Source organism: Streptomyces sp. NPDC048507 (assembly GCF_043199995.1).
Lineage (GTDB): Bacteria > Actinomycetota > Actinomycetes > Streptomycetales > Streptomycetaceae > Streptomyces.
Window position 1 is genome coordinate 64611 of sequence record NZ_JBICWZ010000011.1, and the last position, 55396, is coordinate 120006.

At 74.9% G+C, this 55396-nt stretch carries 55 protein-coding genes and 1 pseudogene (2 of these 56 only partly in view); 20 read left to right on the top strand and 36 right to left on the bottom strand.

The window, feature by feature from the left end; genetic code table 11:
- Positions 1-34: the final stretch of an Asp23/Gls24 family envelope stress response protein gene (locus tag ACGFXC_RS26780; RefSeq protein ID WP_393716878.1), read on the top strand. It extends 455 nt beyond the left edge of the window; only the last 34 of its 489 coding nucleotides appear in the window; its start codon lies beyond the left edge, outside the window; its stop codon occupies positions 32-34.
- Between the two features lie 17 nt (positions 35-51).
- On the opposite strand, the gene ACGFXC_RS26785 is transcribed toward ACGFXC_RS26780, so the two are convergent.
- Positions 52-381, bottom strand: a complete 330-nt coding sequence (locus tag ACGFXC_RS26785; RefSeq protein ID WP_393716880.1) for an STAS domain-containing protein — start codon at positions 379-381, stop codon at positions 52-54.
- Positions 382-852: 471 nt separating this feature from the next.
- Here ACGFXC_RS26785 and ACGFXC_RS26790 point away from each other — a divergent pair, with 471 nt between their 5' ends.
- Positions 853-2250, top strand: coding sequence for an FAD-dependent oxidoreductase (locus ACGFXC_RS26790; RefSeq protein WP_393716882.1), 1398 nt, complete (start codon positions 853-855; stop codon positions 2248-2250).
- Positions 2251-2256: 6 nt separating this feature from the next.
- On the opposite strand, the gene ACGFXC_RS26795 is transcribed toward ACGFXC_RS26790, so the two are convergent.
- Entirely contained in the window at positions 2257-3201 is a 945-nt protein-coding gene (locus ACGFXC_RS26795; RefSeq protein WP_393716884.1) for a hypothetical protein, read from the bottom strand.
- Positions 3202-3405: 204 nt separating this feature from the next.
- On the opposite strand from ACGFXC_RS26795, the gene ACGFXC_RS26800 reads away from it, so the two are divergent.
- From ACGFXC_RS26800 to ACGFXC_RS26810, 3 genes are all read left to right on the top strand, one after another.
- Positions 3406-4026 carry a hypothetical protein gene (locus tag ACGFXC_RS26800; protein ID WP_393716886.1) on the top strand — a complete coding sequence of 207 codons (621 nt, stop codon included), beginning with the start codon at positions 3406-3408 and terminating at the stop codon, positions 4024-4026.
- Positions 4027-4242: 216 nt separating this feature from the next.
- Positions 4243-5460 carry an MAB_1171c family putative transporter gene (locus ACGFXC_RS26805; RefSeq protein ID WP_393716888.1) on the top strand — a complete coding sequence of 406 codons (1218 nt, stop codon included), beginning with the start codon at positions 4243-4245 and terminating at the stop codon, positions 5458-5460.
- Positions 5461-5723: 263 nt separating this feature from the next.
- The gene (locus ACGFXC_RS26810) at positions 5724-7751 is read left to right on the top strand and encodes a HelD family protein (RefSeq protein WP_393716890.1); all 2028 of its coding nucleotides are present in this window, start codon (positions 5724-5726) and stop codon (positions 7749-7751) included.
- A gap of 16 nt (positions 7752-7767) precedes the next feature.
- On the opposite strand, the gene ACGFXC_RS26815 is transcribed toward ACGFXC_RS26810, so the two are convergent.
- The 9 genes from ACGFXC_RS26815 to ACGFXC_RS26855 all read right to left on the bottom strand — a co-directional run bounded on the left by ACGFXC_RS26815 (position 7768) and on the right by ACGFXC_RS26855 (position 18351).
- Positions 7768-9450 carry a serine/threonine-protein kinase gene (locus tag ACGFXC_RS26815; RefSeq protein ID WP_393716891.1) on the bottom strand — a complete coding sequence of 561 codons (1683 nt, stop codon included), beginning with the start codon at positions 9448-9450 and terminating at the stop codon, positions 7768-7770.
- Between the two features lie 104 nt (positions 9451-9554).
- Entirely contained in the window at positions 9555-11732 is a 2178-nt protein-coding gene (locus ACGFXC_RS26820; RefSeq protein WP_393716893.1) for an ABC transporter permease, read from the bottom strand.
- Positions 11729-12430 carry an ABC transporter ATP-binding protein gene (locus ACGFXC_RS26825; RefSeq protein ID WP_393716895.1) on the bottom strand — a complete coding sequence of 234 codons (702 nt, stop codon included), beginning with the start codon at positions 12428-12430 and terminating at the stop codon, positions 11729-11731. The genes ACGFXC_RS26820 and ACGFXC_RS26825 overlap by 4 nt, the downstream gene beginning before the upstream one ends.
- 135 nt (positions 12431-12565) lie before the next feature.
- Positions 12566-14017, bottom strand: a complete 1452-nt coding sequence (locus ACGFXC_RS26830; protein WP_393716897.1) for an MDR family MFS transporter — start codon at positions 14015-14017, stop codon at positions 12566-12568.
- 14 nt (positions 14018-14031) lie between these two features.
- Complete coding sequence (locus ACGFXC_RS26835; RefSeq protein ID WP_393716899.1) at positions 14032-14475, bottom strand: MarR family winged helix-turn-helix transcriptional regulator; 444 nt, start codon at positions 14473-14475, stop codon at positions 14032-14034.
- A 17-nt stretch (positions 14476-14492) separates the two neighbouring features.
- A complete protein-coding gene (locus ACGFXC_RS26840) occupies positions 14493-14924 on the bottom strand; it encodes an ATP-binding protein (RefSeq protein WP_393716900.1) in 432 nt (143 codons plus the stop codon).
- Between the two features lie 267 nt (positions 14925-15191).
- Complete coding sequence (locus ACGFXC_RS26845; protein WP_393716902.1) at positions 15192-15488, bottom strand: DUF6479 family protein; 297 nt, start codon at positions 15486-15488, stop codon at positions 15192-15194.
- A 51-nt stretch (positions 15489-15539) separates the two neighbouring features.
- Positions 15540-17930, bottom strand: coding sequence for a catalase (locus tag ACGFXC_RS26850; RefSeq protein WP_393716904.1), 2391 nt, complete (start codon positions 17928-17930; stop codon positions 15540-15542).
- A gap of 259 nt (positions 17931-18189) precedes the next feature.
- On the bottom strand, positions 18190-18351 hold the full coding sequence (locus ACGFXC_RS26855) for a hydrophobic protein (protein WP_351818670.1): 162 nt from the start codon (positions 18349-18351) through the stop codon (positions 18190-18192).
- A 429-nt stretch (positions 18352-18780) separates the two neighbouring features.
- On the opposite strand from ACGFXC_RS26855, the gene ACGFXC_RS26860 reads away from it, so the two are divergent.
- Both ACGFXC_RS26860 and ACGFXC_RS26865 read left to right on the top strand, forming a co-directional pair.
- The gene (locus ACGFXC_RS26860) at positions 18781-19176 is read left to right on the top strand and encodes an ATP-binding protein (RefSeq protein WP_393716906.1); all 396 of its coding nucleotides are present in this window, start codon (positions 18781-18783) and stop codon (positions 19174-19176) included.
- A gap of 625 nt (positions 19177-19801) precedes the next feature.
- Positions 19802-21109, top strand: coding sequence for a M48 family metalloprotease (locus ACGFXC_RS26865; RefSeq protein WP_393716908.1), 1308 nt, complete (start codon positions 19802-19804; stop codon positions 21107-21109).
- 156 nt (positions 21110-21265) lie between these two features.
- Here the strand turns inward: ACGFXC_RS26865 and ACGFXC_RS26870 are convergent, their stop codons facing one another.
- Both ACGFXC_RS26870 and ACGFXC_RS26875 read right to left on the bottom strand, forming a co-directional pair.
- The gene (locus ACGFXC_RS26870) at positions 21266-21565 is read right to left on the bottom strand and encodes a hypothetical protein (RefSeq protein ID WP_393716909.1); all 300 of its coding nucleotides are present in this window, start codon (positions 21563-21565) and stop codon (positions 21266-21268) included.
- Between the two features lie 298 nt (positions 21566-21863).
- The gene (locus ACGFXC_RS26875) at positions 21864-22817 is read right to left on the bottom strand and encodes an alpha/beta hydrolase (RefSeq protein WP_393716911.1); all 954 of its coding nucleotides are present in this window, start codon (positions 22815-22817) and stop codon (positions 21864-21866) included.
- A 248-nt stretch (positions 22818-23065) separates the two neighbouring features.
- Here ACGFXC_RS26875 and ACGFXC_RS26880 point away from each other — a divergent pair, with 248 nt between their 5' ends.
- Positions 23066-23536: a hypothetical protein gene (locus tag ACGFXC_RS26880; protein WP_393716913.1), complete on the top strand. Its 471-nt coding sequence runs from the start codon at positions 23066-23068 to the stop codon at positions 23534-23536.
- A gap of 33 nt (positions 23537-23569) precedes the next feature.
- Here ACGFXC_RS26880 and ACGFXC_RS26885 read toward each other — a convergent pair whose 3' ends face one another.
- Positions 23570-24142, bottom strand: a complete 573-nt coding sequence (locus ACGFXC_RS26885; RefSeq protein ID WP_393716915.1) for a dihydrofolate reductase family protein — start codon at positions 24140-24142, stop codon at positions 23570-23572.
- Positions 24143-24431: 289 nt separating this feature from the next.
- Between ACGFXC_RS26885 and ACGFXC_RS26890 the strand changes: the two genes are divergently transcribed.
- Positions 24432-25205 carry a glycosyltransferase family 2 protein gene (locus ACGFXC_RS26890; RefSeq protein ID WP_393716916.1) on the top strand — a complete coding sequence of 258 codons (774 nt, stop codon included), beginning with the start codon at positions 24432-24434 and terminating at the stop codon, positions 25203-25205.
- A 521-nt stretch (positions 25206-25726) separates the two neighbouring features.
- On the top strand, positions 25727-26380 hold the full coding sequence (locus ACGFXC_RS26895) for a hypothetical protein (protein ID WP_393716917.1): 654 nt from the start codon (positions 25727-25729) through the stop codon (positions 26378-26380).
- 44 nt (positions 26381-26424) lie between these two features.
- On the opposite strand, the gene ACGFXC_RS26900 is transcribed toward ACGFXC_RS26895, so the two are convergent.
- The gene (locus ACGFXC_RS26900; RefSeq protein WP_393716919.1) at positions 26425-26850 is read right to left on the bottom strand and encodes an ankyrin repeat domain-containing protein; all 426 of its coding nucleotides are present in this window, start codon (positions 26848-26850) and stop codon (positions 26425-26427) included.
- Positions 26851-26891: 41 nt separating this feature from the next.
- Complete coding sequence (locus ACGFXC_RS26905; RefSeq protein WP_393716921.1) at positions 26892-27116, bottom strand: hypothetical protein; 225 nt, start codon at positions 27114-27116, stop codon at positions 26892-26894.
- Positions 27117-27319: 203 nt separating this feature from the next.
- On the opposite strand from ACGFXC_RS26905, the gene ACGFXC_RS26910 reads away from it, so the two are divergent.
- On the top strand, positions 27320-27760 hold the full coding sequence (locus ACGFXC_RS26910) for an SsgA family sporulation/cell division regulator (RefSeq protein ID WP_393716923.1): 441 nt from the start codon (positions 27320-27322) through the stop codon (positions 27758-27760).
- 89 nt (positions 27761-27849) lie between these two features.
- Positions 27850-27973 (top strand): annotated as a pseudogene (locus ACGFXC_RS26915) (ClpX C4-type zinc finger protein); the annotation flags it as partial.
- 265 nt (positions 27974-28238) lie between these two features.
- On the opposite strand, the gene ACGFXC_RS26920 reads toward ACGFXC_RS26915, so the two are convergent.
- Positions 28239-28673, bottom strand: a complete 435-nt coding sequence (locus tag ACGFXC_RS26920) for a restriction endonuclease (RefSeq protein ID WP_393716925.1) — start codon at positions 28671-28673, stop codon at positions 28239-28241.
- 170 nt (positions 28674-28843) lie between these two features.
- A complete protein-coding gene (locus ACGFXC_RS26925) occupies positions 28844-29230 on the bottom strand; it encodes a DUF1330 domain-containing protein (protein ID WP_393716927.1) in 387 nt (128 codons plus the stop codon).
- Positions 29231-29415: 185 nt separating this feature from the next.
- Here ACGFXC_RS26925 and ACGFXC_RS26930 point away from each other — a divergent pair, with 185 nt between their 5' ends.
- Positions 29416-29871: an SRPBCC family protein gene (locus tag ACGFXC_RS26930; protein ID WP_393716928.1), complete on the top strand. Its 456-nt coding sequence runs from the start codon at positions 29416-29418 to the stop codon at positions 29869-29871.
- A gap of 34 nt (positions 29872-29905) precedes the next feature.
- On the opposite strand, the gene ACGFXC_RS26935 is transcribed toward ACGFXC_RS26930, so the two are convergent.
- The 4 genes from ACGFXC_RS26935 to ACGFXC_RS26950 all read right to left on the bottom strand — a co-directional run bounded on the left by ACGFXC_RS26935 (position 29906) and on the right by ACGFXC_RS26950 (position 35516).
- Positions 29906-30238: a UBP-type zinc finger domain-containing protein gene (locus ACGFXC_RS26935; protein ID WP_393717184.1), complete on the bottom strand. Its 333-nt coding sequence runs from the start codon at positions 30236-30238 to the stop codon at positions 29906-29908.
- A 145-nt stretch (positions 30239-30383) separates the two neighbouring features.
- A complete protein-coding gene (locus ACGFXC_RS26940) occupies positions 30384-30812 on the bottom strand; it encodes an SRPBCC family protein (RefSeq protein ID WP_393716930.1) in 429 nt (142 codons plus the stop codon).
- A gap of 93 nt (positions 30813-30905) precedes the next feature.
- Positions 30906-32174, bottom strand: a complete 1269-nt coding sequence (locus ACGFXC_RS26945) for a YhgE/Pip domain-containing protein (protein WP_393716932.1) — start codon at positions 32172-32174, stop codon at positions 30906-30908.
- A gap of 225 nt (positions 32175-32399) precedes the next feature.
- Positions 32400-35516, bottom strand: coding sequence for a LuxR C-terminal-related transcriptional regulator (locus ACGFXC_RS26950; RefSeq protein WP_393716934.1), 3117 nt, complete (start codon positions 35514-35516; stop codon positions 32400-32402).
- A gap of 307 nt (positions 35517-35823) precedes the next feature.
- On the opposite strand from ACGFXC_RS26950, the gene ACGFXC_RS26955 reads away from it, so the two are divergent.
- On the top strand, positions 35824-37614 hold the full coding sequence (locus ACGFXC_RS26955) for a putative Ig domain-containing protein (protein ID WP_393716936.1): 1791 nt from the start codon (positions 35824-35826) through the stop codon (positions 37612-37614).
- Positions 37615-37681: 67 nt separating this feature from the next.
- On the opposite strand, the gene ACGFXC_RS26960 is transcribed toward ACGFXC_RS26955, so the two are convergent.
- From ACGFXC_RS26960 to ACGFXC_RS26990, 7 genes are all read right to left on the bottom strand, one after another.
- Entirely contained in the window at positions 37682-38608 is a 927-nt protein-coding gene (locus ACGFXC_RS26960; protein WP_393716938.1) for a CDP-diacylglycerol diphosphatase, read from the bottom strand.
- A gap of 107 nt (positions 38609-38715) precedes the next feature.
- Positions 38716-40875, bottom strand: a complete 2160-nt coding sequence (locus ACGFXC_RS26965; RefSeq protein ID WP_393716940.1) for a HEAT repeat domain-containing protein — start codon at positions 40873-40875, stop codon at positions 38716-38718.
- Positions 40876-40924: 49 nt separating this feature from the next.
- Positions 40925-41584 (bottom strand): hypothetical protein, encoded by a 660-nt coding sequence (locus ACGFXC_RS26970; protein WP_393716942.1) that lies wholly within the window; start codon positions 41582-41584, stop codon positions 40925-40927.
- A gap of 214 nt (positions 41585-41798) precedes the next feature.
- A complete protein-coding gene (locus ACGFXC_RS26975) occupies positions 41799-42266 on the bottom strand; it encodes an FG-GAP repeat domain-containing protein (RefSeq protein ID WP_393716943.1) in 468 nt (155 codons plus the stop codon).
- 137 nt (positions 42267-42403) lie between these two features.
- Positions 42404-42847, bottom strand: a complete 444-nt coding sequence (locus tag ACGFXC_RS26980) for a luciferase family protein (protein ID WP_393716945.1) — start codon at positions 42845-42847, stop codon at positions 42404-42406.
- A 547-nt stretch (positions 42848-43394) separates the two neighbouring features.
- Positions 43395-43919, bottom strand: a complete 525-nt coding sequence (locus tag ACGFXC_RS26985; RefSeq protein ID WP_393716947.1) for an EF-hand domain-containing protein — start codon at positions 43917-43919, stop codon at positions 43395-43397.
- Between the two features lie 113 nt (positions 43920-44032).
- Complete coding sequence (locus ACGFXC_RS26990) at positions 44033-44644, bottom strand: TetR/AcrR family transcriptional regulator (protein ID WP_393717186.1); 612 nt, start codon at positions 44642-44644, stop codon at positions 44033-44035.
- A 155-nt stretch (positions 44645-44799) separates the two neighbouring features.
- Here ACGFXC_RS26990 and ACGFXC_RS26995 point away from each other — a divergent pair, with 155 nt between their 5' ends.
- The gene (locus ACGFXC_RS26995) at positions 44800-46248 is read left to right on the top strand and encodes an amidase (protein WP_393716948.1); all 1449 of its coding nucleotides are present in this window, start codon (positions 44800-44802) and stop codon (positions 46246-46248) included.
- A 494-nt stretch (positions 46249-46742) separates the two neighbouring features.
- Here the strand turns inward: ACGFXC_RS26995 and zwf are convergent, their stop codons facing one another.
- The 3 genes from zwf to ACGFXC_RS27010 form a co-directional block, all read right to left on the bottom strand.
- On the bottom strand, positions 46743-48290 hold the full coding sequence (gene zwf / locus ACGFXC_RS27000) for a glucose-6-phosphate dehydrogenase (RefSeq protein WP_393716949.1): 1548 nt from the start codon (positions 48288-48290) through the stop codon (positions 46743-46745).
- 221 nt (positions 48291-48511) lie between these two features.
- Positions 48512-49339 (bottom strand): aldo/keto reductase, encoded by an 828-nt coding sequence (locus tag ACGFXC_RS27005; RefSeq protein ID WP_393716951.1) that lies wholly within the window; start codon positions 49337-49339, stop codon positions 48512-48514.
- Positions 49340-49416: 77 nt separating this feature from the next.
- On the bottom strand, positions 49417-50832 hold the full coding sequence (locus tag ACGFXC_RS27010) for an NAD-dependent succinate-semialdehyde dehydrogenase (protein ID WP_393716952.1): 1416 nt from the start codon (positions 50830-50832) through the stop codon (positions 49417-49419).
- Between the two features lie 256 nt (positions 50833-51088).
- Here ACGFXC_RS27010 and ACGFXC_RS27015 point away from each other — a divergent pair, with 256 nt between their 5' ends.
- A complete protein-coding gene (locus ACGFXC_RS27015; RefSeq protein ID WP_393716954.1) occupies positions 51089-51319 on the top strand; it encodes a DUF6480 family protein in 231 nt (76 codons plus the stop codon).
- Positions 51320-51329: 10 nt separating this feature from the next.
- Here ACGFXC_RS27015 and ACGFXC_RS27020 read toward each other — a convergent pair whose 3' ends face one another.
- Entirely contained in the window at positions 51330-51710 is a 381-nt protein-coding gene (locus ACGFXC_RS27020; protein WP_393716956.1) for a hypothetical protein, read from the bottom strand.
- 157 nt (positions 51711-51867) lie between these two features.
- Positions 51868-52182 carry a hypothetical protein gene (locus ACGFXC_RS27025; RefSeq protein WP_393716957.1) on the bottom strand — a complete coding sequence of 105 codons (315 nt, stop codon included), beginning with the start codon at positions 52180-52182 and terminating at the stop codon, positions 51868-51870.
- A 65-nt stretch (positions 52183-52247) separates the two neighbouring features.
- On the opposite strand from ACGFXC_RS27025, the gene ACGFXC_RS27030 reads away from it, so the two are divergent.
- Complete coding sequence (locus tag ACGFXC_RS27030; RefSeq protein ID WP_393716959.1) at positions 52248-52571, top strand: hypothetical protein; 324 nt, start codon at positions 52248-52250, stop codon at positions 52569-52571.
- 97 nt (positions 52572-52668) lie between these two features.
- Positions 52669-53040 carry a PRC-barrel domain containing protein gene (locus ACGFXC_RS27035; RefSeq protein ID WP_393716961.1) on the top strand — a complete coding sequence of 124 codons (372 nt, stop codon included), beginning with the start codon at positions 52669-52671 and terminating at the stop codon, positions 53038-53040.
- 29 nt (positions 53041-53069) lie between these two features.
- Here ACGFXC_RS27035 and ACGFXC_RS27040 read toward each other — a convergent pair whose 3' ends face one another.
- Positions 53070-53444 (bottom strand): winged helix-turn-helix transcriptional regulator, encoded by a 375-nt coding sequence (locus ACGFXC_RS27040; RefSeq protein WP_393716963.1) that lies wholly within the window; start codon positions 53442-53444, stop codon positions 53070-53072.
- A gap of 99 nt (positions 53445-53543) precedes the next feature.
- On the opposite strand from ACGFXC_RS27040, the gene ACGFXC_RS27045 reads away from it, so the two are divergent.
- Positions 53544-54383, top strand: a complete 840-nt coding sequence (locus ACGFXC_RS27045; protein WP_393716964.1) for an SDR family oxidoreductase — start codon at positions 53544-53546, stop codon at positions 54381-54383.
- A gap of 440 nt (positions 54384-54823) precedes the next feature.
- Positions 54824-55075, top strand: coding sequence for an STAS domain-containing protein (locus ACGFXC_RS27050; RefSeq protein WP_393716966.1), 252 nt, complete (start codon positions 54824-54826; stop codon positions 55073-55075).
- A gap of 143 nt (positions 55076-55218) precedes the next feature.
- On the opposite strand, the gene ACGFXC_RS27055 is transcribed toward ACGFXC_RS27050, so the two are convergent.
- Positions 55219-55396 carry the end of a response regulator gene (locus ACGFXC_RS27055; RefSeq protein WP_393716968.1) on the bottom strand. It continues 470 nt past the right edge of the window, so only the last 178 of its 648 coding nucleotides appear in the window; its start codon lies beyond the right edge, outside the window — the gene reads right to left on this strand; the stop codon is at positions 55219-55221.

A 55396-nucleotide genomic window follows, 5' to 3' on the forward strand; every position in this document is an offset into this window, starting at 1 on the left:
CCCGGCGGGCGCCGGGGACACCCGGGTGGCGTAGGCCGACGGCCGTCGGCCCTACAGCGTGCGCGCCGAAGCGATGTCGTCGGCGATCCGGAAGACCGTACGGGTCTCGGTGAGGTCCAGGACCCGGGACAGCTGCGCGGGCACGGGACCGGCCACCACCAGCCGGCCCGTGCGCAGCACGCGCAGCATCAGGTTCAGGAAGGAGGAGTCGGCGTAGGTCAGCGCGGCGACGTCCAGGACGATGCGCCGTACCCCGGGATCGGCGCCGGCCGCCGAGCAGGCCGCTTCGAGCGGCCCGAGGGTGTCCAGGTCGAACTCGCCCGCACAGCTGATCACACGGACACCGTCCTGGTCGGGCACGACCCTCACCTGCTGTTCCACCCGTACTCCTCAACCTCGTCCGGCCCGGCGCCGTCCGGCGCCGCGCCCACGGGCCAACGTACCCACGCCACGGCACGCGGGCACAACCCCCGGACATGATCCCAACCACAGCCCCGCTCCCCGGCGCGGCCCCGGGCGTGGCGCGCGGCGCGGCGCGCGGAGGGCCGCGCGGAGGGCCGCGCCGTCATCGGACAGGTGCTCAGAACGCGGGCCCGGCGGCACGATCGGGCCTGTGGCACGTCTCTCCGTACGTCATCTCCCCCCTTACCGAACTCCCTAGTAATGTTCACTGCGCGCGCTCGCGCGGGGACTTGGCGGTGGTGGGGCCGGGCGCTGGGGCTGGGGGCCGGATCCGCTGGGCGCCTGCCGCGCACCAGGGCCGGCGGCACGCCGGCGCGGTCCCGGGAACTGCGATCCACCCGCGCCCTCGCGTCCACGCACCAGCGGGTGACAACACTGGAGAGCCCCCACATGCCTGAGACAGCCGGATCCCGTCGGCAGACCGCGATCGTCGTCGGCGCGAGCGTCAGCGGGCTCTTCGCCGCAGCCGTGCTGGCGGACTTCGCGGACGTCACGATCATCGAGCGCGACACGCTGCCCGACGGGCCCGAAGGACGGCAGGGAGTGCCGCAGGCCCGGCACGCCCACCTGGTGTGGAGCGGCGGCGTACGGGCCTTCGAGGAACTCCTCCCCGGTTTCGTCGACGACGTCGTCGCCCGGGGCGGCCGGCTGCCGCACATCATGGGCGACATGGTCTCGCGCGCCCCCAACGAGGTCTGGTTCCGCCGGTTCACCTCCACCCGGCACCACAACCTGGTGTGCTCGCGGAACCTGCTCGACCACGCCCTGCGCGAGCGCGTCCTGCGCGACCCGCGCATCAGCCTCGAAGAGAACACCGTGGCCGAGGGCCTCGTCGGTGGCGCCGGCCGCGTCAGCGGCATCCGCGTGCGGGGCGGCTCCGGGGAGCGGACCCTTCCCGCCGGTCTGGTCGTCGACGCCTCGGGCCGCGGCTCCCACGCCCCCGGATGGCTGGAGGAGCTCGGGCTGCCCGCCGTCACCGAGCGGCAGGTGGACGCGGGGGTGGCGTACGCGACGCGCCTCTACCGGGCTCCCGCCGCCACGGTCGGCAGCTTCCCGATCGTCAACGTGCAGGCCGTGCCGTCACGTGCCCCCGGGCAGGGCGGCATCATCCTTCCCGTCGAGGGCGGCCGGTGGATGGTCACCCTCTCCGGCACCCGTGGGGGCGAGCCCACCAAGGAGGCCGACGAGTTCGCCGGATTTGCCAACGGCCTCGCGGACCCCGTCATCGGCGACCTCATCGGGGGAGCAGAGCCGCTGGGCGGGGTCGTCACCACGCGCAGTACCGCCAACCGGCGCCGCTACTACGAGCAGATGAGGAAGTGGCCGGACGGCTTCGTCGTGCTCGGGGACGCCATAGCCGGGTTCAACCCCGTGTACGGTCACGGCCTCACCGTGGCGGCCCAGTGCGCGGTCGCCCTCCGGACGGTGCTGCGCTCCACGGCCCTCACCGCCCCGGGCACCGCGCGCCGCATCCAGCGGGCCGCGGCCCGCCCCGTCGCCGGGGCGTGGGACCTGGCCGTCGCCCAGGACGCCGCCTACCCGGGCGCCACCGACACCCCGCCGACGGCCGTCGAGAGGTTCCTCGCCCGCTACGTCGACCGGGCGGTGACCACCGGAGCGCGCAATCCCACGGCGCTCGGTCACCTCCTCGACGTGATGAGCCTGTCCAGGCCCGCGACCCGCCTCTTCGCCCCGGCCATGCTGATCGCCATGGCGTTCGGCCGGAAGGCCCCGCACCTGCCCGGGCCGCCGCTCAGCGCCGCGGAGCGCGAGAACGCGCGGCCGTAGGGGCCGTCAGTCCCGCTCCGGCCCCGGGCGCAAGACCGCGCCGCGAACGTGCTCCTCGTGTGCGCCCAGGAGGCGCTCGGCCGTATCGCCGCTGATGAGCAGGGCCGTACTGAGGGTCTGCAGGAGGAAGCAGCGCAGCAGCTCGGGGTCGGTGGGCACGTCCAGCTCCACCGCCACGGGCCGGGCGGCGCGCCGGGGCGGAGCGGGGGCCGCGTGCACGGCCACCTGCTCCGCGAGCTCCCGCAGTGCCTCCGACAGGGCCCTGGCCCTGCGGGGGTGGTCGGCCCACGACGCGTCCTCGGCGGCGGGCGGGCCGTCCGGGGCTGCGCCCTGACCGAGGCCGTAGCCGCGCCGCCCCGCCCGGTGCAGGGTGGCGATGACGGCCCCGGCCAGCGGTTCCAGGAGCGGTTCCCGCCGGCGCGCCTGCTCGGCGAGGTAGCGCAGGGCTTCGTGGAGCACACCCGTACGGTGCGCCCACAGCGCCCGCCGGCGGGCCGGGTCCGTCGCGTTCGGCGCCGGCAGCGCGGCGAGCAGGCGGTGCACCTGGTCCAGCAGGTGGCGCAGCGCCGGAGCGGGGGCGGACACGTCCACGGGTTCCTCCGCGGCCAGGGCGTCCCGGGCGTCCTGCGCCGCGCCCTGGGCGAGGCACGGCGGGGCCGTGCACCGCGCGGTCATGGTGATCGTCGTGCGGCCCACTTCGTTCCTGCTGTAGATCGTGGTAATGCCGTCGTAGTTGGCGAAGGGACGCAGCCGGCACGGGACCCGCTCCCCCAGTTCGACCATGAGCCCGAGTTCCAGCGTGTCCGCCTCGCTCCCGGCGACGCTCCTCGTCGGCCAGCTCCCCGAGACGGTGTGGCAGACGGCGTCGGGCATGCCGTCGGCGTCGAATTCGATCCGCCCGGCCGGATCCGTCACGGGCGCCCGGGACTCGTCACCTGCACCAACGCTCATCCGCCGAACCTTTGCTGACGCCGAATCACCCTCCGGCCACACACTACGTCGCCCGCACCCGGTCCCGTACGGCCCGTCGGCGCGGGCGGGGTGCGGGGGAAACGATCGTTTCGTTGTGGATCCGTTCGGTTCCGTGATCTAGTGAGGAAACCAGGTCCCGGGCCGTCCGGACCGCACGTCCGTTACGTCCCGCCTGGAGGTCCCGTGAGCGACGCGTACGAGCGGCTGGCCGAGACCGTGCGGGAGGTCGAGGAGCTCAGGTGGGCGTCCGGACTCGACCGGGCCTCGGTCTTCCGCCTCAAGGACCTCTCCTTCCACACCTCGCTCCCGGAGTCCGACATCGGGCGGCTGCTCGACGGGGAGCCCGTCGAGGCGCCGGCGAGCGGCCCGGGCGAGCTGGCGCGGCGGATCGCGTTCCTGCGGGAAACCCGCCTCACCGTGGACGCGCACACCGGCGGCCCGCGCCCGTACACCACCGCCGAAATCGCCGCCGGCAGCGGCATGACGCCGCAGTGGCACGGCAAGCTGCTGAACCGGAGCACGCCGAACATCTGGCACGGCGCGGGTCTGGCCAAGTTCTTCGACGTCCCCATGGAGTACTTCACCCACACGCCGCCCGAGGCCGTGAAACGGGTCCTGGACGGCAAGGTCGTCCCGGGCCTCACGGCGTTCCTCAAGAACCCCTCGCACGCGGTGCGCAACCGCCACGCCATGCAGATCCAGCTCCGTCTGGGCGACCAGGAGCTGCCGCCGCACCTGGAGGCGGCGCTGATGGCCTTCGTCGACGCGATCACGCACGAGAACGCCGTGACCCCGAAGACCTGAACCGACCTGAATCGGCCTGAACCGGCCTGAACCGGCCTGAACCGGGCCGGGCCGGGCCTTCAGTCACCGGAGACGGCGCGCGCGGCAAGCCGTCTCCACCATCCATCGGAAGGAACGCAGCGTGCGGGCATTACGGGCGAGCGGACGGCGGATCGCCGGCCTTCGCGGGGAACTACTCGTGGCGTTCGGCGGGCTGCCGGGCGGGAGCCACCGGGCATGACCGGATCCGACTACTACGTTCCCGCCGGCATCGCGGCGGTCGCGCTGGCGGTCAAGTCGCCTTCGTTCTGGCGCACCTGGCACTCGCCGATGTCGAAATCGATCTTCGTGATCCTCGCGGCCTCGACCGCCGTGTTCGTCTTCAGCGCACCCCCGACGATCGAGCGGGTCAACCGCGTCACGGGCGTCCCCAACTTCTCGGCGCCCCTCGTCTACTGCATTCTGACGTGCCTGTCCTGCGCCTCACTGGTGCTCGTCATCCACTGGCGCGGCGGCCCGCAGGAGACCCTGCGGCGGCACACCAGGATGTGGATCGCGGCGACCGCCGCCGTGATCGCGGCGTTGTGCCTGCTCTTCTCGCTCAGCGACGTGCCCGTCGAGCAGCAGCGCTCCTTCGACACCTTCTACGCGAGCACCCCGTACGTGCGCGAGATGATCCTGCTCTACCTGGGCGCGCACACCGCCACCAGCCTCGTCGTGGCGGCGAAGTGCTGGCGGTGGGCCCGTGAACTGCGAGAACTCCAGGCGGCCTGGACCCACTGGGGTCTGCTGATCCTCGTCTGCGCCTTCGTCATCACCGTGACGTTCGCCCTGTTCAAGTTCCTTGCGATCGGCGCCCGCTGGGCCGGTACGAGCGCCTGGGATCCGCTCAGCACCGAGGTCGCCCCCTCCCTGGCAGGACTGGGCGTGGGCCTGACCACCGTCGGATTCCTGGTCCCGGTCGTCGGCCCGCGGCTGGAGTCGATGTGGCTGTCCTGGCGCGCCTACCGGGCGATGGAACCGCTCTGGCGCGCCCTCGAACCCTTCGCGGGACGCGGGAAGCGCATGCCGATCCATCCCACGTCGTCGCTGGAGTTCCGGGCCATGGCCCGGTCCACGGAGATCGCCGACCGGCTGCTCAATCTGGCGCCCCATCTGGACGACCGGCACCGTGCGGCGGCCGAACGGCACGCCCGCGCGCACGGGTGCACGCCGGACGCCGCCGTCGTCTTCGCCGAAGCGGCCACGATCCGGGCGGCCCTGCTCGCCGCGCAGAGCGCCGGAGCGGCGGCTTCCGGGCAGGTTCCCGGACGGGCTTGCGCCGCTGTCGAGAGGAGCGCCCCGACGCGCGCCGAGGTCTCGGGGACGCACGGTCTCGCCCGGCTGAGCATCCAGTTCTCCCGGATCCACCACTCGGATCTCCCGGTCGACGTCCGCGGCCCGGAAGACCATTGACCACATCCGGTGCCGCGCATCCGCCTTTTTCCTCGCGCGGAAATGCGCGGAATACCGGGCGGTGAAATGCGCGATGTGCCCTGCGGTTTCGTCCTTCGTGGATTCAGCCGTGGGGCCATGGCGCAACGAGTAAGTCAAGACTTACCTTCGGGGGCCTTCGATCGTAGGGTGTGGACCGAATCGAAGGAGACCGCCTCTTGTCACCCCTGATCGATCCGGTGAACGGTCCGGCCGCGCGTGCGGTTGCATCCGAGCGGGATTATGTGTCCTCCCTGTACGAGTTGCTCACCGAGCGCCTTTCCGAGGCGCGAGCGCACCACGCGAATACCAGGAATCCCCCGGCGGAAAGCGCCGGTGAAGCGCACGAGCGGGAAATCACCGCCGCGCGTCTCGCAAGAGAAATCGGCCGGCTGGAGGGTGCCGGAAAGGGCCTGGTCTTCGGGCGCATCGACCGGAAGGACGGTACGGCCCTGCGCATCGGCCGGATCGGCCTGCACACCGAGGACGACGACCTGCCCCTGCTCGTGGACTGGCGCGCGAACGCCGCGCGGCCCTTCTACGAGGCGACCCCGGTCCACGCGATGGGCCTGCGGCGGCGCCGGCACCTGCGGCTCGAAGGGCGGACCGTCGTCTCGGTGAGCGACGAACTGCTGGACGGGACCGACCCGACCGGCGAGGACGTCGTGGGAGACGGCCCGTTGGCCGAGGCCCTGTCGGCACCGCGTACGGGCAGCATGGGCGCGGCCGTCGCGACGCTCCAGGCCGAGCAGGACGAGATCGTCCGCTCCGCCCACCGCGGCGTGACCGTGGTGCGGGGCGGGCCCGGCACCGGCAAGACGGTGGTCGCCCTGCACCGGGCGGCGTACGTCCTGTACGCGTTCCCGCGCGCCGCGCAGGAGGGCGTCCTGGTGGTGGGCCCCAACGCCCGCTTCCTCGACTACATCGCGCGCGTCCTTCCCTCGCTCGGGGAGAACGACGTCGTCCTGGCCACCTGCCGGGAACTGGCCGGGGTGTCCGCGGACGCGGTGGACCCGCTCGCCACGGCACGCCTCAAGGGCGGCTCCGGCCTCGCCGGCGCCCTGGCCGGCCTGTTGCGCCCGCGCCAGGCCCCCGCCGGTGACGTCACCGTGCGGGTCGGACGGGAACGGGTGCACCTGTCCGGCGAAGAGGTCGCCGCGGCGCGCGACGCCGCGCTCGCGGCCGCACCGGGGCACAACCCCGCGCGCCGGGTGTTCACGGAACTGCTGGCCGACGCCGTCACCGCCGCGCTGCAACGGGACTTGGGCGACCTCCTGGAACGCATCGACGCCGACACCGAAAGGCTGACGGGCCTCGATCTGGACCGGTTCACGGGCGCCGCCGGGCGCCGCGGCGAAGGCGCGCCCGCCGCGGTTCCGGCCCACGAGCTGGATCCGGACGCCGTCCGGAACGAGCTCCTCGACGACGACGCCTTCGACGGGGCGGTCGAGGCGCTGTGGCCGCGGCTGGCGCCCGCTGACCTCGTGCAGGCGCTCCTGACGGACGCCGGCGCGCTCGCCGAGCACCTGCCCCGCCTGAACGCCCGGGAGCGGTCCCTGCTGCTGCGCGGTCCGCAGGACCCGTGGACCGACGCCGACGTGCCCTTGCTGGACGAGGCGGCGAGCCTGGTGGACGGCCCTCCCGAGCGGACGTACGGGCACGTCGTCGTCGACGAGGCCCAGGAACTGACCGCCATGCAGTGGCGGATGATCGTACGCCGCTGCCCGGCGAGGGCGATGACGCTGGTGGGCGACTTCGCCCAGGCGGGCCCGGTCACGACGGCCCGCGACTGGCAGGAGGCGCTCGCCCCCCACGTCGGACCGCGCTTCAGGCTGCACGACCTGACCGTCAGCTACCGCACCACGCGGGAGATCCTGGACAGCGTCCGGGGCCTGCTCGCGCGGATCGCTCCGGACCAGCGGCCCACGCGGTCCCTGCGCGGCGGCGCGGTTCCCCGCACGGTGACCGCCCCCGCGGACGGGCTGGCCACCGCGGTCGTCCATGAAGTGCGCGCCCAGAGCGCCGCGCACCCGGGCGAGCTCCTCGGAGTGATCTGCGAGGACTCCCGGGTGAGCGAGCTGACGGCCCGGGGCGTCGCCCACCACGCGCGCCTCGTACCGGCGTCGCAGGCGCGCGGGCTGGAATTCGACGGGGTCGTCGTCGTGGACCCCGAGGGCATCGGCGCGGCCCGCCCGGGCGGGGAGAGGGACCTGTACGTGGCCCTGACCCGGGCCACCAAGCGCCTGTGCACGGTCACCGCGCAAGCCGTCTGAGGCCGGAAGAGACGGCCTAGCAGGGCGGCGAGGAGCCCTTCTGGCCCTTGAGGTCGCGGTTGTACAGCCAGCCGGTGGCGTTCGTGCCGTCCACGCGGACGAACGTCCACTGGTTCCCGTACGAGTTGACGATGTAGCACTGGTACCAGAGCTTGGTGCCGTTCTTGACCAGGCTGCCTTGCGGGCACTGCTGGTACGGCGCGGCCAGCAGGTGGTGGTCGCCGGAGATGTAGCCGTACGTGCCCGGGGCCGGGTCCTTGTGGGTCCAGCCCGCGCAGCCCGTCGGTGCGGGCTTCGGCTTGGCCGGGGCGGCCGAGGAGCCCTTCGGGGAGGGCGTGGCCGTGCCGCCCTTCTTGGAGGGGCTCGCGGACGGCTTCGGCGTGGGCGCGGGGCCGGAGTCCGAGGGGGAGGGCGGCGGGGCGGGCGGCTCCGGCTGCCCGCCGGTGGCCGGGGAGCCGCCGGGCGCCGGGGTGGGGGCCGTCGCCCGCGTCCGGGGGGCGTCGCCGCCGGAGGTCACGGCGTAGCCGACACCGCCGGCGGCGAGTACGACGACGGCCGCTGCGGCCACCACGGCGCGGCGGCGGCGCGGCCGGTCCACGGCCGGCGGCGGCGGGCCCGACGGCGGGCCCGGCGGGAAGCCGGACGGCGGGAATCCGGGGTGGGGGGTGGGGGCGTAGGGTTGCGGAAACGATTCGCCACCGGTGTCGAACCCGGCCGGGGGCGGGGGCCCGAAGCCGGGAACGGGAGTCGCGGGGACTGCGGGCGCCGCGGGAGTCTCAGGAGCCACGGGCACCACGGGCGCGGGAGCCGCCGCCGGGGGTGCGGTGCCGCCGCCGGCCGCCACCTGCTCCAGCATCGCGCGCGCCCGGTCGGCGGTGGGCCGGTGTGCGGGATCCTTCGCCATCAGGGCCCGCAGCACGGGCGCGAGCGGCCCCGCGCGCCGGGGCTCGGGCAGCGGGTCGCCGACGATCGCGGCCAGCGTGGACCACACCGAGGTACGGCGGAACGGCGAGACGCCCTCGACCGCCGCGTACAAGGTCATGCCGAGCGACCAGATGTCGGAAGCCGGTCCCGGCTCCCGGCCCTGGGCGCGCTCGGGCGGCAGGTAGTCGAGCGAGCCGACCAGCTCGCCGCTGCGGGTCAGCTTCGCCACGGCGTCGTCACCGGCGGCCTCGATGGTGGCGATGCCGAAGTCCGTGAGCACGACCCGGCCGTCCCGCTCCAGCAGCACGTTGCCCGGCTTCACGTCGCGGTGCAGGACGCCCGCGCGGTGCGCGGCGTCGAGCGCGTCCATGAGCCGGGCGCCGATCGCGGCGGCCTCGTGCGGGTCGAGCGGCCCGCGCCGCGTCACCACCTCGTCGAGCGAGGGACCGTCGACGAGTTCCATGACGATGACGGGCAGCCCCTGCTCGTGCGTCACGTCGTGCACGGTGACGACGCCGCCGTGCCGGATCCGGGCGGCGGCCTGCGCCTCTCGCTCCATCCGGGTGCGCAGGTCGGTCAGTTCGGCGTCGCTGGAGTCGGTGTAGGCGCGCAGGACCTTGACGGCGACCTCGCGGGCGAGCAGCTCGTCGACGGCCCGCGCGACCACGCCCATGCCGCCGCGGCCGACCACGGAGGTCACCCGGTAGCGTCCCCCGAGCACCTTGCCGATCAGGTCCCCGTCGTTCGCTTCCCCCGCTTGACCCGCTGGCACCACGTGCTCCGTTCCGCAACCGGTCGGCCGTCCCGACTCCCTGACGGTGCCCAGCGTAGAGGCATGATCCGCGGCCCCTCCGGGCGGCTGCCGCCCGGAGGGCGTGCTCAGTCGGCAGCCGGACGCCACCGGTGGGCGAGCCGCGCCGCGCCGTGTGCTCCCCAGAGCCAGACGACCAGGGCCATGGCCAGTGCGGCGGCGAGCACGGCGGCGAGCAGCGGCCGGGAGAGGGAGGCCCCGTCGGCGTGCTCGCCCGTGGTCATGGGGGTGGCCAGCCAGCAGTGGGTGGCGAGGCCGATGAGGGAGGCGGCCAGCAGCGGGACGAACAGGCTGAAGAACGCGGTGCTGAGGTAGAGGGTGCGGCTTGCGCTGAGCACGCTCAGCGCGGTGATGCGGCGGCTGAAGCGCACGTACTCGGCGAGGTTCGACAGGACGGCGGAGAGGGCGGTGACCGTCACGGCGAAGGCACCGAAGAGCAGGACCCACAGCCCCTGCCGGTCGTCCGCCGTGGCGGAGTTCAGCCAGGAGCCGGCGATCGTCCCGACGGGCACGGCCATGCCGAGGTGGCGGTTCGCGGCCTCCTTCACCGCGGGGACGGAGATCTGCCGGCCCGGGTCTCCCACCAGGACGATGACGTCCCCCTTGGGATCGGAGCTCTGGCGGGCGAACAGCCCCTGCCCGGGGGTGTCCCAGCGGTCCAGCTCCCCGACCCGTACGTCGGCGGTCCGCGGCTCCACCGGGACCGCCTGCGGGGTGCAGGGCAGCGAGAGCCGTCGCAAGGCCGTGCAGGGGCCGTTGAGTTCGGCCGTCGCCCTGCCCCGATCGATGCTCAGCCGCAGGGCCTCCACGCCGGACGGCAGCGCCGCGAGGAACGCGGGCGGGACCGGACCGTCGTCGGGTGCGCCCACCGTGAGGGCGCTGGTCCCGACGCGTTCGACCGTCTGCCGGGCCTGGAAGACGGTGCCCGTGGTGCGGGTGACCCACAGCTGGGTCTGTCCGACGAGGACGAACGCGATGACGACCCCCGCGGTCAGCCGTACGGTGGCGCCGGGCCAGGCGGCGGCCCAGCGGCCGCAGACCAGGGCGCCCGGCCGTCCCGTACGGCGCCCCAGGCGGGCGAGGGCGTGCCCGGCCGCGACCGCCGCGAGGCCGGTCAGCGACGGGAGGGTGAGGATGGTGCCGCCCACGCCGGTCGCGTAGAGCAACAGGCGCGCGGCCGGGTTGGGAGCCAGCGCGGGGCCCTGGACCGCGAGGAGGGCCATGAGGGGGCAGAGGTAGGGCCACCAGCGCGGCAGCCGGGTCCGCAGGAGGCGGGGCCGCGGGCCCTGGCGCCGGTCCTGCGGCGGGTGGGTGAGGACGACGGCCAGCAGGACGAGGGCGGCGGCGAGCAGCGGGGCCGCGGCCACCGCCCACGCCCAGCGGCGGGTGTCGGCGACGGCGAGGGTGTAGCCGACCAGCGGCAGCCGGGTGTCCTGTGCCAGCAGCCACAGGCCCACTCCGAGCCCTGGGAGGGCTCCCGCGGCCACGGGGAGGGCGGCCTCGCCCGCGTTGACGACGGCGCGGACGCGCCGGCCGCCGCCGAGCGCGCCCAGGAGGGCCGTGCGCTGGTCCCGCGCGTCGGATCCGGCCCGCGCGCCCGACACGGCCAGGGCGGCGGCCGGCAGGGCCGCCATGAAGACGGCGATGACGAGGAGGAGGCGGACGGGCTTGACGAAGAGGTTCTCGCCGATTCCGGACGGCGAGGGCGTCCCGAAGCGGGCGACGGGCCACATCCGGGAGGTGTCGGCGGGTACTCGGTCGGGGCGGACGTACGCGAACCGCTCCCCGGGGCTGGCCAGCCCCTGCGCACCGATGGTGCCCGCCACCGCGCCGTACCGGGTTTCGATGCCCTCGTCACGGCCCGCGGCGAGGAGTGCGGGCGACAGGAGCGCCTGGCCCGGCCGGGGCCAGGCGGAAACCCCGGGCGGCAGGGGGGCGTCGTCGCGCAGGGGCAGCACGTAGACGACCTGGTACTGCTGGTCGTCCACGGCGTCGAAGGCGGGCCGGTACAGCAGGGGGGCCGGGGCCGCCTGCGGGGAGCGCACCGGTGAGCGGGCCGCGTCGCGCAGGTCGCGGCCCTCGTAGGCGGCGAGGACGAGCATGATCGCGGAGAGCGCCAGGCTCGCGGCGAGCGTGCCGCACGCGAGCGCCACGAACCGCACCCGGCCGGCCGGGGCGGCGCGGCCGGCCGCCGCCCCGATCCGCAGCAGCTGCCACCACAGGGGCGTACGGCGGCTCCCGCTCATACCGTGTTCCGGGCCCGCAGGCGGCCGTCGGCCAGGTGCAGCACGCGGTCGGCGCGCCGTGCTAACTGCTCGTCGTGGGTGACGACGAGCAGGCCGCACCCCCAGCGGTCCGGCAGCCGGAACAGCACGTCGGCGACGCTGTCGCGGTTCGCTTCGTCCAGGGCGCCCGTCGGCTCGTCGGCCAGCAGGAGCACCGGCCGGTTGATCAGGGCGCGGGCCACCGCGGTGCGCTGGCGTTCGCCCCCGGACAGCGTGCCGGTGGGGCGCTCCGCGCCCGGGACGCCCAGTTCCGCCAGCAGCTTCGCGGCCTCGTCGTACACGTCTGCGCGCGCGGCGCCCGCGAGCAGGCCCGCCAGGGCCACGTTCTCCACCGGGGTGAGTTCCGGGAGCAGCTCGCCGAACTGGAACACCACGCCGGTGTGGGCGCCGCGGTGGCGGGCGAGCGCGCGCCGTTTCATCCGGGTGAGGTCCGCTCCGGCGACCCGTACGGCTCCCTGCGGCGTCACCAGGCCCAGCGCGCAGGAGACGAGGGTGCTCTTCCCACTGCCGCTGGGGCCCGTCACCGCGAGGGACTCGCCCACGGGCAGGCACAGGTCGAGGCCGTCGAAGAGCACGCGGTCGTCGACGGCGTAGTGCAGCGCCCCGAACTCAAGTGCCGTCGAGACCCGCGCCGCACCGGGCCCGGCGTGCTTCCCCATGCTCCCCCGCCCACCGAAACGTCATCGACGCGAACGCTACAGAGCCGAGGCACCGAAGGAACCGCCCCATCGAATTCCGGTCACCCGATGACCTGATGAGCCTCCGGAGGGCCCCCGCCCTCCCCTGCCGGGGGGTCAGGCTCGTTGGTGGGGGGCGGGGGCCGGGGTGGGGGCGGGCGGGCGGGGTGGGGTGCGGCCGGGCAGCAGGAGGCTCAGCCCGAGGGCGACCGCGGTGAATCCCGTCGCCCACCAGAAGGCCCGGCCGAAGGCGTGCGCGGTCTGCGCCGCCGAGCCCGCGCTGGTGCCGAGGGCGGTGTCGAGGATGACGGCGAGTACGGCGACGCCGAAGGATCCGCCGATCTGCTGCGCGATGCGCGTGATGATGCCGGCGTCCGGGATCTCGTCGCGCCCGAGGCCGACGAAGGCGGCCGCCTGCAGGGGGATCGACACGGCTGCGAGCCCGCAGCCGCGCACCACGAGCACCGCCATGAGGTACCGCTCGTCGGTCGTGTCCGAGGCGAGGGCGAACGGCACGGTGGACAGCCCGATGGTCGCGAAGCCGGCGAACGCGACCCACCGGGTCCCTATCCTGTCGCTCAGCCCGCCGGCCAGCGGGCGGCTCAGGAGCGTGCCGATGCCCAGGGGGGCGAGCATCAGGCCGGCGTGCAGCGCGTCCGCCCCGCGCACCTGCTGCCAGTACAGGGGCAGGAGCGCCATGCCGCCGTAGAGCGCGGCCCCGGACAGGAACATGAGGGCGGAGGAGGACGCGAGCGGGCGGTTGCCGAGCAGGCGTACGTCGACCAGTGCACCGGCCTCGCGGCGGAGCGCGTGCAGGGCGAAGACCAGCAGCAGCGCCGCCCCGACGAGCAGCGGGCCGAACGTGCCGGGGCGCCCGAAGCCGCCCGGCCGGGACGAGTCGGTGAGCCCGAGCAGGATCGCCACCAGGCCCGGCGACAGCAGGAGCCAGCCGGCCGTGTCGAAGCGCGGGCGCGCGGGCGTGGCGTCGGGGTCCAGCATCCGCCAGGCGCAGATGAAACCGGCCACGCAGAAGGGGACGTTGACCCAGAACAGCCACCGCCAGTCGAGCGCGTCCAGCAGGACACCGCCGATGACCGGTCCCACGATCGGCCCCACCACGAAGGGCAGGGTGACGACCGACATGGTGCGCCCCAGCGCCCGGCCCGCGGCCGCCTGCATGATCATCGTCGAGAACAGCGGCAGCATGAGCCCGCCGCCCAGGCCCTGGACGGCCCGGAAGGCGATGAGACTGCCCGCGTTCCAGGCCAGGCTGCACAGCACCGAGCCGATGAGGAAGACGGCCAGCGCGAACAGCCAGACCCGGCGGCCGCCGAAGCGGGCCTGCGCCCAGCCCGCGAGCGGGATCGACACACCGAGGGCGAGCAGGTAGCCGGTGCTCACCCACTGAATGGTGGAGAGCGGCACGCGCAGTTGCCCGGAGAGGGTGCCCAGCGCGACGCTGACGATCGTCGTGTCGAAGACGACGGCGAGCGAGCCGACGATGAGGGCGACGGCGATCTTGAGGACCTTCGGATCGATGCGGTCCCCCACGGCCGCCCGGGTCGTCACGGCGCGCTCCCTCGTCAGCGGATCTCTTGCGCGAGCCGTTCGAGCAGCGGCGCGGCCGCCGCGAGCTGCTCCAGCTCCCCCGGCGTGAAGTGGCCCGTCAGCGCCCGCGCGAGCAGCTCCGTACGGGCGCTGCGCTTGTCGGCCAGCGCCTGGCGGCCCGCGTCGGTCGGCGTCAGGAGCACGCGCCTGCCGTCCCGGGGATCCGCGCTGCGCTCGACGAGCCCGCGGGCCCGGAGCCCGCCGAGGGTCGCGCCCATGGCCTGCGCGGTGATCTGCGCCTGCCGGGCCAGCGCGGACGACGTCGTCGCGCCCGCCTCGTCCAGGAGCGACAGCGCGGTGCGCTCCGGCAGCGTGAGCTCGCCCTCGACGCGCACCCGACGCACCCGCCTGACCAGCGCGCCGACGCTCGTCAGCAGGGCCGTGGCGATCGCGTCCGAGGTCAGCTCGTCACCACTCATATATTAAGGCTAGTTTATCAATCTGCCGTGGTGAAGTGCCCGCGTCCGGTCGGGGGGCGGAAGCAGGCGACGATGACCTTGCCCGCCGCGCAGGTGCGCACCGTCCAGTCGTCGGCCAGCGCGTCGACGAGGAACATGCCGCGTCCGCCGTTGCAGTCGGTGCTCGGGGGCTTGAGGACGGGCGCGTCGCAGCTCCCGTCGTGCACGGCGATGTGGAGGCAGCACTGGTCCCAGGTCATCACGAGCTGGGCGCTGCTGCGCGCGTGCACGTGGGCGTTGGTGACCAGTTCGGAGACGGTGAGCAGCACGTCGTCCACGGTGTGGGGCGCCTCGGCGACCCAGCTGAGGCTGTTCAGGTGGGCGCGCGTCCAGTCCCGCGCCGTTTTGGTATCGGTGTCGAGGGGCAGGGAACGGGCCCAGCCCACGGCTCGTACGGCGCGACGGTCCATGGCGCGCTCCTCTCGTTACCGGCCCGTGACCGTCGTGTGCCCCGTAAAGGCGCTCTCATCCGGTCCGCTGCCGGCCGTCCGCGGGCGGCTCGGCGGGCCCGGGCTCCTCGCGCGGCTGCGCGCCTCCCCGTCGCACGGTACGAGGGCGGCTCGCTCGTCACGGCGACACGGCCACGAACCCCGCGTCCGGCAGGCCCTCGAACACGTCGGCGCGCCGTGACCGCCGGGCGGGGCGGTCACGGCGCGCGGGTCGGGCGGGGGCCCGGGTCACTCGTCCGTCTGGTCGCGGGGGCGCTCGGCGGGCCGGGAGCCGAGGTTCCCGTACCCCTTCATCTCGTGCGGGGACAGCCTCTCGCCGTTCGCCGGGAACGCGTCCGGCTCGGGCTCGCGGCGCTCCTCGATGTGGTGGGGCCGCACGTCGGGGCGGGAGGGCGCGCCGGGCGCCGGCTCCGCGGCACGACGCCGCACGCCCCACCAGACCGCCCCGATCAGGAGCAGCGCCACCACGACGCCGACGGCCAGGAGTCCGGCACCTGCGGCGCCTGCGGAGAGGAAGTAGGACATGGGGTCCGCCTTTCGGGGTGGGGGCCGGAGGGTTGGTTCCGGCGTACGGGACTAGGCCGGGAAGCGGTTCCATACGCGGTGTTCCGCCACCAGCCCGGCCAGGGCCTTGACGGCGGCGGCCGGGGTGGCCGCCTCGACGACGCCGGGCGCGCCGCCCGGGACCGCGGCCTCCGCGAGCACGGCTCCCGCTCCGGCCCAGCCGCCGATGGCCTTCGCGTGCCGGTACATCTCCGACACCAGGAGGAGCACCCGGGGGTCGGTGGCCGGGGCGGCGCTCCGGCGGTTCTTGCCCCGGCCCGCGCCCGCCTTGGCGTCGCGGGCTCCGGCGGCGTCGGCGGCCGGCGCCGGCGCTCCGGCGATGAGCAGGGCGTCGAACTCCGTGGAGCGTGCGGTGGCGAACGTCCGCTGGACGGTGACGGCGTTCTTGCCCGTACCGAGCGCACCGCCGGTCGGGGCGATCACCAGCGGCATCATGCCCGCGGCGCGTACGGCCTTGGCCGCAGCGGCCACGCCCTTCGCCTCGCTGCCCGGCCCGGCGACGATGCCGACGGTCCGGCCGTCCAGCGGCCAGCTCCGCCCGATCTGGGAGAGGGCGGGGCTGGGCTCCACGTCCGCGAGCGGCCCGGTGGCGCCGGAGGCGGTCGGGGCGGGGGCGGGCAGGCCGAGGCCGGCGGCCACCTGCTCGCACAGGCCGCCGTCGACGCGGGCGAGGACGGTGAGCACGCGTTCCCGGACGGTCTGTTCGTAGCACTTGGACAGCTCGAAGGTGTAGGCGGCGACGATGTGCTCGCGTTCCACCGGTGTCATGCTCAGCCAGAACTGCCGGGGCTGGCTGAAGTGGTCGTCGAAGGACTCCGGAGCGGCCCGCTCCTTGCGCGCGGGCGGCAGCTCGACCGGCGCCTCGATGAAGGCGGCCGTGTCCGCGCCCGCCAGGAACGGGCAGCCGCCGTCGAGGCTGTTGGGGCGGTACGGGGCGGCACCCGCGTGGACGGCGCTCTGGTGCATGCCGTCGCGGAGCATGTCGTTGACGGGTGCGTGGGGCCGGTTGACCGGGATCTGGCCGAAGTTGGGGCCGCCGAGCCGGCTGATCTGGGTGTCCAGGTAGGAGAAGAGCCGTCCGGCCAGCAGCGGGTCGTCGGTGACGTCGATGCCGGGCACGAGGTGTCCGGGGTGGAAGGCGACCTGCTCGGTCTCGGCGAAGTAGTTCTGCGGATTGGCGTTCAGGGTCATCAGGCCGATCGGCCGTACCGGGGCCAGCTCTTCGGGGACCATCTTCGTCGGGTCGAGGAGATCGATGCCCTCGAACATCTGGTCCGGGGTGTCGGGGAAGGTCTGGATCCCCAGTTCCCACTGCGGGAACGCGCCGGCCTCGATGGCGTCGGCGAGGTCGCGGCGGTGGAAGTCCGGGTCCATGCCCGCGGTGATCTGCGCCTCCTCCCAGACCAGGGAGTGCACGCCCAGCTTGGGCTTCCAGTGGAACTTCACGAGCGTGGTGGCGCCCGTGGCGGCGACCAGCCGGAAGGTGTGGACGCCGAAGCCCTCCATCATCCGGTAGGAGCGCGGGATGCCCCGGTCGGACATGTTCCAGATCGTGTGGTGGGTGGCCTCGGTGTGCAGGGAGACGAAGTCCCAGAAGGTGTCGTGCGCGCTCTGGGCCTGCGGGATCTCCCGGTCCGGATGCGGCTTCCCGGCATGGATGACGTCGGGGAACTTGATCGCGTCCTGGATGAAGAACACCGGGATGTTGTTGCCCACCAGGTCGAAGGTGCCCTCGGCGGTGTAGAACTTGGTCGCGAAACCCCGGGTGTCGCGGACGGAGTCCGCCGAACCCCGGGATCCCAGCACGGTGGAGAAGCGTACGAAGACCTCGGTCTCGACGCCCTCGGCCAGGAAGGCCGCCTTCGACACCTTCGCCGCGGTTCCGTACCCGGTGAAGACGCCGTGGGCGGCGGCTCCGCGCGCGTGCACCACGCGCTCCGGGATCCGCTCGTGGTCGAAGTGGGTGATCTTCTCGCGGAGGTGGTGGTCCTGGAGGAGTACGGGGCCGCGGGCGCCCGCCTTGAGGGAGTGGTCGCTGTCGTGGAGCCGGGCACCCTGCGCGGTCGTCAGGTACGGACCCGCCTGCGCGACGGCGGTGGCGGGCGCGCCGGTGGGCACGCCCGTGGGGCCCAGGGTGCCGGGGCCGCGCTGGTCCGCCTTGGGCGGCAGGGGGTCGCGTGGCCTCACGCGCTCGGCCGCCGCGGGCGGCTGCGGAACGGGCGCCCCGGGAACCACGTCCGCCCCCGGGGCCCGGCGGTCGCCCACGGCGTCCGGCCGGGCGGGCTTCGCCTTGGCGGTACGCCCCGTGCCGGACGCCGCCTTGGCGGGGCTTGCCTTGGCGGGCCTCGCCTTCGCCGGCGTCGCTTTGGCGGGCTTCGCCTTCGCCGCCTTCTTCGCAGCCATGAAGTTCCTTCCGCTGTTCGGGGCGCGGCGATCCCCCTCACCCGAGGTCGGCTCGCCGCATCGGCCTGACGCGTCCGGGAATCGATCCCCACCACGGCCCCAGACCCGTCGGATACCCGATATACCCGAATAAATCCTTTTGTCCCGGCGACAACTCCACCCTCCGGGCCGGCCGGGCCCCACCGCACATGCCCGTGGCGCCCGGACCGCGAACGGTCCGGGCGCCACGGGCACCCTCAGTTACGTACGGCGTCCGCCGCTACCAGCGGTACCAGCGACCGCTGCCGCTCTTCGGGCGGGCGACGAATCCGAGCAGCCAGATCACCAGGACGGCGATCGCGACCCACCACAGGATCTTCAGGGCGAAGCCGGCGCCGAAAAGGATCAGCGCGAGCAGGAGAACGAGAAGCAGGGGAACCATAGTTATCAACCTCCGAGGCACCGGGTACCCGGGCCCGGCCCGCGCATGCGCCGGAAATTTACCTGTTTCTTATCCGCCCAGGCGGGAAGGCTGATCGCCCTCCACGCCCACCTCGCGCGGGGAACGGACCAGGCTCTTCCGGGTGGCCATGGGTGTCGGCCGCCTCCCGCCGGGCACGAGCGGCCCATGACGTTCTTACTGCTCTTCCTGCTCCCCCTCGGGTTCGCGCTGATCCTCCTGGCCGCCGCCGAACCCCACCACAGGGGCCGCCACCGCGACAGCCGCTAGCGGGCCGGGCAGCCCGTCCGAAAGGTGAACCGGATGACCCCGAAAACGCGTCCTACGCTCAGCGGCGCTCGCCGCAGCTGCACATCGCCGTCGGTTAACGACCGAAAAGAGGGGAAAACGGACTGTATGGATCAACGGACTGTGACGCCCCGATCCCCGTCGGCCCCCCGGTCCGGCACCGACCTCTCCTGCGCCGAGGCCCGGGACACCGTCCGCGGCGCCCTCGCCGGGCTGGCCGCGCCCGCGCCGTGGTGCGAGGACGTCCTGACCGTGGCGACCGAACTCGTCTCCAACGCCAGACGCCATGGCGGTGGCGTCACCGCCTTCCGCGTCACCGCCGATCGCGGAGCCGTCGTCATCGAGGTCTCCGACGCCTCCCCCCGGCCACCGGTGACCGAACCCTGGGCACCCCGGGTGCCCGGCGGCTTCGGGTGGCGGCTGGTGAACCAGCTCGCCGCCACCGACGTCCGCGTCCACACTCGCGGGCACGGCAAGACGGTCAGCGCCGTCCTGACCCACGGCCCCGCCGTACGCTGACCGGCGGCCGGGCCCGCCCGGGACGGGCCGGGCCGCGCTCATCGGGTCAGCCGAAGAACGGGACGTCGCCGAGGTGGTCCACCGCCTTCTCGCCGCGGTGCGGGCCTCTGTGTACGGGGAGCGGGCCGTGGAAGACGACCTTGGCCTTGTGGTGGCGGTGCTGCTCGCACTCCCCGCACGCACCGGTCTCACCCCCCCGGGGCCCTGGAGTCCGGCGGGGCCGGTGTCGCCCTTCGCCCCGGCCACGCCCGGGGCACTGCTCCCCGCGGGCGCCGGGCCGGCCCTCCTCGATCGGCATGGCGACACCCCGTCCGTCCCTCCCCCAGTCCGCCGACGGCCGTCGCCGTGCAGGGGCCCGGTCTGCCGTCCGGGCCCGTCGCGTACACGCGGCCGACCGTGCGGTCCATCGAGCCGCCGGCCGCGCGGCAGTCCTCCGCGCTGACGGCGCCGTCGTGGACCACGCTGCGGGCGTCGGCGGGAGGAGGCCCCGTGCGGCCCGCCGTCATCGCCGGCCCTCAGGCCGCGCGCCTACGGCAGCCGTGACCTGCGCGTCGGGCCGGTTCGTGCGGGCCTTATGCTGCGGCCGGTGCGGGTCCAGGGGGGGGCCGCCGCGAGGAGGGGAAGCATGGACGTCGCCGTGGAGGGGGCCCCTGTTCCGTCGGCCCGGGAATGCCCGGAGTGCCGGGGCCCGGTGCCGGTGCACGAGACCTACGTCGAGTGGTGCTCGGCCTGCGACTGGAACGTGGATCCGGGTGCGCCGGATCCCGAGCCCGGCCGGATCGCGGCCTTCCGCAGGCGCCTCGCGCATGCCTACGGGGAGCAGCTGGCGGCGGAGTTGGAGCACGGCGCGGACGCGGACGGCCCGCGCCGACGGGACGCCTCGGCGGCCCTGGCGCAGGGGGTGTCCGTACTGGTCCACTCCCTGACGGCGCTGCTGGTGGTCGGCGGGACGCTGTTGATCGTCCTCGGCTGGGCAACCGGTGTGCAGCCCGTGGTGGGGGCGCTGCTGCTGGGCGTCGCCGCGGTGCTGCGGCCCCGGCCGGGGCGGCTGCCGAAGGACGCCCAGGTGCTGTACCGGGCCGACGCCCCGGAGCTGTTCGGCCTGGTCGACGAGATCGCTTCCGCGCTGGGGACGACCGGGGTGCACGCCGTGGTGGTGGAGCCCCGGCCCAATGCGGCGGTGACCACCTACGGTCTGCGCCAGCGCCGGGTGCTGTACCTCGGGCTCGCCCTGTGGGAGGTGCTGGGCCCGCAGGAACGGGTGGCGCTGCTGGGCCACGAGCTGGGCCACTTCGCCCACGGGGACATCCGGCGGAGCCGCCTCACGAGTGCGGCGCTGCACTCGCTGTCGGTCTGGTACTACCTGCTGGCGCCCACGCCGCCGACGCGGCTCCTCGACCGGTTCGTCAACGCGTGCGTGTTCCTGCCCCGGTGCGTGGCGCTCGGGCTGCTGCAACTGCTCGACGGGCTGACGCTGCGCGCCTCGCAGCGGGCGGAGTACCTGGCCGACGCGAGCGCGGCGCGGGTCGGTTCCTCGGCGGCGGCCACCGCGCTGATGGACCGGCTGCTGATCGCGCGCGCGGTCGGCGAAGGGCTGCGGCGGGAGTCCGTGGCCGCCGGGATGCGGGGCGGCCGGGCCGGCCGCGCGGCGCGCGAGGAGGCCGAGCGGGGGCTGTGGGAGCGGCTGGCCGCGCGGTTCACGGCGGTGCCGGAGCGGGAGTACGAGCGGCTGCGCCGGGTCGCGGCGCGGCGCGGGCACAGCGTCGACGCCACGCACCCCCCGACCCACCTGCGCAGGCGCCTCGTGGCGGCGGGGGTTCCGCACACGGCGCTGGTCTCCCTGACGGGGCGGCGGGAGGCGGCGGTGGCGGCGGAGCTGGCGGCCGCACGCGCGGTGACGGCCCGTCAGGTCATCCGCGACTTCGCGGGCTGAGGCAGCGGAAGCGGCCAGGGTGAGCAGCCGAGCGAACCATCGACCGCCTCGAGAACGCCAAGTGTCCCGTTCAGAGATCCTCGGCACCCGGGTAGTGCCGGCGAAGTCCGTTGAGCACGCGCCCGCGGACGAGCCGAACCAGCACCTCAGCCAGGGTCACGTAGTGGTTTCCGCGCCAGGCACGGAACGGCGCTGGTCTTCGGTCACGACGGGCGTGTGGGAGGCGAGGGGCCGGTTCGTTTCGAGCGACGCGGCGGTCATCTCCAGCAGAGCCGGCAGGGACGCCCACATCGCGTGCGGTTGTCGCACGACTCCCCCCACGGCCTCGGCCGTGTGGACCCGCACGCGGTCGGTCTCGGGCCGGTGGTCGAGTACGAGGCATTCCCCGCAGATGTCCCGCGCGATGGGGACGAGCTGCGGGTGCCCGTACAGGTCGAAGCTGCTCCCGGTCCTCATGAAGTCGTACGCCGCGTCGCCGTCCGAAGCGGGCTGGTCGGGCTGGTCGGGCTGGTCGCGCGGAGGACGCCGTCGTGCCGCGTCAGCGATGCCACCAGGGGTTTCAGCAGCGGTCGGCCGACCACGCGTTCGAGGACGGCGATGTCCTCCGGGGTCGCCGGCGGAGCCAGTGCGGCCCGGGTCGTGGGGGCGTGTTCGGCCAGCCAGTTCTCGATGCGCGTCCACGACTTCGCGATGGGAGGTCATGGTGACGGCATCCTGTCATCGGCACCGACACCGCCGGCGGCCGGGAGGGGACCTACCTCAGGGCTTCCCGCAGGGTGTCGACGGCCAGCCGCACCGCCAGGCGGGCGGCTCGGGTGTCGCGGAGGGCGTCGAGCATGGCGAAGTCGTGGATGGTGCCCAGGGCGCGCAGCGCCGTCACCGGGACGCCGGCCTCCCGCAGGCGGGCGGCGTAGGCCTCGCCCTCGTCGCGCAGGACGTCCGCCTCGGCCGTGATGACGAGCGCGGGCGGCAGGCCGGTGAGCTGTTCGGTGGTGGCGCGCAGCGGGGAGGCGGTGACCTGCGCGCGCTCGGCCGGGTCGCTCGTGTACTGGTCCCAGAACCAGCGCATGGCGTCGCGGCGCAGGTGGTAGCCCTCGGCGAAGTCCCCGTAGGAGCCGGTGTCGAAGGAGGCGTCGGTGACGGGGTAGAAGAGCACCTGCGCGGCCAGGCGGACGTCGCCGCGTTCCTTGGCCATCAGGGTCAGGGCGGCGCTCATGTTGCCGCCGACCGAGTCGCCCGCGACGGCGATCCGGGCGGGGTCGAGGCCGTGGGCGGCCCCGTCCTCGGTGATCCACCGGGCGACGGCGTAGTTCTGCTCGATGGCGGTCGGGTAGCGGGCTTCGGGCGAGAGGTCGTACTCGGGGAAGACGACGGCGGCGTGCGCGCCGACGGCGAGTTCGCGCACGAGGCGGTCGTGGGTGTGGGCGTTGCCGAACACCCAGCCCGCGCCGTGGATGTAGAGGACGACGGGCAGCGCGGCTGTGGCTCCGCGCGGGCGGACGATGCGGGTGCGGATCTCTCCGGTGGGGCCGCCCGGTACCACGGTCCACTTCTCGTCCACGGGAGGCAGCGCGACGCCGTCGCCGCGCTGGACGTCGTCCAGGGCCTTGCGGCCGTCGGCGACGGGGATCTCGTAGAGGAAGGGCGGCTTCGCGGTGGCGTCGGCGAAGGCCCGGGCGGCGGCTTCGAGTACCGGTGGGTGCGGCATGCGGACTCCTTCTGCGTCGTGCGGTGGGGCCGGGTACGGGGCGGGGCCGGCTTCGGCGGCGTGTGCCGGAGGGGACCGCGCGGGCCTCCCAGGATGACCGTCGGCGCGGCGCCGCCGGTGAGGCGCGCCAGCGGGACGCGCGTTCGGCAGTTTCGCGTACCGGACCGCCCCGGGCACGTGATCATGGCCCGGGGCCCGGGGATCCCGGGCACGCCACCGGCCCTAACTCTTCGAAAGGACCTGACCCGATGTCCCTATGGCCTTCGATCGTCGCCGTGCTCGGTACCCTCGCCGGCGCCCTGGCCGCCGGTCTCCTCCAGCACCGTTCGGCACGCACCGCGCGCACCGAGGAACGCGCCGACGGCCACCGCCGGGACCAGCTGAACGCCGTCACCGACTTCGCGGCCGCGCTGGACGCGCACCGCTCGGCGATCTTCCACCGGGAGCGCCTCACCCTGACCGGGGCGGGGACCGAGCACCAGATGGAGGCGCAGACGAGGTCCCACGACACGCGGGCGGCCGTCACAGCGCCCCACATCCGCCTCCAGGTCCTGGTCCCCGAACTGGCCGGCTCCGCCCAGCGGGCCGCGGACGCCACGTACGGACTGCGCGGGGCCGCCGACCGGGCCGAGCTGGACGCGCGGCGGCACACCGCGAAGGAGGAGGCCGTCGCGTTCATCACCGCGGCCGCCGCGCTGCTGCGTCCGGGTCACCGCTGACCGGGGGGCGTCGCCCGACGCGGGGAGGGCGCGTCAGCGGACGACGTCGAACACGTTCTTCTGCACGCCGTTGGCGTACGCCTCGTGCTCCACCAGCTTCAGCTTCTGCGCGTCCTTGTCCGTCGTGCTGAACAGCCGCTTGCCCGCGCCGAGCAGCAGGGGGAAGACGAGCAGGTGGTAGCGGTCGATCAGGCCGGCGTCCGAGAGGGCCTGGTTCAGGGCGGCGCTGCCGTGGACGATGATCGGGCCGCCCTCGGTCTCCTTGAGCGCGGCGATCTCGTCGAGCGAGCGCAGGATCGAGGTCGGGCCCCAGTTCGGCACCAGAGCGTCCTCGGTGAGGGTGGTGGAGACGACGTACTTCGGCATCACCTTGTAGTCGGCGAACTCCGCCATGTCGGGCCACACCGGGCTGAAGGCCTCGTAACTGGTCCGGCCCAGCAGCATGGCGGCGGCCTCCTGCTGCTCGCGGCCCTTGATCTCGAACGCCTCGGGAAGGAACTCGACGTCCTTGAAGGTCCACCCGGAGTTCCGGTATCCGGGCTCGCCGCCCGGGGCCTCCACGACGCCGTCGAGCGAGATGAAAGCGGTGCTGATGAGGGTGCGCATCACAGGATCCCCGGTGTCTCGTATCGGTTGCCCGGCGGTTCGGTCCGGCCGGCCACGTCTATGACTGATGATCATGCGGGAAATCATCGGTGCGGGTACGGCAAGTGTCGGTGCCAGGGCCGGGGGTCGCACCAGCGGCCCGTGCGGTTGCGCGTGCAGCGGCACATGCAGCCGCGCATGCAGCTCCGCATGCAGCCCGCTGACCTGCGACAACGACGTGCGTGGCAGCTCCTGCTCGGTTGCGGTGCTTGAATGGACCATCGTTCCTGATCCGGCAAGGAGAAACGCTGTGCCCCTGGTGTCTGTCGTGATGCCCGTGTACAACTCGGCGGCGACCCTCGGCACCGCCGTCCGGTCGGTGCTCACGCAGACCCACGGCGACGTGGAGCTGCTGATCACCGACGACCAGTCCTCCGACGGCTCCATGGACCTGCTCGCGGAGCTCGCCCGGCAGGACGAGCGCGTCCTGCCCCGGCGGGCCCCCGAACAGGGCGGTGCGGGCCGGGCCCGCAACCTCGCGATGGAGCGGGCCCGCGGGGACTACATCGCCTTCCTCGACAGCGATGACATGTGGCTGCCCGAGAAGACCGAGAAGCAGCTCGCCTTCGCCGCGCGGGGCACCGCGCCGCTGACGTTCACCTCGTACTACAAGATGGACGCCGACTACGACGGCGAGAGCACCGACTGGGTCCCGAACGGACGCGTGGTCCGGGCCCGGGAGCACGTGGACTACCGGGCGATGCTGGTCCGCGACCACATCGGCGCCCTCACCGCCATGTACGACCGCAATGCCCTGGGCACGCGGCTGATGCCGGACATGCGCAAGCGCCAGGACTACGCCCTCTGGCTGTCGATCATGCGGGACGGCGCCGACGCCCGGGGCCTGACCGAGCCCCTCGCGGTGTACCGGGCCCACCAGGCGGGATCGCTGTCCTCCAACAAGGCCTCGCTCGTGCAGTACAACTGGGCCCTGTACCGCGAACACGAGCACCTGTCGGTCCCGAGGGCGACCCGGGCGCTGGCGGGCGCCGTATGGCAGTCGCTGCGCAACTCGCGCATCTAGGCCGTCTCCTCCGGATCCGCGCGGGGGCCCCGGGAGTTGTGGGCAGCCGGGCGTCCGTGCTCGGATTTCGCTGGGCGTCCTCGCGCTTCCAGCGCGCTGACCTGGGTAAACGGAAGCAGCGTCACGAGACACTCGTGTTCGACGTACATGAGGTGGGGGCACGGGCTCCCGCCTCGCTTCTGCACAAGGAGATGCCCCTCCGTGAGCACCAGCACGGTTCCGCCGACGCAGGCAACCTCGATAGCCCCTCCGCCGCGGCCCCGTGCCATCGAAGCGGCCCTGGACGCGGCCTACGAGACGCACCGCCGTTTCCGGCACGGGGCGTTCGCCGAACGCTGCCCCACCTGCCACGTGCCCGCCGGTGAACTCTGCCTGTCCCGGCGGAGCGTGCACAGCGCCCGGCGCCAGGCACACCGGGCGCACCAGGCGCGGACCGGACTCGGGCCCCGTCTCGTGGCGGTGGCGGCCCTCTCGCCGGGGCGCAGGACGCCGTTGTCAGAGGCCTTTGGCAGCATGACCCCATGAGCAAGATCGTGAACTACAGCATGGCCAACCGCGGGGCGGTGGCGCGCTTCCTGCCCGCCCGTGACCTCAGCGAGGACGAGGTGCGGCGGCTGGCCGGAATGCGCAGGCGGGCCGTCGAACGCCAGGACGAGCTCGACGCCCAGGACGTGGACTGGGGGCTGTCCGTGGGCGACGCGCTGGAGGAGCTGATCGCCGGCCGGGCCGGCTCCGACGCCGCGTACGCGGGCTGCGCCTACTACGCGGCGCTGCAGATCGTCATCGACCACAACGCGAGCGACCCCGACACGCTGGGGAGTTACCGCAGCCCCAGCACCTTCTTCTCGGCCCTGGACAAGGCGCTGCGGGCGGCAGGCGTTCCGGCGGAACTGCTGCCCTTCCAGTACGTCTACAGCGGTCCGCCCGATGAGATCGCGTTCCGCATTCCCCACCCGGTGGACGGTTCGCCCGAGATCGGGTGCTGGCCGCTGGCGACGGCCGGAGCGGCGGTGGAGGCGTACCGGGCGGTGCTGGAGCGGATCGACAGCGACCTCCGGTACGACCTGGAGGAGCTGATCACGGCGCTGGACAGCTGGTCCTCGGAGTGGAAGGACGGCGAGGGCGCCTGGTGGTGGGCCGAGGACGGCTCGATCTTCTTCTCCATCGTCGGCTGACCTCGGGGGCGGGGCGGGGGCGGGGCCCCGGCGGCCGGCCGGAGTCAGGGCTCCGCGGCCGCGCCGGACGCCGCGCGCAGCAGGGTGGCGACCTCCGCGTGGCCCGACTTCTCGGCCCATTCCAGGGGGGAGAGGCCGGTGCCCGCGTCCTCGCGCTGTCGCGCGTCCGCCCCGGACCGCAGCAGCTCCCGCACCACGTCCGCGTATCCCCAGGCCGCGGCGGCGCACAGCGGTGTCCCCTCGTCGCCTCCGCCGCTCTCCAGCGACGGCTGCGCCCCCGCCGCCAGCAGCACGCGGACGGCCGGGGCGCAGCCGTGCACGGAGGCCGCGTAGAGCGCCGTGGTCGCGCAGGAGTCGCGCGCGTCGACCGCCACGCCCCGCCGCAGCAGGGCCCGCAGGACGGGGAGGTCTCCCTTGCGGGCGGCCCGGACCAGCCGTCCGGACGTCTTCTTCCGGCGTCGTCTGTTCATGGCGGCCGATCATAAACACGGCCGCGCCGGCGGGGCGGGGGTCAGGCCTTGGCCGGGTCGGCGCCCGCGCGCTTCGCGACGCGGTCGCCGGTCTTCAGCGACTTCCAGAGGCGGCGGCCGATCCGGACCTTCAGGCAGGCGCCGTCCGCGAGGCGGACCTCGACGAAGTGGTACATGTTCGAGCCGTCGAGCATGCCGCGGGACAGCCCGGTGACGACGCCTTCCCAGTCGTCGCCACCGCGCCCGTTGTCGTGTGAGGTATTCATGACGGGAAGTCTAGGAAGGGCGTCCCACGGTCCGGCAGGGCCGCGCATCCCCTCTCCTCGCGTACGAATGTCATACGGGGACGGGGTCCGCCGGCCCGGGTTTCACCCGTCCGGCGCACATGTGCGCCGCGTCGGGCGGCGGTTCAGGGGTATGCGCGGCACGCACGCCGCCCCTGGTCCGCACTTTTTCGAGGACATCATCTGTGGAGACCGACCCCTCCCGCTCCGCCCGTCACGACGCCCGCTGGTCCACCGTCGCCCGCCAGTACCTCCCCCACTGCGAGACTCCCCTCCTCGTCCCGGTGACCTTCGGCTACCGGCGGTCCGATCCCCTGCGCGTGCGGGCCGCGTTCCACTGTCCGCAGAACGACGACGTCGTCTGGGACCTGGGGCGGGACCTGCTGGCCGCCGGGACGCGGAGCGCCTCGGGGGGCGGCGACGTACTCGTGTGGCCCGCGGACGGTACGGAGTCCCAGCCGCAGGTCTGGCTGCGGCTGGGGCCGCAGCACACCCACGCGCTCCTGGCGCTGGACCGCACGCGGCTCCTCGCCTGGCTGGACACCACGTACGCCCTCGTGCCCGCGGACAGCGAGGAGGACCACCTGGACTGGAGGCCGATCGAGCTGCTCCTCGCGGGCCACTGAGCCGTGGCCGTGCCGCCACCGGTCACTTGTCAGGGGATCCTTGACGACCGTACGCTGGCGTCAAGGACAGCCTGACGACGGAGGCCCCCATGACCGTGGCGCACACCGACCCGCTCGACCCGCAGTGCTCGTTCTGCGGCAAACCGGGCGCGGCCGTGAAGAAGCTCGTCGCCGGCCCCGGTGTCCACATCTGCGACGAGTGCGTGGACCTGGCCCACTCCGTCGTCGCCGAGCACCTGGGCAAGCCGGCCGTCGTGCCGACGCCGATCTGGGGCTCGCTCACCGATCAGGAGATGCTCGACCACATCCCGCGCGTCGCGGTGGCGGCCGAGCAGGTCGAGGCGAACCTCCGCTCCTGGGTGCAGGAACTGCGGCGCAGGAAGGTCACCTGGGCCGCCATCGGGCAGGCCCTCGGAACCTCCCGGCAGGCTGCGTGGGAACGTTTCTCCGGGGAGGAGTAGAGCGGCCCCGTGGGGGCTCAGCCGACGGCCCTCGCCACCGGCGCGGGCACGGGCGCGGGCACGGCGGTGGCGAGGCGGTCCAGGCGCGCGTAGAGCGCCCGCACGAGGCGGGCGAGGTCACGGGCGCAGCGTGCCGCGTCGGCGGGGGGCCGCGGCGCCGTCGCCCGGGCCGTCGCCTCCAGGAGCATGTCGGTCAGCGCACGGAGGCCGTGGTGGGGCGGTAACCGGTCGGCGGCGCGGCGCAGGTCCTCCGCGATGACCCGCGCGGCACCGGCGAGTTGCAGGGCGACGAGCTGGGGATCGGCGCGCGGGTCCGGGGCGTCGCCGAGAACGGCGTCCGCCAGGGCCTCGTGGGCGGCGCGGTCCAGCGGGAACTCCTCCGGATCGACGGATCGGTCGGCGTGGGGGGCGGTGGCGGCGTGGGGGGCGTGCAGGACGAAGTGGACGTTCATCGTGGCCTTTCCGGTGATGCGGTGGCGGGCGGGTGCGCCGGGCCACCGGTCATTGTCCGGAGGTCGGGGGCCCGATGGTGGCAGTCCACGCATCTTCCTGACGGAGCGGCCCTCTCCGTGCTCGCCCCGGCCGGTCGGCGGCCGTTCCGGGCACCGCGCGCCGCGCCGCGTTACGCGGTCGGCCGGGCCACCGTCCCCGTCCCCGTCCCCGTCCCCGTCCCCGTCCCCGTCCGGAGCGTACGGGCCCGCTCGGCCGGGTCGTAGCCCGGTCCGACGCCCTCGATCAGCAGCAGGTCGCCCTCGATGTGGTCGGTGCGCAGGTGCAGGATGGCCCGGTAGGCCGGGGAGTCGTACCAGGCCCGGGCCTCGGCCAGGCCGGGGAACTCGATCAGCACCATGCTGCCGGGCCATGTCCCCTCCACCACCTCGGTCGGTGGCCCGTGGACGACGAAGCGGCCGTCGAAGGGGTCGAGGGTGGCCTGGATGCGCTCCAGGTACGCGATGACGTCGGGGTGGTCGCGGCGGCTGCGGAGGTGGGCGAAACCGTAGGCGGACACGGCGGGGCTCCTTCGTTGCGGGGATCCGACGGGAACGCACGCGAACGTAGCCGGGAGCGGCGGCCCGGGTCGATGACCCCGGAGGTAATGGCCGAGCCGTCGCCGGGGGCGCATCCGGTGGGGGGTCCGGGGGCGAAGAGGGGGTGAGGGGCGCGGCGGCGGGCCGGGCTCCGGGATGTGGAGGTGTGGGCACGGTGATCACGGTGGAGCGCGGTTTCCTCGTCGGGGTTCCGCTCGGCGTCCTGGTCACCTACCTGGAGGACTTCGGGCACGCCGCGCAGTGGGATCCGGGGACCCTGCGGTGCGACCGGATCGGCGAGGGGCCGGTGCGGCCGGGCGCCCGCTGGCGCAACACCTCGCGCTTCCGCGGGCGTACCACGCGGCTGGAGTACCGGCTCGCGTCCCGAGAGCCGCAACGGCTCGTGTTCGTCGGGGAGAACAAGACCGTGACCGCCACCGACGACATGCGCTTCGAAGCCGCGTCGCCCGACGCCACCCGCATGACCTACACCGCCTCGCTGCGGTTCAAGGGCCTCGCCCGGTTCGCCGAGCCGTTCCTGCGCAAGGAGTTCGAAGGGCTCGCGGACAAGGTCGCCGAGCGGCTGCCGGCTGCCGCCGCAGCCGCGGCCGCGGGCCGGTGAGGCGCGGCGCTCGGGCGCCCGCTCAGGCGCCCGCTCAGGAGGGTCGCGGCCGGTGCGGGACCCTGACCAGGAAGACTTCGTCGGCGTAGCACCAGGCCCAGTCCTCGTCCGGGGCGAGCGAAACGACGAGGGGATGGCCGGTGGCGGCGTGGTGGCCGTACGCGTGACGGCCCCGGGAGCTGTCGCAGCACCCCACGTACCCGCAGGTCAGACAGCGGCGCAGGCGCACCCATCGCCACCCCCGCGCACGGCAGTCCGGACAGCCCTCCCCCGCTGTGGGCCCGGGCGTCGGCCGATCCGGCTCCGGCGCCGGCTCCGCGGCGTGGGTGCAGGTGCGGCCCTCGGGACGTCCGCCGTCCGGCGCCACGGCCCACTCGTTCAGCCGGTCCACGGCCACCTCCGGGATCGCGTCCGCGTGCGGCCCCCGCGCGGACGGGACGGCTGGAAGCGCGTGCGCACGGATCGCGGCACGCGCTTCCAGCGTACGCCCGGCCGGACGCCGCGACCGGGCCCTACTGGTGGGAGGCCTCGGCCTCGGCCACCCGCTGGAACTCGCCCAGGTCGTAGTTGGCCAGCGTCGAGTCGAGGTTCGTCAGCGCGCCCAGGTGCTCGATGAAGCCCTCGGGTTCGTACTCGATCTGGAGCGTCACCCGGCTCTCGGTGTCGCTCAGGCGGTGGAAGGTGACGACGCCCGCGTGGTGGACCCCCTCGATCGTGCGCCAGGCGATGCGCTCCTGGGGGATCACCTCGACGAGTTCGGCCACGAAGCCCTTGTTCGCACCCGGCAGGGCCACCTGCCAGGCGAACGTCGAGGCGTCGATCCGGTCGACGTGCTTGACGTGGCTGAGGAAAGCGGGCCAGCGCTCCACGTCCTGCCACAGGGCCCAGCTCACCGCCACCGGTGCCTTGATGTCGACCGCTTCGAGCAATGAGGACGCCATGGGTCCCTCCCTCTGTCCGTCTCCTGCGTGAACCTGCCTGATGTCGTGTCCCGCCGTTACCCAGCGGATCACGTTTCACCGCGGACGGGGTGGTCAGACGGGCTGCGGGGTGAGGCGTTTGTGGCCCTTGCGGTCGTAGTACGCGGTCATGGCGAAACCGAAGACGAGGGCGAGGACGACGCCGACCGCGATCATGATCCAGGAGCGGGTCAGCCCGGCGTCGCCGCGGGCGTCGAAGTAGAGGATGGCGCGCACCCCGTCGCTGAGCTGGCGCATGGGCTCGAAGTGGGACAGGAAGCGGTAGAAGCCGGGGACGGCCTGGAGCGGGACGGTGGCTCCCGAGGACGGCAGGCCCAGCACGATGAAGACGAACATGGAGACCAGCTGGCCGATTCCGCCGAACGCGGCGTTGATGGCCTGCACGCCCAGGCCGACGGCGAGGGCCGCGCAGTAGGAGTAGACCCACAGCAGGGGCAGCCTGGTCGCGTCCATGCCCAGGACGGCGACGCAGGCCACCATCACCAGGGTGGTGGTGAGGAGCGTGATCCCGGCGGTCATCGCCATCTTGAGCAGCAGCGTCTGGGTCCGGTTGATCGCCACGGTGGGGCGGCGGGTGTGCCAGGGGCCGATCTCGTTGTCGGCGTAACCGAGGGCGGTGTCGACGCCGTTGCTGATGACGTTGCCGCCCATGAATCCCGCCAGGACGAGGAGCAGGGTGTAGTAGAAGGCGGTCAGTCCGAGGCCGCTGCGGGGGCCGATGGGGTGGCCGACCTGGGTGACGATGCGCAGCGGGTCGGCGAGCAGGAGCTTGGCGGTGGGGCTCGTCGCGGCGGCCGCGGACGCGGCGAGCTGCCGGCCGACGCTCAGGGACGCGGCGTGGGCCGCCCGGTTGGTGATCTGGCCGGCGAGGGAGGAACCGAGGCTCCCCTTGCCGGGGTTGGTCAGCACGAGGAGCGTCGGCTGCTGTGTGGCGCCGGACGTCGCCAGCGCGGCGACGGAGTCCGTGAACCCGGCCGGGACGACGAGCGCGCCGTACACCTTGCCGGAGTCGAGCTGGTCCTGGGCCTGGGCGCGGGTCAGCGTGCGCCATTGGGCCTTGCCGCCGGCGGGGTCGGACGCGATGGCGGTGGTGAGCTGGGATCCCAGGTTCCGCTGCTGTCCGGGGAGCGGCTTGCCGATGTCGTCGTCGACGAGGGCGATGGGCAGGTTGCGGAGCTCCGCGTTGGGGTTGACGATGCCGCCCATGTAGAGCAGGGACAGCAGCAGGGCCAGCAGTCCGGCGAGGACCGTGGGGACCAGCCACAGTCGGGGCCGGCGCAGGAGCGTCGCGGCGCGGGCTTCGGGGGCGGCGGGCTGGGACATCGCTCTCCGTAGGTTCCCGGCGGCGGGGAGGGCCGGGCTCGGGCACTGGGGGTGGCGGGGCGGGGGCGGGGTGGTGACGGGGCGCGTGGCGGGGGCGTGTGACGCCCCGTCGGCCTCACGGAACATCAGGAGGCGGTGCGCGGCGGGAGAAGCCGCGCCGTACGCGGGCCTCCGCCACTCCGTTGCACTAGGGGCGGAGCCGGGCGGCGCGGGGCCGGGCGGGGCTTACGGGGCGAGGGCTGCGGCCAGTTGGGTGCGCGAGCGGATGCCGAGCTTGCGGTAGACGCGGCTGAGCATCGTCTCCACCGTCTTCACCGACAGGAACATCCGCTGCGCGGCCTCCCGGTTCGTGGCGCCCCCGGACACCAGGGCCGCCAGCCGCAGTTCGTGCCCGGTCAGCCGGGCGACCGGGCCGCCGGGGGCGGACCCGGGGGGCGGGGCCGCGGGGTCGGGGCGCAGGCCCGTCAGGCGGGCCAGGTGTTCCCGGGTCAGCTCGCTCCAGGGGCGGGCCCCCGACTCCTCGAACACCTCCAGGGCCGCCTCCCAGGACGCGCGGGCCGCCGCGCGGCGGCGCCGGCCCCGCTCCAGCCGGCCGAGCGCCAGCCGGGTCCGGCCCTCCTCGACCGGCAACCCGAGCCCCGCGAAGGTCCGCGCCGCGTCGCGCAGCAGCTCCGCCGCCTCGTCGTCGGCGCCCTCCAGGTGCCGGCAGACCGCCCGGGCCCGGGTCAGCGCGGCCCGCAGCCCCGCGTGCCCCGGTCCCGGACCGACCCGTTCGCGCATCCGCTCCAGCAGGGCCCGCGCCCGCTCCCGCTCCCCGGACGCGGCGAAGGCCTCCACGGCGTCGCCCTGCCAGCGCAGGATCCCGGGGTCCGCGGCCCCCTCCCGGTCCTCCAGGTCGGCCACCTCGGCCAGCGCCGCCGCGGCCCGCTCCACCTCGCCCGTGTGCAGGCGGACCGCGCCGAGCACCCACAGGCCCCGCGCCACGTGCAGGGAGTCCCGCTCCTCGCGCGAGGCCCGTACGCCCTGCTCCGCGTACCGCAGCGCGTCGGGGAAGGCTCCGCCGCAGCTGTGCGCCAGCGCGGCCGTGTACCAGGCCGGGCCGGGCGACAGGCCCGCCGCCGCGGTGAGGGCGACGGCGCGCGCCGACCAGTGCAGGGCCCGCGCGCAGTCCCCCAGCCCCGCGTCCGCCTCGGCCATGCTCCGCCACACGTCGACCAGGTCCTCGGCCTCTCCGGCGGCCTCGGCGGCCGGGAGCAGTCCGGTCAGCATGTGGCGGGCCTGGGCGAGGCGGCCGTCGAAGACCGCGTGCCGGGCGGCCAGGTACTCGGGGCTGTTGCGGATGCCGAGGCGTGGCGGGGGCACGGCCAGGGAGAGGGCGCGGGCCAGGGTGACCGGTGCGGCGTCGAGGCGGCCCAGGACCCGTTCCATGCGGGCGCGCATCGTCAGCGCGGCCGCTTCGAGGGGGACGTCCCCGCCGTCGCGGGCCAGTCGGGCGGCGGCGCCCGCGTGCCGCAGGGCCGCCGCCGCCTCGCCGCCGGTGATGTTGGCCCGTACGGCCGCGCGCAGTTCGACGGCGGCGAGCAGCGCCGGGTCCCCGGCCGCCCGCCGGTGGGCCGAGGCGAGGAGGGGCGCCATGGCGCCCGTGTCCTGGCCGTGCGCGTCCACCACGGCCAGCAGGGCGTGCACCCGCTGCGCGGCGCTGCCGCCCGCCGCCGCGATCAGGTCGGACGCCTGGCGGGCGAGGTCGGCCCGTCCGGCGGCCGCCGCGTCCCGGGCGGCCGCGGCGAGCCGCTCCAGCCGCGGCCCGGGGCGGTCGGCGGGGGTCAGCCGGGCGGCGAGGAGCTCCAGTTCGGCGGCCGCGAGACGGTCCCCGGCCTCCCGGGCGACGGCGGCGGCCCGCGCGGTGTCCTCCGCGAGGGCCCGGTCGGCGCCGTCCTGGGCGAGGGCCCGGTGCCGGGCCCGCTGGACGGGGTCGTGCACCGCTGCGGCGAGGGCCCGGTGGATCCGGCGGCGCTGCCGGGCGGTGCCGGCCTCCGCCGCGGCCTCGGCGAGGGCCCGCGCGGCGAACCGGGCCGGGGCCGGCGCCACCGCGTCGGGGCCGAGGGCGGTGGCGGGGGTTGCGGGGGTGCCGGGGGCACCTGCGGTCAGCAGCCCGACGCGGACGGCCCGTTCGACGTGGTCCTCGGCGTCCGGGCGTCCGGCCGCGCGCAGCAGATCGACGTCCGGGTGGCGGGCCAGCGCGGCGACCCGGAGGGTGTCGCGCACCTCGGCGGGGACGGTGGCCAGCCAGGCCCCGGCCAGCTCCCGCACCTCCCGGGGCCAGAGCGGGCCGCCGTGGGCGTCGGAGGCGGCGCGGCGCAGGGCCGCGCAGCAGGCGTCGAGGAGGGCCCGGTGACCGCCGGTGTACTCCCGTACCGGCGCCGCCCAGCGGGCGGGAAGCCCCGCCCGGCCGAGGGCGGCGGCCGTCTCGGTGAGGTCCGCCCGGGGCACGGGCAGCAGCGGCGGGTGCCCGCCGAGCAGGGCGGCCGCCGCGGCGGGGTGTCCGGTGGTCCGCTCGGCGCACGCCGCCGCCAACCGGTCGGCGGGCAGGGCGCGCAGGGCGTACCCGAGCGCGTCGGCGCTGGCCGGGTCCAGCCACTGGGCCCCGTCGACGAGGAGCAGTACGGGCTCCCCCGCTCCCAGCAGCGCCACCAGCGCCATCCGCACTCCGAGCTGCGGGGCGGCGGACGGGTCCGGGTGGGTACCGCCGAGGCCGTCATCCTCCGGAGCGGGCCGTTCCGAACACCCCCCACGGGCATCCGCGTCCGTACGACCCCCCTCCCCGCGCGGCCCCACCCACCCGGGCCCGCCCGCCGGCCGGCCGGCCGGAGCGTGCCCGGCCCCTCCGCCCGCCGGGGAGCCGGGGCCCGCCGCCGCGTCACCGTCCGAAGCACCCGCCGCAGGCGGCGGCACGAGGAGGGGGCCCGGTGCGGGACCCGAGCCGGAGGCCGGGGCCGGGACCCGGGCCGGGCGGGTGGTGAGGAGGGTCAGCAGGGTTGCCGCTCGGGCCGCGTGGGCCGCGTCGGCCCCGGCCGGCCCGGACGGCGGCGCGGCGAGCAGCTGGGCGACGGCGGCGAACGGTACGTGCTCGTCGCCCGGCTGCGTACGGATGCGCAGGCACCGCCACGGCGCGGCCGCCGCCGACAGGGCGTCCAGGAGGGCGCTCTTGCCCGCGCCCCACGGCCCGCTCACGGCCAGCCGGCCGTGCCGCTCCAGCAGCCGGACGGCGTCGCGGAACGGCGGGGGCGGCCGGTCCGCGTCGGCCCCGTACCCCTCGCCCGTACCGTCCGTCCACGCGTTCACACCGCGCACCGTAGGCGGGCGCGCGCGCCCGGGCAACGGTGGTGACCGCAGGCCGGCCGGGGACAAGGGTTTTCCCCCACACCCCCGGCCCCACCCGCGATCGCCCGTCGGCGCGGGGGTTTTCCCGGATACCGGCGGGAGCGCCGGGCCGGGACGCTGTGGACCTCCCCGGGACCCGGCCCCACCCCGGCCCCGCCCCGGCCGCCGTGCCCGCCGTCCCGCGCACCCCTGTGGGAAGGACCGCCGCACGGACCGCGGATGACGCACCGTCATCCGCCCGCTCTCCTCCATGGAAGGCCCCCACCCCATGCGCAGTTCCGTCAACCGGCCGGTGCTGACCGGCCTCGTGGCCTTCGCGGCCCTCGCCACCCTCGCCGTGCCCGCCGCCCGGGCCGGTGTCCCCTCGCCGAACGGCCCGTCCGCACCGTCCGCACCGTCCACCGCCGCCACCACCACGCCGCAGGACGTGCAGGACGCGCTGCGCCGCGATCTCGGCCTGTCCGCCGCCCAGGTCCGCGACCGGATCGCCCGGGAGACCGAGGCCGCCCGCGCCGCGACCGCCGTACGGGCCGCCGTCGGCGACCGGATCGCGGGGCTCTGGTTCGACGCCTCCGACGGGCGTCTGCACGCCGCCGTGACGGGCTCGGCGGACTCCGCCGAGGCCGCCGCCGTCCGCGCCGCCGGAGCGGTCCCGCACCGGGCCCGCGCCCCGCGCGCCCGGCTGGAGGAGGCCGCGGGCACCGTGGGCCGCTGGGCCTCCGGCGTGCCCGGCGTCGTGTCCTGGGGTCCGGACGCCCGCGCCGACGGGATCGAGGTCACCGTCGACCCGTCCCGCTCCACCGCCGCGACCACCGCGTTCCGCGCCCGCCTGGCCTCGGCGGCCGGCCTCGCGGACCTCGTACGGGTCGTGGAATCGCGGGACGTGCCCCGACAGCAGGGCGGCAGCGTCATCGGCGGGGAGAAGTGGATACCGGGCAGCGAGAGCCCCTGTTCCATCGGCTTCCCCGTCACCCGTACCAGCGGGGGCGGCAAGGCGTTCCTGACGGCCGGTCACTGCACCAACGACGCGGACCAGCCCGCCTACGGCAAGGACGGCAGCCGCGTCGGCACGTCCAACAGGGGCGGCGCGGGCAGCGTCAACGCCCGGGAGGGGGACATGGGCATCGTGGACGTCGACCAGGCCGCCTGGAGCCTGGCCCCCACGGTCGCGGGCTGGGGCAAGGGCGACGTCACCGTCACCGGATCCGCCGAGGCCGTCGTCGGCACGGCCGTCTGCCACTCCGGGCAGACCACGGGCCTGCAGTGCGGCGAGGTCACGAAGGTCAACCAGAGCGTGGACTACGGCAACGTGGTCATCGACGGGCTCTCCTACTCCAGCGCCTGCTCGGCGGGCGGCGACTCGGGCGGCAGCTACGTCACCGCGTCCGGCGGCAAGGCCGTCGGACTGCATTCGGGCGGCGGCAGCGCCACCTGCAGCAGCGGCAGCGGTGAGAAGTTCACCATCTTCCAGCCCGTCAACGAGGCGCTGACCAGGTTCGGGGCCTCGCTGGTGACCACCGCCCCGCAGCCGGGCGCCGTAACCGTGGCCGCCGTCTCCGCGCAGAGCGGCGTCACCGGAACCCCCGTGGAGCTGAAGAACTCCGCCGAGGGCGGCACCGCCCCCTACACCTGGACCGCCACCGGCCTGCCCGCCGGGCTCGCCGTCGCGTCGGCCACCGGCACCGTCTCCGGCACCCCGACCGCCGCCGGAACGTCGTCCGTCACCCTCACCGCCACCGACGCCGCCGGCAAGCAGGGCAGCACCACCTTCAGTTGGACGGTGACCCTCCCCGGCACCGGCGCCCCGGTCCTGAGCGACCCGGGCGCCCAGAGCGCCTACGTCGGCCGCCCGTACAGCCTCCGCCTCCAGGCCACGGGCGGGACGAAGCCGTACGCCTTCGGCGCGACCGGCCTGCCCGCCGGGCTCACCATCGACAGGTCGACCGGTGTGGTCTCGGGCACCGCGACGGCCTGGGGCTTCCGCAACGCCACGCTGACCGTCACGGACGCCTCGGGCAGGAAGTCCACCGTCACGACCACCTTCACCGTCTGGTCCTGACGCCCCGCACGCGGATCCGTCGTCTCCGGTCGGGGGGCCGGAGACGACGGATCCGTTCCGCCGGGGGTCAGTTGTAGACGAGCAGGTGGTCGCAGGTGTTCGTCCCGGAGGGGAGCGAGCTGTCGCTGTTGAGGACGTAGAAGGTGCCGGCGAAGCCGGTCGCCGTCATCTTCGGCACCACGATCAGGGTCTGGCCGGCCATGTCCAGCCCGAACCGCCGCACCACGTTCACGTTCAGCAGCGCGAAGAGGTTCGGCGTGAGGGCGCCCAGCCTGAGGATCCGGTACGTGCGGTCGCCCGATCCGTCCGCTCCCGTCACGGGCGCCCGGTACTGGGTGTCGCCCCATTGCGCCGGCTGGGGGGCGACGCGCCCCGAGGACTCCAGCTCCTGCAGGCGCCGTTGCGTGCCCGGCCGGACTCCGGCCATGTGGATGTGCAACTGCTGGAGGCGCCGGGCGCCCATCGAGTTGATGCCCAGCCCGATGTCGGGGTACTGCACGGGGACGTCCCCGCCGCGGCGGGCGTCCTCCCACGCCTCGTGCCAGTAGTTCGCGACGCCGGACGTCAGGAGGAACGGGCACTCGATGCCCGTGATCCGGCACGTCGGCACCAGCAGGTAGTTGTGCGGGGTTTCGGGCCTGCCGTGCAGCACCACGTGGTTGGGGGTCGTCTTGAGGCAGTCCGGCTTCTGGCCGCTCGGCGGCACGATCCCCTGCGTGCAGTACTGGACGTCCCGCCACAGCGGGTCGGTGTCGGCGGGACTGCCGCAGAGCGGCTGGAGCTGGGACGGCGGACAGGGGCTCGGTGCGCCGCCGGGCGGGTTCGGATCCGTGGGGCAGGGACAGCACTCCGGATCCCCGGGGACGGGTCCCGTACCCGCGGCCGCGGCAGCTGACCCGCCCGCGCCGGTCAGCAGGGCTCCCGCGCCCAGGGCGCCGGAAAGCGCGACGAACCGGCGCCTGGGCATGCCGTTCGTGTTGCCGGTGGCATTCATGTGCGAGCTCCGATGGTCGACGGCCGCTGCTGCGGTGATCCGGACCGCACACAAGCTAGGCCGTGGCCCGCCCTTTTCCCGGCAGGCGAGAGGCGGACCGCCGGGTATTACGCCGGACGGGACGGCCCGCCGCCCGGTGGCGCGGGGAGGAGGGCGCGGGCGCGGATGCGGAGGGCTTCGTCGCGGCGGATGACGGCGTCTTCGACCCCCGAGCGGATCGCGCGGGCGTCGCCGTCGGCCAGGGCGGCGATCCGGCGCAGGTGGTCGCCCGTCAGGGCGGGGGCACCGAGGGCTTCCAGGGCGTCGCAGGCACCCGTCGGATCGGCGTCCGGTGCGGCCGACCGCAGGGCCGCACCGACGAGCGCGGCCCGGTCCGGCGCGGCGGGGTCCGCCACGGCCGCGAGGGCCACCACGGCGGCCGCCGCCCGCGCCGGATCCTCCAGGGCGGCTTCCAGGCGGGGGACGAGCGGGCGCCCCGCCTGGCCCAGGAGGGCCGCCGTACGGGCCGCCCGTACCACCGGCCACCGGAACCAGGGGTCGCCTTCGGCGCGCGCGAAGACCGCGTCCAGTACGGGGAGCGCCTCGTCCGCCCGCCCGGTGACGCGCCACAGGGCCTCGGCGAGAGCCGTGGCGGTGTCCGGTGCGGGCGGGCCCCCGCCGTCGTGACCGGCGAGCACCTCCCGCAGGACCGGCGCCAGTACCGCTCCCCGGGGGCCGAGCGCGGCGGTGGCGGCGAGGGCCGCTCTCAGATCGCGGCCGCCGCGCCGGAGTTCCCGTTCGAGGCAGTGCAGCAGGGGTGCGGCGTCGTCGGCGAGGTCGTCCAGGGCCTTCGCCGCGCAGAGATCTCCCTGCGCGGCCGTCGCCCGCAGCGCGGCGACGGCCCGGGAGCGTTCGGCCGGAGCGCAGTGGGCGGCGAGGGCGGCGATGACCGGGGCGGCCGGGCCCGGAAAGTGCGGGAGCGCCGTGCACAGCCGGGGCAGCGCCGGGACGGCGTCGGCGCCCCAGCCGGCCAGCAGCTTCGCCAGCTGCCACGGTTCGTTGCCGGTCAGGGCCTCGGGGCGGGAGAGGCGGTCCCGGACCGCGTCGAGCAGGCCGGGGTCATACGGAAAGGGGGAGTCCGCGGGGCTGCGGAGTCCGGCGGCGGCGTCGAGGGCCCGGGGGCGCCGCCCGAGACCGGCGGTCAGGTACGGGACGGCCCGTGCGGGCGCCACGAGGACGAGCGCGGCCAGGGCACGGTCCGCGTGGTCGTCGTCCCGGTCGGGGTCACGGCCGGCGAGCCCGGCGAGGGCGTCCGCGGCCGGCGCCGCGACGCCGCCCAGTCGGCCGAGGAGGGACGCCGTGCCGACCGTCGCCTCCTCGTCGACGGCCGCCGCCGCGGCCAGGCTCCGCACCAGCCGCGCCGGGGCGCTGCGGGAGAGCGCGCACGCCCGGTCGGCCGCCCAGAGCCCTTCGGCCCGCACCGCGGCCCGGTCGTCGTACAGGGCCGCTTCGGCCAGGGCGAACGCCGCCTCGCGGTCCGGCTGCCGGCCGCGGCCCAGGAGCGCCTCCACGACGGCGGCCAGCGGCTCGCCGCGGTCGAGGTCGAGGTCGGAGCGCAGGGCGTCGACGGGGAGCAGGGACAGCATCGTGGTGTGCAGGGCGCCGGTCCACGGGGTGCCCGCGTCGAGGTGGGCGAAGACGGCGGCGAGGCGCACCTCGGCGGGCTGGGCCGGGTCGAGGACGCCGGCGGCCGCCGCCGAGCCGCCCTGCGGATCGAGCCGGGCCAGCCCGGCCAGGACTTCCGCGCGGACGCCTGGTTCGGCTTCGTCCGCCCACCGCGCGCGCAGCGCGGGCAGCACGCTCCCGGTCGCGCGGGTGTGGGAGAGCGCCCAGGCGGCGGTCCGGCGGACCGCCGGCTCCGGTGCCCGCAGCAACGGCAGGAGCAGCGGCAGCTGGTGCGCCACGGCCTCCCGTACCGCGCCCGGTGCCGTGCCGTACTCGTCCTCGCTTCCGGCCAGGCCCCCGAGCAGCCCCAGCACGTCGGCCGTGTGGTGGCCGGCCGCCGCGATCCTGGCGAGGAACGGGGCCGCCTCCGCACTGGCGGCGTAGACCGATCCCTGATGGAGGACGCATCCGTACAGCTCGGACAGCGCCCCGTCCGCCGCGTCCGCGTCGGTACCGGTCAGCGCCCGCAGCAGGCCGGGGACGTCCTCCGCGCTGCCGTAGGCATGGGAGGAGGAGCTCCACGGGCGGTCGTCCAGGCCGTCGAGCGGGTGTACGGGATCCATGCGGTGCATGCTGCCGGCCGGGTCCGACACCCCGGCGCGGGCGGGCGGGTCAGGGGGTGCAGCGGTGGGGGAGGGTGACGGTGCCGGGGCGGTGCTCGAAGGTGTCCATGACCAGCCACTCGTCCAGCTCGGGGTCGTAGAGGTTCTGGACGCCGAACTGGAGCACCTGCCAGAAGGTGCCGCGGTCGTTCTCGTCGACGTAGACGTCGCCCAGGGCGAGGGGCAGGCGGGGGTGATTGCCGGGGGGCAGCTGCGGGAGGACCACGCCCACCCGCCAGTGGTTCACCTGCCGTTGCGGGGTGCGCCGCAGGGTCTCCCGGCCCACGAACCGGGACCCTTCGAGCCCCCGGTTCAGGTCCTCCAGGCTGAAGCCCGGGATGCGTGAGCAGGGGTGCTCGGTCAGGCCGGGCCATTTGTACGTCAGCGTGTAGAGCGTGCCGTGGTGGATCAGGTTGGTGAACCAGATCGGGTACTGCGGGCCGCCCGCGGTCATCTGGCTGTCGCCGTCCCGCCCGTCCCAGGTGAACGGCACCGTGATGTCCAGGTCGCGGACGATCCACTTGCCCGTGCCGTGGAAGTCGCGGGGCAGCCGGGGCGGAGGGGGCGTGGGGGCGGTCGGGGTGCCGGGGGTGGTGGTCTCCTGCCGCGCGGCGGCGGTCCGGGGCGCGGCGGCCACCGGGAGCGGAGCCGCCAGGACGAGGGCGACCACTGCGGCGAGAGCGGCCGAGGTGGCCGTCCGACGTGTGCCTTTCCAACCCATGCGCTGCCTCAGCTGTCGTGGGGGGAGCCGTCGCGGTGCGGGGACCGGCACGGCGGTGCGGGACACCCGTCCCCGGAACCGGAGATTCCGAAACCGGCGTTCACCCTGTGGCGACGTTCCGCACGCGTGACGGCCGCCCCCCCGGCCAGGGGCGGCCGCGCGGCTACCAGTTCGTGCCGGTCCGCGTACGGGGGCCCAGGGTCGCGGCGCCGTTCAGGGTGCCGGTGCCGGGGTAGGCCCACAGGGTGCCGTCGTGGTCGACGGCGACGAGGTCGGGCTTACCGTCGGAGTTCAGGTCGCCGGGGGCGGCCAGTTCGGCCATGGCGTTCCAGCCGGTGCCGATCCGTACGCGGTCGCCGAGGGCGCCGGTGGCCGTGCCGGGGTAGGCCCACAGGGTGCCCGCGGGGTCGACGGCCAGCAGGTCGGGCTTGGCGTCCTGGTTGACGTCGAGGGCGGTGAGGTCGCGCAGGCCCGACCAGTTCGTGCCGATCCGGATGCGGTGGCCGAGGGTGTCCGTGCCCGCGGTGGTTCCGCTGCCGGGGTAGAGCTGGAGGGTGGCGGTGGACTTCTCCAGCGCGATCAGGTCGGTCTTGCCGTCGCCGGTGAAGTCGCCCGCGGTGAGCGCCGTCATGCCGCCCCAGCCCGAACCGATCTGGACGCGGCCGCCGAGGCCACCGCCCGCGGTGCCCGGGTAGAGCCACAGCTTGCCCGTCGCGGCCTCGATGCCCCGGCCGGACCGGAACGCCGGCCGGGCCGGCCCGTACGCGGCTATTCGGCTCCGGTGGCGTACCGGTACGAGCGCTGGACGATCTTCCAGACGGTCTCCAGTTCCGCCGCGCTGCGGGGGCCGTAGACCAGCGTCACGTCCTGGGCCGGATGGTGCACGCCCCAGCCCGCGTCGATGACCTCGGCCTCCACCCGCGCCGGGAGCGTCAGGTGCAGCGAACCGTCGTGATGCGGATGGATGTGCGCCCACTCACGGCCCCGCTGGAAGGCCGCCGCCGGACCCGTACCGACACCCTCCGGCAGGAACAGCGCCCGGGCGTGCGGCACCGAAACCAGCGTGGGCGACATGTACACGTACGGCAACGCCCGCATCCGCTCCCACAGCTCCTCCTGGAGCATGATCGGAGAGATCTGCGAACCCTGACCGTGCGGCGCCGGCCCGAAGACCCGCGGAGCCGCACCGGTACGGGGAGTCAGCGTGAGCATGGCGGTGTTCCTCTCCGGCCGGCCGGAGGGCCGGCTGCGGCGTGAAGGGGCAGCGGAGCCGCATCATGTGCAGCCCGGCCTCTCGCCCCGGTGGAGGGCCGGTCGGGCGCCGCCGCGGCCCTGCGCCGGCGCCCCGGGGCGGCGGCTCGTCGGTGGCGACGAATCCGGGCCCGGAATTCCGGCCCCCGGCACCAGCGCGCGCCGGCGCCGGGCAGCCATCGTGGAGGGGCCGGGGCCCACATCCACGGCCCGGGCTCCGCCTCCAGGCCCATCCGGCCGCACGGCGGACGCCCGCCCCCGCAGCCCCGAGCGACCCCTCGGGGCTGCGGGGCCGGTCCCCGTGCACCGCCGGCACCCGCGACGACAACCACCTGAGCCGGCCGGGGGTTTGGCGCGCTCCGTCGGGGACATACGCGCCACGACGGTCGTGCGCCTCCGCAGACGGGCCACGGCCGCCGCTGGGTGACCGTAGGCGGCTTCCCTCCCCCGGGGCCGCCTACGGCCCGCCCCGGACCCGGCCCGCCGTCGCGGCCGCCCGGTCACCGGCTCAGGTGACGGCGGGCAGACCCGTCCGCCCGGCGCCGTAGGCCGCGGCCATGGGCGAGGTGCCCGTGGTGACGAAGTCCCGGATGCCGCTCAGGTAGGCGTCGCGGTCGACCAGGCCGTCCCGGTCGGCGTCGAGGGCGTCGAACGCCTCGTCCACGCCGGATTCGCCGTTGCCCGCCGCCGTGCGCAGGCGGACGAACCCGGCCCGGTCCAGCCGCCCGTCGGCGTCGAGGTCGGCGATGTCGAACAGGGAGCCCAGAGCGCGCCGGCAGAAGCGTTCGAAGGCGTCGTGTCCCACCCAGGTGCGGTACTCCTCGAACGTCACGCGCCCGTCCCGGTCGGCGTCCATGTCCCGGAAGACCGCGTCGTGCGCGTCGTGCGACGCGGCGACGACCGGGTGGGCGGCGTCGCGCCCGACGGCGGCGGCCACGCGGTCGACCCGTGCGAGGTATTCCGCGTGGGTGATCGCGCCGTCGCCGTCGACGTCGAGCATGGCGAAGATCAGGTGCTGCGGTGAGTCGGTCACGGCAATTCCTCCTGGGTGCCCGTGGGTTCGCAACCGCCAACCTACCGAAGGATCCGCACGATCCGGATGAACCAGGAGATGTCCCGCCATGTGCGTATGCGTGAAGACGGGATCTACGGGGCGTCCGCCCGGGGGGCCGCGCGGCGGTCGAGGAGGGCCTCCACGATCCGCATCAGCCGCTCACCCGCCTGCCCGACGCTTCCGTTCTGCGCGCTCACCTGGGCCCCTTCGAGGAGGAAGGTGATCTCCACGGCGGCTTCGTCCGGATCGGCCAGGCCCGCCCGGAGGCACAGGCCGGTGAGCCGGCGCAGCTGGCCGGCCTTGTGGGTTTCAATGAGCCGGCGCGCCGGATGGCCGCGGTCGGGCAGTTCCGCGATGGAGTTGATGAACGGGCAGCCCCGGTGGGAGATTTCGGGCAGTCCGTCGGCGATGAACCGGGCCGCGCCCAGGATCTGCGCCCGGGGGTCGTCGGGGTGCGCGGCCTCCAGCCGGTCGAAGACGGCGGCGTAGTCGGCCGCGACGATCCGCAGCCATTCCTCCACCAGCACGTCCTTCGTCGCGAAGTGGCGGTACAGCGCCATCTTGGTGGTCGAGGCCCGGTCGGCGATCGCCTGGACGCCGACCCCCTTGATCCCTTCGCGCGCGAAGAGCTCCTCCGCCGCGTCGAGGATCCGCTCCCGCGGCGGCAGCTTGGCCACCCTGCTCTGCCTGCCGGCCCGCTCCATGCCCGTTTCCACCCTCCGCACCCCGTCCCGCGCCGATCCGATGGGGCGTTGGCGCCGCCCCGGGAGCGATGTTACGGTACCCATCGGTCCCACACGATACCGATCGGTATCGTGTGGGACCCAACGGTATCGCCCCGCCTCCCGCAAGGACGTCCATGAAGCTTTCCGAGTACACGGCCCACGACGGCGTCGGCCTGGCCCGCCTGGTCGCCCGCGGTGAGGTGACGCCCGCGGAACTCGCCTCGGCCGCCCGGCTGGCGTGCGACGCGGTGAACCCGCGGATCAATGCCGTGGTCGAGACCTGGCCCGCCGAGGACGCGCCCGTCCCGGGCAGTGCGCCCCTTGCCGGGGTGCCGTTCCTGATCAAGGACCTCGCCATCACGATGGCCGGCAAGCGGGTGGAGCTGGGCAGCCGCCTCGCCGCGGGCAACGTCGCCGGAGCCGATTCCGCGCTCATGGCCCGTTTCCGTCGCGCCGGGCTGGTGACCCTCGGACGTACGGCGACCCCCGAGTTCGCCTACAGCACCACCACGGAAGGGGTGCTGTACGGGCCCACCCGCAATCCCTGGGACCCGGCCCGCACTCCCGGCGGCTCCAGCGGCGGCTCGGGAGCCGCCGTCGCCGCGGGCATCGTCCCGATCGCGCACGCCACCGACGCCGCCGGGTCCATCCGCGTCCCCGCCGCCTCCAACGGCCTGTTCGGGCTGAAGCCGACCCGCGGCCGGGTGTCCATGGGCCCCGACGCGGACGAGGTCTTCAACGGGCTCGCCGTCCACGGCGCCCTCAGCCGCTCGGTGCGCGACAGCGCCGTCCTGCTGGACCTCGTCCAGGGCCCCGAGACCGGTGACCCCTACGCCGCGCAGCGGCCGGAGCGGCCCTACGTGCAGGAGGTGACCCGCTCTCCCGGCAGCCTCCGGATAGGCCTCCTCACCCGGCCGTGGGGCGGCCGGACGGTCGACGGCGCCATCGTCGACGCCACCCTGCGCGCGGCCCGGCTCGCCGAATCCCTCGGGCACCGGGTCGAAGAGGTCCGGGTGGACCTCGGGGCCGGCTGGGAGGACTTCGTCCTGGCCAACGCCCGCCTGTGGACGACCAACCTGGTGACCTGGATCGACGGCCTCGCCGCGGCCTCCGGACGCCCCGTCGGCCCCGCGACCCTCGAACCGGAGGTACTGGCCGCGTACGCCTACGGACGGCATGTCAGCGGAACCCAGTTCGTCGGCGCGCTCGCCCTGCGCAACGGCGTCGCGCGCGCGATCGGCCGGTACTTCGCCGCCTACGACCTGCTGCTCACCCCGACCCTGCCCGAACCGCCCGTCCCCCTGGGCACGTACGCCGAGGGTCTGACGGACGCCGGCGGTCCGGCCTGGATCGAGCGGGTCTTCCACCGCTCGCCCTTCACCGCCGCGTTCAACGTCGCCGGCACCCCCGCCATGTCCGTCCCCCTGGAGAGCGACCCCGCCACCGGTCTCCCCGTCGGCATCCAGTTCGCCGCCGGTTACGGGCGCGAGGACCTCCTCTTCCGCCTCGCCGGGCAGCTGGAGCGGGCCGCTCCCTGGGCGGGCCGGACCCCGGCCGTCTGGGCGGGCCACCACGGCGCCTGACGGGCCGCTCCCCCGCCCCGCCGCCGCCGTCGCGTCCGGGCGCACCCGGGAGGGGTCAGCCCGCGGCGCCCCGGACAGGACGGGCACCCGGACCGACTGGAGGCGGTCCAGCAGGCACCCGGACAGGAGCGTGCCCGCCGTCAGGGTGACGACCAGGGGCAGCAGGCAGAAGCCGGTGGCCAGGAGCGGCCGGTGCACGGCCTGCCGCAGGAACGGCGTGCCGTGCACCGGCACGATCAGCTGGGCGGCCTGCACCGCGAAGGTGAGCGCCACCGCCACGGCATGGGGGCGGATGCCCGGCAGGCGCAGGTCGAGGAAGGGCTCGGGGGAGGCCACAGCCCATGGCCGCGAGCACGCAGCGCGTGCGCGGCGAGCGGGGGCTCCCGGGGCCGGGACCGGGCGGGCGCGGGGGCCACGGCCTCACCGGGGTGCGGGTCCGTGGGGCGGCGCCACGGGCGGCGCACCGCCCGCGCGTCCCCGTACGTCCCCCTCCGTCATCCGGTGGCGGGCGTACGGGGACGGTCGTCCGGCAGGTGCCAGCGGTACGGGGCGACGAGGGCGTCGATGCCGTCGGGCCCCCAGCTCCCGGGGGCGTACGGTGCCACCGGCGGCGGTGCGTCGAGCAGCGGGGCCGCGACCTCCCAGAGCCGTTCGACGCCGTCGGACCGGGTGAAGAGGGACTGGTTGCCGCGCATGGCCTCCAGCAGGAGGTGTTCGTAGCCCTCCAGGAAGTTCTGCGCGGCGAACGAGGTGCGGTAGTTGAAGACCATGTCGCCGTCGGCCAGCCGCATCGACGGGCCCGGCTCCTTGACCAGGAAGCGGGCCGTGATGGAGCCGGGGTCGTCGAAGTCGATGACGAGTTCGTTGGCCCGTCCCTCCGCGGCGGCCCGCGCGTCCAGCGGGAACATCCGCAGGACCGGCTCGCGCAGGCCGAGGGTGACCACGTGGCGGCCCTCGGCCAGGGCCTTGCCGGTGCGCAGGTGGAACGGCACCCCGGCCCAGCGCCAGTTGTCGATGCCGACGCGCAGCGCGACGAACGTCTCCGTGTCCGAAGCCGGATCCACGCCCTGCTCCTCGCGGTAGCCGGTGTACTGGCCGCGGACGGCCCGCGCGGGGTCCAGCGGGCGCATGCTGTGGAAGAGCTTGACCTGCTCGTCGCGCAGCGCGTCCGCCTCCAGGGCGACCGGCGGTTCCATCGCGATGAACCCGAGCAGCTGGAAGAGGTGGGTGACGACCATGTCGCGGAAGGTGCCGGTGCCCTCGAAGAAGCGGGCGCGGCCCTGGATGTCGATGTGCTCGGGCACGTCGATCTGTACGTGGCTGATGTGCTCGCGGTTCCACAGCGGCTCGAAGAGTCCGTTGGCGAAGCGGAGCGCGAGGACGTTGTCGACGGCTTCCTTCCCGAGGAAGTGGTCGATCCGGAACACCCGCGACTCGTCGAAGACGGCGTGGATGGCGGCGTTGAGCGCGCGGGCGGAGGCGAGGTCGGTGCCGAAGGGCTTCTCGACGATGACCCGGCCGTCCCCGGCGAGTCCCGTGGCGCCGAGCAGGTCGATCACCGAGGTGAACGCGACGGGGGGTACGGCCAGGTGGAAGAGCCGGCGCGGTTTGCCCCCGAGGGCGGTCTCGGCCCCGCGCACCGCCGCCACCAGGGGCTCGGCGGCTCCGGCGTCGGCCGCGCCGAAGGTCAGGGCGGCCGCGAACGCCTCCCAGGCCGGGCCCTCGGGCCGCGAGCGCCCGAACTGCGCCACGGCCTGCTGCGCGTGGGCGCGGAACTCCTGGTCGGTGAGGGCCTCGGCGGCCGGTGCGGTGCCGACGATGCGGTAGCGCCGCGGCATCAGCCCGGCCAGCGCCAGGTGGAACAGCCCGGGCAGCAGCTTGCGCCGGGCGAGGTCGCCCGTGGCGCCGAACAGGACGATGACGTGGTCCGCCGGGGGCTCGGGCTCCGGAATCCCGCCGGATTCGGGAGACCCGCCGGGCTCGGGAGACTGGGCTGGCTCGGGAGACTGGGCTGGCTCAGGAGACTGGGCGGGCTGGGCCATCGGGCATCCTCACTCGTCCGCGCCGCAGCGCTGCACCGGCACGGCCCGGGCCCCGCGCCGTCTGCGCGCCGTGCGGCGGCCGTGCGTCCTCGGGCCCCACTCTGCCCGCCCCGGGTCCATCCGGCACCCCGGGCCCGTCCGAACCGGTCCGGGCCCCGGCGGCGCCGGGCGGTCCCGGGGCCGGGGCCGGGCGGTCCCGGGGCCGGGGCCGGGCGGGACGTTCAGCCGTCGAAGCGGTCCGGGTCGGGGCCGGTGCGCTCGTCGCGGTCGAGGGCGGAGATCTCGGTCATGTCGGCTTCGTCGAGTGCGAAGCCGAAGAGGTCGAAGTTCTCCTCGATGCGGGCGGGGGTCGAGGACTTCGGGAAGACGATGTCCCCGCGCTGCAGGTGCCAGCGCAGGGTCACCTGCGCCGGAGTCCGGCCGGCCCGCTCCGCGACGCGCCGGATGACCGGGTCGTCGAGCACCTTGCCCTGGGCGAGGGGCGACCAGGCCTCCGTGGCGATGCCGTGCTCGGTCCCGTAGGCCCGTACGTCGTCCTGGGTGAGGTACGGGTGCACCTCGATCTGGTTGACGGCCGGCACCACCGTGCCGCCCTCCAGCAGCCGGCTGAGGTGGCGGGGCTGGAAGTTCGACACCCCGACGGCCTTGGCCCGTCCGGAGCGGTAGATCTCCTCCATGGCCTGCCAGATCTCCACGACGTCGCGCCGGGCGGGCAGCGGCCAGTGGACGAGGAAGAGGTCCAGGTGGTCGAAGCCCATGGCCTCCAAGCTGCGGTCGAAGGCCCGGAGGGCGTCCTCGCGCGTACGGGCTTCGTTGGTGAGCTTGCTGGTCACGAAGACGTCGGCGCGGTCGAGGCCGCTGTCGCGGACCGCCTGGCCGACCTCCTTCTCGTTGCCGTACATCTGCGCCGTGTCGATGTGCCGGTAGCCGGCCTCCAGGGCGGCCAGGGTCGTCCCCCGGGTCTCCTCCGGGGGGATCTGGAAGGTGCCGAAGCCCAGCTGGGGAATGCGGACGGCGTTGTTGAGGGTGACGGTGGGTACTGCGGTCACGGATGGGCTCCCGGGGTCGCGGTGGTGGATGTGCGGGGGTGCGTGCGTGCGTGGGGGGGGGCGCGGGCGCGGGTGTGTCAGCCCGCGATGCCGCCGAGCTTCGCATCGGCGGGCAGCACCCGGATGAGCTTGCGGTTCGCGAACTCGTGCATGCCCAGGTGGGAGAGCTCGCGGCCGTAGCCGGACCGCTTGATGCCGCCGAACGGCAGGCCGGGCCGGGTCGAGGTGGGGTGGTTGACCCAGATCATGCCGGTCTCCACCCGCTCCGCCACCCGGCGGCCCCGTTCCGCGTCCGCGCAGAACACCGAGCCGCCGAGACCGTACTGGCTGTCGTTGGCCAGGGCGACGGCCTCGTCCTCGTCGGCGACCCGGTAGACCACCGCGACCGGCCCGAAGAGTTCCTCCGCGTAGGCGCGCATGCCCGGCTTGACACCGGTGATGACGGTGGGTTCGACGAAGGCGCCCGGACGGTCGATCCGGTGGCCGCCGGTGACCAGTTCCGCGCCCTGTTCCACGGTCTCGCGGATCTGGTCGGCCAGGTCCGCGGCCGCCCGCTCGGAGGAGAGCGGACCGAGGGTGGTCGCCTCATCGGCGGGGTCGCCCGGCTCCAGCTCCTCGAAGGCGCGGCGCAGGCCCTCCACGAAGGCGTCGTGGACCTCGTCCAGCACGATGAACCGCTTGGAGGCCACGCAGCTCTGGCCGGTGTTCCCCATGCGTCCCGCCACGGCGGCGGCCACGGTGCGCTCCAGGCCTTCGCCGTCGAGGACGATGAAGGCGTCGCTGCCGCCGAGCTCCAGCAGGCTGGGCTTCAGGTTCCGTCCGGCCGCCTCCGCGACCCGGGCTCCGGCCTTCTCGCTGCCGGTGAGGGAGACACCGCGCACGTGCGGGCTGTCGATGATGCGGGAGATCTCCTCGTGGCTCACGAACAGGTTCGTGTAGACGCCCTCCGGGGCGTCCGCGTCGCGGAACAGCGACTCCAGGGCGAGGGCGGACTGCGGGCAGATCCCGGCGTGCTTGACCAGCAGGGTGTTGCCGAGGACCAGGTTGGGCGCCGCGAAGCGGACCACCTGGTAGAGCGGGAAGTTCCACGGCATGACGCCGAGGAGGACACCGAGGGGCTCGTGGACGAGGTGGGCCTCGCCCTCCGTCACGTCGAGGCGCTCGTCGGCGATGTAGCCGGGTCCGTGCTGCGCGTAGTGCTCCAGGATCGACGCGGCGAGGTCGACCTCCCCGCGGGCCTCGGCTATGAGCTTGCCCATCTCCAGGGTGATCAGCTGGGCCAGCTCTTCCTTGCGTTCCCGCATCAGCTCCGCCGCGCGCCCGACGACGGCCGCGCGCTCTTCGACGGGGCGCGCGCGCCAGGCGTCGAAGGCGTCCGCGGCGAGCGCGAGGGCCGCGTCCACCTCTTCGCCCTCGATGGCCGGGAACTCCACGACGGACTCCCCGGTGTAGGGGTTGACGGTCGCGAACGGGCTCTTCGTATGATCCGACATGACTCTCCAGACGTCGACTGGCTACGCGGAAGGTGCGAAAGGTGCATATGTCGCTTCCTCTAGCCGCTACCCGGCTTTGACATGGGCAAACGGCTCGCGCGCCCGGCCGGGGAGCCGTGCCGGAGAGCAGCCCGGAGAGCAGGCCGGTGAGTGGGGCGGTGGGCGACGGGTAGGCGCCGCACACCACCACTCCCACCGGCCCGGCTCCCGGGCCGGGCGGGGCCGGACGAGGCCAGGAGTCCAGGAGGGCAGAGCCATGGCCGCACACTTCCCGGAGCCGCAGCCGGCGCGCATTCCCCCGCGCGTCGCGAACCCGGGCGTGCCCCCGGGCGAGACGCCGCCGTGCGAATCGAGCACCGGTGGCGGAGCGGGGCCGTACCGGCCCCTCACGCGCGGATGGGCCACGGGGCCGCTCGTGCTGATCTGCCTGCTCGCCCTGTCGGTCGCCCTGTTCTTCCTGGCCTACGCCGTGACCCTCAACCTCTGAGCGGCCGGGGCTACAGGACGGCCACCGTGAAGGCGTTGTCGACGTAGCCGCCGTCGAGGTCGTACGTGTAGACGGTGACGGCGTTCGCCCCGCACGTGGTGCTGGGCGCCGTGCTGAAGCTGCGGCGGTTGGTGTTGGGCAGTTCGACCTGGACCACGCTGAACGCCAGGTTGACGCGGTCGCTGACGTTGACGCAGTAGCGCCCGGTGTCGAAGCGGCGCACCCAGTTGATGTTCTTCGCGCGCCGCAGGACGCCGGTCGCGGAGACGTCCGCGGCGGCCTGGACGTACGGGGAGGTGATGGGCCCCGGCTCGGCGGCCGCGGCGGCGGGTCCCGCGAGGGTTCCGGTCAAGGTGGCGGCGGCGATCAGGACGGGTACGGAACGGCGCACGGCTTCCACTCCCCAGGGACGACGGCCCACGGCGGGCCGGACAGTGCGCCCACCTTCCCCGACGCCCGCCGCGCGGGCGTCGGGCCGCGACCCGGCTTCGCCCGGCTGCGCCGCAACCTCACCCGCCCGGACCCGGCGCCGCGCCCCGGCGGTCCCGTCAGTCCTGTCCGCGCCGCAGGTCCAGCATGTCGAGCAGCGAGGCCAGGTCCTCCGGGCCCGTGGTCCGGGCGGCCACCGCCTCGTGCGCGGCCCGCTCGCGGCGGGCCACGGCGCCGGCGCGGCGGCGGCCGCCGGTGCGGGGGCCGCTCGTACGGGGCGTGCCCGACCGGTGCTCGCAGGCCGTCGCGCAGACGGCGGCGCCCGCCGCCCGGCTGCGCCGCCGGGCGCCTCCGGTGACGAGCTCGACCGCCTCCGCCAGGAGGCGCGGGGCGAGCGCCGGGTGGGTGGAGCAGGACGTTCGAAGGACTGCCATGCCCCGCTGGTGCCCAGCCCCGGCCCGTCCATCCGACCCTTTTCCCGCCCGCCGGGGCCGCCGGTGTGGCCCCGCCCGTACGCGGTCCGCGCGGAGCCCCTCAGCCGGACGAGGGCGGCGTCCCGGCCGGCGGTGTAGCGGGCGCGGAGCGCTGCGCATCCTCATCGGGGTCGGCCGCGACCAGCCAGGCCGAGTTCCCGGCCGTCGTCACCGACCTCGTCGGCGCACCGGACACCCGGCGGTACGGGGCGCTGCTGCTGGCCGGCGCCCACGGCATCGCCGACATGGAGCTCACGGGCCACCTCGGCGCCGAAGGCCTGAACGCCACCGCCGACGAGCTCGTCGACGCCCTCGTCCGCATGGTCACGGACACCGGCGCCCGCACCTGATCCGCGGCCCCCTCCCGGGGTCCGGGCGTTTGCGGCCGTGCGGAGCGGGCAGCCGCGGGACAGTGAAAGACCGCCGTGGACGAGGGAGTTGCCGAGCGTGAATGCGAACGTGTGGGCCTACCGCAAGACTTCGGGCTGGCGGCCGGGCATCGACCTGACCGGATTCACCGTGGAGGCGACCGAGGGGCCGGTCGGCAAGGTCGACGCGAACTGCCACGAGGTCGGCTCGTCCTACCTGGTCGTCGACACCGGTGTGTGGATCTTCGGCAAGGAGATCCTGCTCCCGGTCCGCGCCATCACGAAGGTCGACGAGGAGTCCCGGAAGATCTACGTGGACCTCACCAAGAGCGAGCTCAAGAACGCCCCCGAGTTCGACCGCGAGAAGCACTTCGGCCACGCCGGCTACCGCTCCGCGCTGAGCACCTACTACGGCTTCGGCGCGTCCGTCGGCCGCCGCCGCACCGCCTGAGCCCGGAGCCGGGGTGTCATGCCGGGGCGTTACGCCGGCCCGGGCGGCGGGGGAAGGCGGCGGGTGATCCGGTCGAACAGCTCCGTCAGCGGTTCGCCGACGTCCCGGCCGAACTCGGTGAGCCCGTAGGTGACCTGGGGCGGCGTCGTCGGCTCGACCTCCCGCCGGACCAGGCCGTCCTGGACCAGCGCGCGCAGGGTCTGGGAGAGCATCTTCTCGCTGATGCCCCGGATGCCGTCGCGCAGCTCGTAGAACCGCAGGTCGTTGCTCCGCAGGGAGATCAGCACCCAGACGCCCCACCTGCTGGTCACGTGGTCGACCACGTCGCGCGCGGGGCAGTCCGTGTGAAACACGTCATACCGCCGGGCCGGCCCGGCCCCTCCACGCTGCGCGCCTCCCACCATGCCATGAGCTTACCCCGAGGTATGTCCTTACCAAAAGTAAGCCCCGCTCCTAGCGTGAAGCCACGTCCACCCAGGACATGAGCGACGAGGAGCTGCATCATGATCGTGATCACCGGGGCCACCGGAAACGTCGGACGGCCGTTGACGCGGGCGCTCGCCGGGGCGGGCGAGCAGGTGACGGCGGTGTCGCGGCACCCCGCGGCGGTACCGGACGGCGTCCGCCACGTCGTGGCCGACCTGGCGGAACCGGCGGGGCTGGGGCCCGCGCTGGCCGGGGCGGAGTCGCTGTTCGTGCTGCTGTCCGGCGACCTGCACGCCACGGGAGCGGACCCGGCCGGCATCATCGGCGAAGCCGCGGCCGCCGGGGTCCGCCGCATCGTCCTGCTCTCCACGCTCGGCGTCGTGACCAGGCCCTTCGGCACGACCCGCGTCGCGATGCGCGCGCTGGAGGACACCCTGCGCGGGTCCGGCCTGGAGTGGGCCGTCCTGCGGCCGGGCGGCTTCGCCTCCAACGCCCTGTGGTGGGCCGGGTCGGTCCGCGCGCAGCGGCTCGTCGCCGCGCCCTTCGGCGACGTCGGGGTGCCGGTCATCGACCCCGCGGACATCGCCGAGGTCGCGGCGGCCTGCCTGCTGGACGAGCGGCACACGGGCGCCGCGTACGAGCTGACCGGCCCGGAGGTGATCACTCCGCGGGGTCAGGCGGAGGCCATCGCCACCGCGCTGGGCACGCCCGTCGGGTTCCACGAGCTCACGCGCGAGGAGGCGCGCGCCGCCATGGCCCGGAGCATGCCGGCGGAACTCGCCGACGACACGCTGGACATCCTCGGATCCCCGAGCCCGGCCGAGCAACGCGTCAGCCCGGACGTCCGGCGGGTCCTGGGCCGCGCCCCGCGCCCCTTCGCCGACTGGGCCGCCCGCAACGCGGCCGCCTTCCGCTGAGCCGACGGCCACCGCGCGCCCGGCCCGGTGTTGCCCCCTCGCCGGGGCGGGGCGTTACGTTGGGGGGAGCCGTTGGCGATATCCGCGCTGCCGCGTCCCCTGCCGGGTGCAGGGGGCGCTCCGGTACGGGCCTCCTCGACCGCGCGGCCGCCGACCGGCCGCGCGCTCCTTTCCCGCCGTAGCGCGCGGAAGGGGAGGGGTAGGTACCCACCCGATCAGGACGGCCCCGTGCACCTGCGCACCCCCTGCGTCCCCCGCCCGCCCCGCCCCCGCCCCGGGGGGCCCCCGGCCCCGGCGCCCGGGGGGGCCGGGGGCCGGGGGGCCCGGGGGCGCGGGCCGGGCGCGCCCCGCCGCCCCCCCCCCAACGGCGCGGCCCCCCCCCCCCGGGCCCCGTCTCGCACTCGGCCGCGGCCGAGTGCGAGACGGGGCCCGGCGGGACCGTGATCCGCGTCCGCGGCGAGCTCGACCTCGACTCCGTACACGTCCTGCACACCGCCCTCGGCCGCGCGCGCGGCCGGACCGTCGTCGACCTCAGCGGCGTCGCGTTCGCCGACACCGCGCTCCTGCACGCCCTGCTCGACGCCCGCGCCGCCCACGGGTTCCTCCTCGCCGGCCCCCTCACCCCGGGCCTGCGACGCCTCTTCGACCTCAGCGACACCCGCAGCTGCTTCGCCTTCGCCCCCGGGGCATGAGGCGAACCGTCCGGCGCTGCCCGTTGTACCCGGCGATGCGCAGGGCCGTCCCGCACCTGGAGTTCCGTGAAGGGCTGGACTACCAGATCGGTGGATTCCCGCTCCCGGTCTGAGCGCGCCGGCCCGTGGTGTGCGGGTCGCCTTCAGGGCTTGTTCAGGTAGGTGAGGACCGCGCGGACGCGGCGGTTGGTGTCGTCGTCGTCCGTGACGCCGAGTTTGCCGAACAGGGAGGTCGTGTACTTGCTGATGGCGCCCTCGCTGAGGAAGAGGCGGCGCGCGATGGCGTGGTTGGACAGGCCCTCGGCCATCAGGCCCAGTACG

Coding starts and splice junctions, on each gene's coding strand:
- ACGFXC_RS26790 (WP_393716882.1), top strand. CDS start 853: ATGCCTGAGACAGCCGGATCCCGTCGGCAGACCGCGATCGTCGTCGGC.
- ACGFXC_RS26795 (WP_393716884.1), bottom strand. CDS start 3,201: ATGAGCGTTGGTGCAGGTGACGAGTCCCGGGCGCCCGTGACGGATCCG.
- ACGFXC_RS26805 (WP_393716888.1), top strand. CDS start 4,243: ATGACCGGATCCGACTACTACGTTCCCGCCGGCATCGCGGCGGTCGCG.
- ACGFXC_RS26820 (WP_393716893.1), bottom strand. CDS start 11,732: ATGAGCGGGAGCCGCCGTACGCCCCTGTGGTGGCAGCTGCTGCGGATC.
- ACGFXC_RS26825 (WP_393716895.1), bottom strand. CDS start 12,430: ATGGGGAAGCACGCCGGGCCCGGTGCGGCGCGGGTCTCGACGGCACTT.
- ACGFXC_RS26835 (WP_393716899.1), bottom strand. CDS start 14,475: ATGAGTGGTGACGAGCTGACCTCGGACGCGATCGCCACGGCCCTGCTG.
- ACGFXC_RS26840 (WP_393716900.1), bottom strand. CDS start 14,924: ATGGACCGTCGCGCCGTACGAGCCGTGGGCTGGGCCCGTTCCCTGCCC.
- ACGFXC_RS26845 (WP_393716902.1), bottom strand. CDS start 15,488: ATGTCCTACTTCCTCTCCGCAGGCGCCGCAGGTGCCGGACTCCTGGCC.
- ACGFXC_RS26850 (WP_393716904.1), bottom strand. CDS start 17,930: ATGGCTGCGAAGAAGGCGGCGAAGGCGAAGCCCGCCAAAGCGACGCCG.
- ACGFXC_RS26855 (WP_351818670.1), bottom strand. CDS start 18,351: ATGGTTCCCCTGCTTCTCGTTCTCCTGCTCGCGCTGATCCTTTTCGGC.
- ACGFXC_RS26865 (WP_393716908.1), top strand. CDS start 19,802: ATGGACGTCGCCGTGGAGGGGGCCCCTGTTCCGTCGGCCCGGGAATGC.
- ACGFXC_RS26870 (WP_393716909.1), bottom strand. CDS start 21,565: ATGAGGACCGGGAGCAGCTTCGACCTGTACGGGCACCCGCAGCTCGTC.
- ACGFXC_RS26875 (WP_393716911.1), bottom strand. CDS start 22,817: ATGCCGCACCCACCGGTACTCGAAGCCGCCGCCCGGGCCTTCGCCGAC.
- ACGFXC_RS26880 (WP_393716913.1), top strand. CDS start 23,066: ATGTCCCTATGGCCTTCGATCGTCGCCGTGCTCGGTACCCTCGCCGGC.
- ACGFXC_RS26885 (WP_393716915.1), bottom strand. CDS start 24,142: ATGCGCACCCTCATCAGCACCGCTTTCATCTCGCTCGACGGCGTCGTG.
- ACGFXC_RS26895 (WP_393716917.1), top strand. CDS start 25,727: ATGAGCAAGATCGTGAACTACAGCATGGCCAACCGCGGGGCGGTGGCG.
- ACGFXC_RS26900 (WP_393716919.1), bottom strand. CDS start 26,850: ATGAACAGACGACGCCGGAAGAAGACGTCCGGACGGCTGGTCCGGGCC.
- ACGFXC_RS26905 (WP_393716921.1), bottom strand. CDS start 27,116: ATGAATACCTCACACGACAACGGGCGCGGTGGCGACGACTGGGAAGGC.
- ACGFXC_RS26920 (WP_393716925.1), bottom strand. CDS start 28,673: ATGAACGTCCACTTCGTCCTGCACGCCCCCCACGCCGCCACCGCCCCC.
- ACGFXC_RS26940 (WP_393716930.1), bottom strand. CDS start 30,812: ATGGCGTCCTCATTGCTCGAAGCGGTCGACATCAAGGCACCGGTGGCG.
- ACGFXC_RS26945 (WP_393716932.1), bottom strand. CDS start 32,174: ATGTCCCAGCCCGCCGCCCCCGAAGCCCGCGCCGCGACGCTCCTGCGC.
- ACGFXC_RS26955 (WP_393716936.1), top strand. CDS start 35,824: ATGCGCAGTTCCGTCAACCGGCCGGTGCTGACCGGCCTCGTGGCCTTC.
- ACGFXC_RS26960 (WP_393716938.1), bottom strand. CDS start 38,608: ATGAATGCCACCGGCAACACGAACGGCATGCCCAGGCGCCGGTTCGTC.
- ACGFXC_RS26965 (WP_393716940.1), bottom strand. CDS start 40,875: ATGGATCCCGTACACCCGCTCGACGGCCTGGACGACCGCCCGTGGAGC.
- ACGFXC_RS26975 (WP_393716943.1), bottom strand. CDS start 42,266: ATGACGGCGCTCACCGCGGGCGACTTCACCGGCGACGGCAAGACCGAC.
- ACGFXC_RS26980 (WP_393716945.1), bottom strand. CDS start 42,847: ATGCTCACGCTGACTCCCCGTACCGGTGCGGCTCCGCGGGTCTTCGGG.
- ACGFXC_RS26990 (WP_393717186.1), bottom strand. CDS start 44,644: ATGGAGCGGGCCGGCAGGCAGAGCAGGGTGGCCAAGCTGCCGCCGCGG.
- ACGFXC_RS26995 (WP_393716948.1), top strand. CDS start 44,800: ATGAAGCTTTCCGAGTACACGGCCCACGACGGCGTCGGCCTGGCCCGC.
- zwf (WP_393716949.1), bottom strand. CDS start 48,290: ATGGCCCAGCCCGCCCAGTCTCCTGAGCCAGCCCAGTCTCCCGAGCCA.
- ACGFXC_RS27010 (WP_393716952.1), bottom strand. CDS start 50,832: ATGTCGGATCATACGAAGAGCCCGTTCGCGACCGTCAACCCCTACACC.
- ACGFXC_RS27015 (WP_393716954.1), top strand. CDS start 51,089: ATGGCCGCACACTTCCCGGAGCCGCAGCCGGCGCGCATTCCCCCGCGC.
- ACGFXC_RS27025 (WP_393716957.1), bottom strand. CDS start 52,182: ATGGCAGTCCTTCGAACGTCCTGCTCCACCCACCCGGCGCTCGCCCCG.
- ACGFXC_RS27040 (WP_393716963.1), bottom strand. CDS start 53,444: ATGGTGGGAGGCGCGCAGCGTGGAGGGGCCGGGCCGGCCCGGCGGTAT.
- ACGFXC_RS27045 (WP_393716964.1), top strand. CDS start 53,544: ATGATCGTGATCACCGGGGCCACCGGAAACGTCGGACGGCCGTTGACG.